Below are 57671 nucleotides of genomic sequence, written 5' to 3'. Positions count from 1 at the left end.
TATATAGAAGTAACCTACATTAATGGGAATTCAGGTTGTACACCTAAAACAAACCCTGTAGAAGAATCTGCACTTTCAGAAACTACAGCTTGTGGTGCAGATAAGTTTATAGTAATAGTTCCATCTGAGCTATTTACTTGAGTGTCTTTACTAGTATATGTTTGAGATCCACCTCCTAAAGGTATACCTAAGAAACCAACACTCCAGCTAGTTGTTTCTTTGAAAATAGTTTCAATAGATTCATAGCTACTAGAGTGTATAACCATTTTGATATCTGGGAAGTTAGAAAAAGCAACAGCATTGATGAAAGAAAATTCTTTTGCTAAATCAGCACTTTCTGTTGTTCCAAATTTAAATCCAGATACATCTTTATCACCATTTTTCATTGCTTGTTTAATAGGATCAGCATATAACCAACCTTGTCGGCTAGAGATATCATAATCCATTGGTCCAAATTGAGCAAGAGTTACTCCAGAGAAACTCATTTCGATATCAATTTGACTTGCTTCAGCAGCGATTGTATTTTTGAAGTAGCTAGCGTGACCACTTCCTGAGATAGAGAAGAAGTCTAATACTGGGATTGTAACACCAGCACCACCATTAACGCTTATAGTAACATCACTTCCGTTAAAATTACTTACAGACATTTTTAAAGTAATTGGGTTTGCTGTTGGGTGTTGTAAGCTATTAGTTAATTTAGCAACAGATGATGAAGCAGCAAAAGGGTAATTAGGTAAATACATTGAAGAACCTGCTGAAGAATTGTATACTTCAACCGCACCATTACTAGCTGTTGGATTGTTAATAGCATTTCTAAGATCTCTAAGGATACTGTTGTTTAAAGTTACATCATTTTCTAAATTAATAGCACTTCCTAATGCATTTAAATAGCTAGCAAGTACAGGTAAAATAGGAGCACCAGCTGGAGGAGTTTTGTCTAATTCTTCATTAAGATCTCTAGCATTTTGAATTTGTTGTAAAGTCAAGTTTGGCTTTGAAGACCAATCTTTTTGTATAGTACCTAAAATGTCATTAATAGGAGTGTTTCCTGATGGTAAAGTACCAAAAGCAGCTCTCCAAGCTCGTAATAAAGCTCCTTGTTGCTCTTGAGCATTTTGGTGAGCTTTAGTTAAAATAGCTTGGTCAGCAGTAGATAAACTATATGCAATGTTTGTTATAGTTTCTAGGAAAATGTTTGTAAATACACCTTCTAATGTAACAGGACCATCAGAGCTTTCTCTTTTTATACTAGATTTAATCCAGTCGTATGAAGCTGAATTAAATTTTAAGTTACTTGAGTTTTCCCAGTAGAAAGGAAAGTTACCTTTCGAACCAACATGAAAAGCTTCTAAATTTACACCATAAGTTGCGCTAAGTAATTGGTTGGCTTGTTTTTTTAATTCGTTAATGATTTCAGTTGTTTCATTAACAGGTACAGTTAGTACATTCATAATCTGATTAGTTAAAAATCCTACTCATATGGCTTTTCGGGGGACGCCTCGTTTTTTTAAGTAGTATCTGTCTCTACTTTCGAAAACTAATTTTATAGCGCTATTTTCGTCTTCTGATATAAAGTTACTTTTTATACAAAGAAGGATTTTTAAATAATGTTGTGAACTCTTTTTTTTATGTTGTGAATGTGTTTTAATATGTTGTTAAATAGGTTTTTAAGTGTATGGTTTTAAATTTTTTATTATGAAATATAACATCTTGAATTGTTTTATTTAACTGTAAATTAACTTCAAAGAATAAGTAGTTTTTTATTTATTTTGTTATTTAAATGCCCTCACATTTTTTTTAAGTGAGGGCGAATAATTTGATTTTAACAAAAATTATTTTTGACTATCTACTTTGAAAGAATATCCATCTTCGGCATTACCATTTAAGGATACATTAACTTCACTAACTCCCTCTAAGTCTAATTCAAAAAAGTGATCAGTATTTAAAACTGCTGAATTGATTAATTGACTTTCTTCTATTTCTGATGCAATTCCCCAGTATAGTTTTGGTTTTAGTACAAAAGTTGCTTTTTGATCATATCCTACAATATTTTTTGTAAGCATTAGTTTATTGTCTTTATATAAAGAAGCACTGATTCCACCTGATATATTGACATTATTATTTACTTCAATAGACTTTGTATCAGAAGCATTTCCATTAGCTTCTAAAACAATTCCTGTATCATTTTTGTTAACTGTATAACGTTTTCCAATGTCGGATGATAATATTTGAGTTTTATTTATTCCGTCTTTCCAAGTAGCTCCTACTTCTGTTATAATAGGAAAAACAAAACTACTAGAAGAACCTCTTCCTATATCAGGAATTGTTCGCCAAGCAACGCCTTCTTTTAAAACATCAAAAGTTGGAACTTCGTTTTTAGTGAAAACAAAGACTGTTGGTAAATCATTATTCATTGATTTATTGGTGTAGTTAATTTTAATATTTGTAGCCATAATTTTTTATTTTAGTTATTGATTAGTATAGATTATTATTTTTGACTGTCTACTTTGAATGTGAAACCATCTTCAGCATTACCATTAAGGGAAACGTTTACTTCGGTAACTCCCTCTAAGTCTAATTCAAAAAAGTGATCAGTATTTAAAACAGCAGAATTAATTAATTGACTTTCTTCTATTTCAGAAGCAATTCCCCAGTATAGTTTTGGTTTTAATACAAAAGTTGCTTTTTGCCCATACCCAACAATTTTCTTTGTAAGCATAAGTTTATTGTCTTTATACAAAGAAGCACTAATGCCATCTTCTACATTGATGTTGTTGTTTACGTCAATAGATTTTGTGTCAGAAGCATTTCCGTTAGCTTCTAAAACAATTCCTGTATCATTTTCATTTACAGTATAACGTTTACCAATATCAGAAGGTAATATTTGGGTTTTATTCATTCCATCTTTCCAAGTAGCACCTACTTCAGTTTCTATAGGGAAAATAAAACTACTAGAAGATCCTCTTCCTATATCAGGAATTGTACGCCAAGCAACACCTTCTTTTAAAACATCAAAAGTTGGGGTCTCATTTTTGGTGAATATAAAAACTGTAGGAAGATCTTTATTCATTGATTTGTTAGTGTAATTAATTTTAATTTCAGTAGCCATAATTATATATTTTAGGTTATTAATTAATTTAGATTATTATTTTTGACTATCTACTTTGAATGTGTAACCATCTTCAGCATTACCATTAAGAGAAACATTTACTTCAGTAACCCCTTCTAAGTCTAATTCAAAGAAATGATCAGTATTTAAAACTGCAGAATTAATTAATTGACTTTCTTCTATTTCAGAAGCAATTCCCCAGTAAAGCTTTGGCTTTAACACAAAAGTTGCTTTTTGTCCATATCCTACAATATGTTTAGTAAGCATTAATTTGTTGTCTTTATATAAAGAAGCACTAACTCCTCCTACTATATTTGCGTCGTTATTTACATCAATTGATTTTGTATCAGAAGCATTACCGTTAGCAGCAAGTACAATTCCTGTGTCATTTTTACTAACAGTGTACCTTTTTCCGATATCAGAAGATAAAATTTGTGTTTTGTTCATTCCATCTTTCCAAGTAGCACCTACTTCAGTCTCAATTGGGAAAATAAAGCTACTAGATGAGCCTCTTCCTATGTCTGGAATAGTCCTCCAAGCTACTCCTTCTTTTAAAACATCAAAAGTTGGAGTTTCATTTTTAGTAAATACAAAAACCGTAGGAAGGTCTTTATTCATTGATTTATTGGTATAGTTAATTTTAATGTTAGTTGCCATTTTAATTTTTTTAGATTATTAATATTTTATTGAGTGAATGTTTGGGTTGCAGTGGTTAAACCTTTCAAGAAAGTTCTACCTGTAGTAAACTCAGCAAGAGCATTTGTAATATCTTCTGTTGAAAATAGGCTTTCCGAAATTGGATACTTTTTTATAGAAGATACTTTTACCTCATCAACCTCAACTTCTGTAGTAACTGATAACGTGGCGGGTTTACAATCACTTTTTGAAATGGTTATTGAAGCTCCTTTTGAATCGATATTTTCCGCATTTGATTTACAGCTTGGAGGTGTATAAACTGCGCTTATAATTGTTTCTGATGGAAATTCTTTTTTTATCTGTTCAATTAATTGTTTAATTTGTGTTTTAGCCTCCGTATTAATTTTCCCTCCTAGGTTATTATCTAGTTGATTTTGAAAATCAATATTGTTAGTAATTTTTTGGGTTGAAGTTAATTCTATCTTAGAATAAGCTTTAGAAATATTATTTTCACTAGCAGCTTCTTCTAATTGATTAATTTCATTTTCTAATGTTTCCAATGAGGTGGAAGCACTCTTAGTACTTTTTGATTGGTCTGTTGCATTTGAAGCTTTTTTAGTTTCATTATCAGCCATTTTTAAATGTTTTTTATTAATAATATTATTTTTAGATTTCAAATAACCTCCATTTATGGTTATTTTCTGAGCAAACTTCTTAGAAGAAAAAGAAGTTGGGTTCGAAGGAGTTCCATGGATTACTACATTTCCATTTTTTAAATACCGATAGTACCAGTTACCGTTTGAAGGTAAAATGCGATTGATATTTGAAATCCCAGATATTTCATATTCGAAACCGTTCATCTTTAGGGAGTTGTTAATTTCCGTTTTCTAACTGAAAGTAATAACCACTTTTAGGATTACCGTTTAAAGAAACTATAACATTACTGAGACCTGTAAGATCAAGTTCAAAAAACTTACTACTATTAATCACAGCAGATTGTAAACCATTACCCTCTGTTACTTCAGAAGCTAACCCAAAGTAAATTGTTCTAGATGGTTTAAAGATTGCTATTTGATTATATCCTACTTGTTTTTTCTGTAACAAAGTGTTTCCATTATTACAAAACTGAGCAGTAATACCATTAGTAGTTTCTATGTTATTTTCAATCTCTATGGTTTTAGCATCAGAAGCGTCTCCATTGAGTTTTAAAATAATTCCAGTTGTATCTTTTACGATTTGATATTTACAACCTGTTTGTGCGGCTACCAGCGCTGTACTATTTGTATCATTTTCCCATGATGCTTGTACAGCATATTCGTTACTATAATAAAATGTTGAACGAGATCCTCTACCAATGTTTTTAATTACCTTCCAGGCAATTCCTTCTTCTATATAATTAAAATTAGGGGTTGCATTTTGAGCAAAAACAAACACTTTAGGTAAATCTTTGTTAGCTGATTTATTAATGTAACATATCTTGGTTTTTGGATTTGAATTCTTCATCATTCTTGGTGATCTATTTGAAATTTATAACCAATTTCAGCATTACCATTCAAAGAAACCGTAGCCGAACTTACATTTGTTAAATCTTGTTCGAAAAAGATGTTACTGTCTAAGACTGCAGATGAAATAGATTGAGATACATTGATTTCAGAAGCAATGCCCCAATAAATTTTAGGAGCTAGTTGAAAGGTTGCTTTTTGCTCATAGGCTACAATATTTTTTTTTACAATAATATTGTTTCCTTTTAGCAACTCAGCACTTATACCTTTTTTTACCTGAATGTTATTCATTAGTTCAATATCTTTTGAACTAGTTGCGTTACCATCCTGTCTAAGTACAATACCTGTAGCATTTTGTTCTACAGAATACCTTTTACCTACTTGGCAAAGTAATTCATTAGTTTCATTTGCTCCACCTTCCCAAGTAGCTCTAATACTTGTTTGGTATGGATATGTAAAAGTAGATTTAGATCCTTTACCTATGTTTTTTATAACTTTCCATGCGACACCATTACGAAGAGCATCGAAGGAAGGAAGTACATTTTGAGTGAAAACAAAAATACTAGGCATATCTTCATTCATAGAATTATTTACGTACGTTATTTTTACATTACCAGTATTCATAAGAACCTCCTTTCTGTTTTTTTATAATTTTTGTGTTTCATTTGGTTAATTTTTAATTTGTTATTGATTATTTGCCTTAGGTTTAATAATACAATCCTTGTCAATAAATCTGTATTGTATATTATTTTATGAGATAAATATCTCAGGTACACTGTTGAAGCTGACTGTATCGTATCCATAGCAAAATAAAATTGATAACATTTTAAGATACAGGAACATGCATATTAAACTCTCTGTGTTCTGTTTTAAATTGAAGATTAATAGCATAAACACGAGGAGATTTTCTTTTTCTTGGTAGAACTTTATTTTTATTAGGATGCTTTTTAGCCCACCATCGAGTTAAATTATTTATCTCTTTTTTATTAAGAATATAAATATTTGGTAGTCCATAATCCCATCTAGTATCTACAACTTCAGAAAATATAATATCAATATCTTCTCCATTCTCTAATTTGATATTTGTACATTCTTTTCTTTTTTTATGATATTGATCCTCTGCTGCTAATATGGCATTTCTTACATCTTTTAGTGTTATTTCTAACATAATGTTTTTAACGTCTAAATGTTGCTGTATGCCCATTAAGAGCTATACAAGTTCGTCCTACCATGCCAGTTCCATCATCTAAACCAACTAAGTAATCCGAGTTGAGATGTATTAAATTGGCAGGATCTAAATTTGTTACATGAAGATCTCTAACATTTATGTTAGCATCGTTACTTTGTCCTGTTGCTAGAGGAGCTGTTCCAGCTTCGTTTTTAATTAAAATATCCATTGTTATTGTTATATTAGATTAAACATCCTTGGACTTTCCAAGAATTGCAACCAAATTCCAAATTCAAAAAACACAACGATAAAGTATCTTTCATTGGATGGTTTTTACCATATTGATATATTATATATCAGTAACTTATGTTTGGTTCTCTTCTTTTGAAATTCATTTTGTCATATTCTAATCTGCAGCTTTAGTTTATGATGTTAAAAATTCTATTTGTACAATTATTGAATTCTTATACTCCAAATGTACCAGTGTTTTTTAGGTTATTTTTGTACTTGAAAAGCAATAGTTTAACAATTTGAAGCATTGATATTTTAAAGTCGTTTTAAAATTTTTTAATAGCTATAATTTCTCCATTAGTTTTGTGGTAAATCATATATAAATTATTTATGCAGCCATCAGATTTATTAAAAATAGAAGTGTTTGATGTTATCTGTGGTAAATTCGGTTGAGGTATTTTTAAAAAATTAAATTTTAAAATAGTTAGTCCTAATAACTCATCTTTATAGACTAATGTTGAGATGATATTTTCTTTTTTGGTTTGATTTTTTGTTGATTTAAACATGCTATTTTTTGTTTTATATTATTATTGAATAGCTGAAACTAGATTTTTGATATTAGAACTATTTGTATTTAAAAAACAATTATTAGACAATTTGTTTTATTTCAAAAAAGAAGAATGGAAATGAAGGCTTAATTTGTGTATATGAAAAAATTACCAAAAAATGATTCATTAAAAAAGGCTGTCTTTAGACAGCCTTCTCTTGAATTAAGAAAGAACCTATTTAGGCAGATAAAATGTTTATGGAACAAGTACTTGTTTAGAAGGTTGGATTACAGTTTGAACTCCTTTGGCAAACGACCAATTTTGCTGAGCATCATAATTAATAGCCCAAGTCATAATTCCTCCATATTGGGGACTTTGTAAAATAATCCCTCCATCGGTGATGTCTTCAACTATTTTATTAGGGTTAGATAAACCATTACCAGCTTCACTATTAGCTGGTTCGCCAATTACTATTTTCGTAGCGCTAGGAATCAATTTAGTTAAAGGTTCGAAACTGGCACTTATAAAGCCTGTATCAGTATCTTGTAATCCTTGAAATACGGCACCTAAACCTTGATTATATTCTTGTATTAATAATGCATCAAATTTTACAGCATCTATAAAATCTTTAGTAAAAATGTTAGGAGGTGCCAATGCAGCATCTCCTGATGCTGTACTAGCTATTTGTGGAGCAGCTGTAATAAATAATTGGTTATTTTTATTTCTTATAGCATTTATATAGGAATTTAAATATGATGAGGATATGTGAGGAGGAACACTTTCAATATCAAGATCAATACCATCAAACCCATATTCTTCACAAAAAGTAACTGTTTTATTAGCAGCATCTTCAGGACTAGCACTGGGATTAAAAGTGTTGTTTTGACCACCAAAAGAAATTAAAGCTAGTCCATTGTTTTGATGAATGGATTCAATTTGTTTTTGTAAATTGGATTTAGTAATACTAGAAGGTAGGGAAACATTATTATTTGAGTTGATATACCCAAATGCATAAACAAATACACTATACTGTTGTTTAATAGCGTCAGATATCATTGTGTTAGTAACGTTTGGAGGAATTGTTGATCCATATGCAGTTACATAACCAATTAAGGCTCTTTCTGGCCATTGCTTCTTTGTTTTCATAAAATTAAGTTTTTTAGAAGGTTAATTTATTTTATCACAGCTTGTTTAGTTGAAAACAAAGCGTGATACTCGAAAATAGGACGAAGTATTTTATTTCTTTTGTATAAATTCTGCAATTATTTAACATTGCTATTAGTTTCTATTTCTTTTAATGACTCTAAACATTTGAAAAATGGATATATATTTCGGTACTCTCCAGGTGAACAACCAAATACAGGTTTAAAATATCGAGAAAGGTGAGCAGCATCATAAAAACCAGTTAAATAGGAAACTTCGGTAACTGATATGTTTTTTGTATTTAGAAGTTCTGAAGCATATTGTAGACGTAAATCTCTAATTAGTTTTAAAGTTGTAAATCCAAATGTTTTTTTTACTTTTCTATTGAGGTTTGAAGAAGACATGTAAAGTTGTTTGGATAAGTTTTCAATAGAAAAAGATTCATTATCAAGATTATCAATGACTATGCAAAATAAATTTTTTAACCAACTATTTTTATTTTTAATTAAAACTAATTGATTAAAATATCTTTCAGTAAAGGGAATGTTCCATTGAGAGAGATTGGAATCTAATTTTTTACAATTTTTACGATATGTTGATGGGGAACAACCATATTCTTGTTTGAATTTTCTACTAAATGTACTTAGCCCGTTAAAACCACATTGAAATGCAATTTCTTCTATTTGATATGAGCTTAAATTTAAAAGTTGTTTGGCAAGTTCCATTTTATGTTTTAAGATTAACCTAGCTGGTGAGTAGCCTGTTTGTTTTAATACTTTTCTGTTGAGTTGAGATTTACTTATTTGTAATAATTCAGCTAATTGAGGAACTCCAAATGAAGCCTCTGTTTTTTTTCCTGAATAATTGCGTCAATTTTTTTGACAAAATTTATATCAGTAATAATGATGTTTTTTTTGATCATGATTTTTTTAAATAATTGATTTATAGTTTTTATGTATTAGGGTTGATAGAAGTTACTATAAGCAGCAACCTCAAGTAAAAGTTTATTCAAGTCTTTACTTTTAAGCCAAGAGTATGGAATAAGAGGTATGTCTTTATTGTTAACTTTTAGTGATTTAAAAGAGTTGTTCTACTTATTTTTATAAAAGAGTAAACAGGAGGATAAAAGAAGAACTAAACTGTAATGTAGCTCTTGATTTAAGTTAGATTCAGGTTTAACCTGAATAATTTTGAAATTATATTGGTAGAATATAAAGTTGTAATAGAGAGTTTTTGATAATGAAGAGGAGAGTACTTTATTGACATTTGTTAAAATTGGTTTCTATATAGAGAGTTTTACTATTTTATATTTATCATCGAAAACTGTCTTATAGACTGATTAGTTTTGATAAAACTACTTTTAAAGCGAAACAGAAATAAAGTGAATGTTGTGAATAGATTTTTTTATGTTGTAAATGGAGAAAAGATTGGAATAAGAAATTTTTTGATTGAAAAAGAAAGCTCTAAATTTTAAATTCAGAGCTCTCTTTAGTAAATATTGTTGCTATACAAAAAGATTTAGTTTATTGTTTTATATACTGATGTTTACTTTAGAGTCTTGCAGTGTCTTTGACATTGCTAATCCCCATTCTCCATTTATATCACTATCTACTTTCCATCCCATTACACCTCCAAATTCTATTTTATTGTCGATGGCTTTGCTTAATATAATTTCAAGTTTTTCAGTAGGAATATATCCAGTATTGTTTACATCGTTTGGAGTAATTGGTTTACCCAAAATTAATTTATGAGCTGGTATTTCCTGATTGGTAATACTTAATATAGAAGTTGGATTTTGTATGGAGCTATACTGAATTTCAAACAAAGAAGCATAATTTTCATAAGATTGATATTCCCAATTACCTTGATTATAATATTGAATATTATAATAATCAATTATCCCATTAGTTTTTCTTTCTATTTCACTATAGCCTCCATTAAACATAAAGTATGGCGCTTGTGGTGCATGGGAAATTTGTAATGGATAGTTCTTTTCCATGCTAGTTTTGTTTACCGCTATTGTTACATCAACTAACCATTGAATAGTTTGAGAATCCATTAAAATATTTTCTATGTCTAAATCGATTCCATCAAATTGATGTTGGATAGCAAAATTTGCAAGGTTTGAACCATATGTTTTTGGATTAAAATTAAGAGGATTCAAATATTCGCCTCCAGCAGAAAGAATACATTTTTTATCTTCACTTTTTAAAAAACTAATAATTTCAGGAGAGTTTACAACAGCTTCTGCTGCTCCAATTACTCCTTTTTTAGGATCTTGCCAGAATGAAAATAATATATCTGTGTACCCTTTATATTTACTTTTTACATCGGCAAGTGTAATCCAATTGCTAAAATAGCCAACTACTTTTTTTTTCATAATGTTTTATGTTTAGATGTATTGTATTTATTAAATAATAGTTTTACGAGTTCTGAAGTGGTTATATGGGTCTTTAGACTCATTTTCTTTTATTTCTATTAAGCGTTTGTAACTTTTATCAAAGTATGTTTTGGTAGGGATTGAACTATCTTTAAAACTAATAAAAGCTCCAGAGGTATTAGGAATATCAAAATCTCTACTTGCTTCAATCCAATCTAAAGCACGATTTGTTCTGTCATATACAAAGTTGTCTTGAAACTCCTCTTTTTCTTCAATCTGTGTATTCCACCAACATTGGTATTGTATGGTATATAGCTTGTCTTTGTATGGGAACGCGCTATTTGTTTCTTCACCTTTTTGTGTATAGAAATCTCCCACTATAGCTCCCAAAGTAACATAGTTAAATAATCCTAAAGCTCTATTGCCATCTAATATTAAACTTGATGTTAAACTTCTTAAAAGTTGTTGATATCCGTTTTTATTATTGTAGTCCAATCCATTTTTATCAACTAAACGAGAAGTGATTTTATGTGGAGCAGGTAAATCTTCATCAGGTTGTAAAGGAGTTCCCTGAAGTAAGTTTAGTTTGCTTAAAATTTTAGAATGAGATTCTCTGTCCCAATTACTCATCAAATTTTTACCATAATTATTTTTATGATGAAAATCTGCACCTGTAGCTGGCTCAATAGTAAATTCATAGTTTGCCAGAGCTCCTGTGAAATTATCATTTATAGCATCCGTTAAACTAGCTTCATCTCCTTCCCAATACCCATAAAACACACAATTATGCGCTATAGTTTCAGTGTCAATAGGTGTATTGTTATCCCATGATCTTCCGTTTATTTTTAAATTAGTACCAGTTAGTCTTGGAGTATTTTCTGAAGTAATTAATTCTTCCCATTTTTTCAATACTTGAATGGTAGGAACATTTTCTTCTATTAAATCAGGATTTTGATCTGAATAAGGATTCCATTCAATTTCAAAACGATGTAAAATTTTTGGTAATGGAAATGTTTGAATGCGTAATTCAGTAACAATACCATAACTCATACCACCACCTCCTCTAAGTGCCCAAAGTAAGTCAGGTATAGAACCTGTTTCTGGATTTGCATTTAGGTTTATTAATTTACCATTTCCAAGTAGGATAGTAGCACCAACTAAATGTTCGCAACACATTCCCATTTTTCGGGTCCATGGTCCCCAACCACCTCCCATGGTAAATCCTGCAATTCCTACAGTTGCGCAAGTTCCATGAGGTATCATAACATTATTATCGGCCAATATTGAAGTAAGTGACTCAAATCTAATTCCAGGGCCTATTTTAGCTATTTTAGTATCTGGATCTATAGATACACGATTCATTTTTGAAACATCAATTAATACAACGTTGGTTCCGTTGCATTCCCCCTCATGATCGTGTCCACCAGCTCTAACTTTTATAGGAAGTTTGTTTTTGATAGCTGTGTTGTATGTAGCTTCAACATCAGAAGCTGTTTCGCAATAAACTATAACAAATGGGTTGAATTGTAAACGTCTATTAAAAATTTGACTTTTTAAATTATGTTCATACACATTTTCTAAATCTCCCCAATTGGTAGAAATAGTTACATTTGAAGGAATAATTTTATTTAGTTCTTTTAAAAAAGAATCGATTTGTTCTTTTAACTGTATTGTAATTGTTGGTTGCATCATGATAGTTTATTGATTAATTTCTTCTAAAATCATAGGAAGTAATTCTTCCAGATTTGCTCCACTTTTTTTAATATCAACTTTATTGATACTCATTTCATTTGGATTTAAAATTGATTTGAAAAGAAAAGGAGCTGTTGATATTCCAATTCCTACGGCAAGTATTCCACCTCCTAATAAAGGAAGATTTATACCTTTCATTTCTTTTCCTCCTAGCCACCAATTATTTTGTAAACCGATATTTGACCCTTGTCCAATGACTACATTTGATATTTGGTATTTTTTACCATCAATACTAAATCTTAAATTACCTTTTATAGCAAAGTTTAATTCACTTGGTTTTTTATCAGTAGTAAATGAAGCAATGGTACTACCTTTTCCTATATTATTATTGAACCATTTTGCAGGTGCTTCGCTTTTATGTCTTCCAGCTTTTACAGTAATTATACCTTTTCCATTTTTTATTGATGAAGTCACTTCTTTATATGGTTGTCCAATAGTAACAATAGCGTTGGAAGTATTGAATTCGAAGGTTTCAAATTTAGAATCTGGGATGGTTAAGATGAATTCATTGTCGTGACTTCCAGAAAGTTGACTTACACATTTTATTTTAAAAGAGTTGCTGCCTGATGGATCTAGGTAAAACTGATCTTCTAATTTGGTATTTTCATTTATAATTTCACCTCCTTTGTTATCACTTTTAGCTTCTATGCTTTTTGAGCAAAGGTGCCAGTTGTTAGTAGAAGAGTAATGCCCTTGACCAAGACATACTTCAAATTCATCTTGATTAATATATAAGGTACCTTCTACAGCAAAATTTAATTTAGAAGGAGAATTACTTCCTCTAGCAGTATGAATCATATGCTGCGTGTTTTCTTCTACAAAATCTTTATAAAATTTAGCTGGCTTTTCATCACCATGTCTATCAGCCTTAACTGTAATTGTAAGTGTGTTATTATTGGTTTTAACGGAAATATCTCCCCAGTTTTTTTCATCACCTATAGAATGCTTTTTAGCTTTGAAGTCGAGTTTAGTTAATGCTATATCTGCGTTATAAACAAATTTAAAATCGTTAGTACTTTTTCCCATGATTAGTTATTTTTAGTTATATTTATTTGTAGTCTTAGTCATGAAGTTACTTTTTAAATAGGCTGTATTTTACAGATATGTTGTGAGTACATTTTTTTATGTAGTGACACAAAAAAAATGACGTATAAAAATTATACGTCATTTAAGTTTAGTTAGTTAGGTTTATGTGTTAATGCTTATTTTAAGATGGCAAATGATTTGATGGTTTCTTTGTACTTATCGCTAAAGTAAACTACATGTTTACCTTTTAATAACAGAGAGTTTTCTTTAAATCTTATTTGATCAATTGCATTGATATTGACAATGTATTTTCTATGAACTTGTTTAAATAAAGAATTGTTTAAGTAATCATTCATTTTTCCTAATGAAATTTGAATAATAAATTTTTCATGTTCCGTAATGATGTTACAATATCTATTATCAACCTCAATATAAATGATGTTAGAAAGCATTACTTTTTTTAAGGAATCTCTTTTCTTTATAAATAAATAATCATCACTAATTACTGTATTTTGATTAGTACTTGCGAAAATATTTGTTTGGTCATAAAACTTTTCAATAGCCATTTCGATAGCATATAAAATTTCTAGTTCATTAAATGGTTTTAATAAAAAACGAAAAGGCTTGGTTAATTTTGCTCTTTCAAATATATGTCGGTCTTTAGATCCTGTTAAGAAAATAAATGGTTTTAATGATTTAGGAACGGTAGAAATGGTTTCAGCAAAAGTAATTCCTTCCGGATTTGTTCCTAAAAAGACATCGATAATTACGAGGTCTACAGTAAGTTCATAAAAAAGGGTTAAAGCTTCTTGGTAACTATGTCCAATACCAACTACATTATATCCATTTTTTTCTAAAATAGCTTTAAGCTCCATTGCTATAATGCTATTATCTTCAACAATAAGTATGTTTATATTATCCATGTTTAGTTCGATTTTTGAAAGCTAATAATCATTTTTGTACCCATATCTTTAATACTTTCAATTTTAAATTGTGCGTTATTTTTTTTGATTAATGTTTTACAGAGGTGAATCCCTAGTCCAGTACCGATTTCCTCTTGATTTCTTTTTTTGTTAAGCAATGTTGTATCTTTTAGAAGATTCTTAACAGTTTCTTCATTCATTCCAATTCCAGTATCTTCTATAACCAGTGATTCTAAATTATTTTTAATAGAGAAGTTATAAATAATTATTGTGTCGTTATCATTAGAAAACTTAATAGCGTTGTCTAATAAATTTCTAATAATTATTTTAAGGGAATCTATATCTGCATAAATAAAGGTAGCAGGGGTTACTTTATTTATGAAAGTTATATTTTTAGTATCAAATAAAGGTTGATAATTAAAAGAAACTTGTTGCATTATAGAAAATAAATCAACAGATTCTATATTGAAATAGATTTGTTTTGTTTGCATTGTCGACCAGTTTAACAAGTTTTCTAATAAATTATAAGAGCTATTAGCAATAGCTGCATTTTTATTTACAATACTTCCTAGTGTATCATAATTGCGATTTTTAATTTCTGTTAAGAGATGAGAATTACTCTTTTTTAATAGATTAACTGATGATCTTAAATCGTGACTAACAATAGAAAAAAGTTTGTCTTTAGTTTTATTTAATTGATTGAGCTCATCTTTTTGAGTGGTGATTATTCTATTAGCTTTGCTTTTTTGTGAATACAAGAAAAATCCACTTGTGAGTAATAGAATAAGTAAAAAAGAAGAGAAGATAAAACCATTTCGTTGTGATACTTTTAATTTATTTTCAGCCTCTAATAAATTTATTTGTTTTTGTTTTTGAGCTACAGCGAGTTTCTTTTCTACTTGAGCTACAGCCCAGATTCTGTTTTGGTTATTAATGGAATCTTTCCATTTTTCAAACTCTTTTCTATAAACAAGGGCTTTAGCTAAATTTTTTCTGTTTTCTTCAACTACAGCCATATTTAAAGCGGCTTTTCTTTTTATTTTAAAATTTGATGTTTTTTTTGAAAGTTCATATGCTTTTGTAAAATAAGGAATAGCTTCATTGTCTTTATATTGTTCATAATAAATATTAGCAATATCCATATAGGAACCAATTAAAAGTATCGTGTCTTTCTTTTTTTCTTGTAGAGAAGTACTGTTTAATAAATATTTTTCAGCTTCTTTAAATTTAGACAAATGAAAATAGCAAAGCCCTATGTTGTGTAGTATAGCGCTTTGCTGAGGTTTGTATTTAATATTGAAATAATTTTTCTCTAAATCGAGAAAAATTTTTAGAGCTTTCTTGTATTTATTTTGCAGCAAATATATTTGACCAATATCACCTTTGGTATAGGAATAAAAAGGAAAAGCATTAGATATTAATTGGTATTCTTTTAAAGATTGATCTAAAACATTTTTCTTTTTGAAACTACGAGCTCTTAAGAAATGTATATAATTTAATAATTTCTTATCCTTTGTGTCTTTTAATAAAACATAGGAATGAATTAAAGTTGAATCCCATTCCTTTTGTTTGAAAAAAGCATGTATTCTTTTTACATCTTCTTTTTGTTGATGTTTTTCAATAATCTTTTCAAACTCAACAGATAATTCGTCTTTCTGCTGAGAAAAAAGATGTACAGTAAATAATAGTACTAGTATAGTTCTTAAAATATGCATTTGTTACGGGGGGTAAAAATTATATAAAAAAAACAGGCTCTATTTAGAGCTTTGATACTAGTGGCTAACCCGGTGTTGTATCTTGCACAGTGGTTTCAGTTCCTCTGGAGGTTGTTGGATCAATGTTCCAAACAAATGTTTGTATTACTTTAATATCATTTAAGGTCAAACCTTCAGGAAATGTTACTACTTCGTTAGTAGTAAATTCAATCGTATAAGCTTGATATTCATTAGTAGTTTTCTGTTTGTTTATGTCTAACATATCTTCTACAGTAGAATGAATAAAAAATTGTAGCATATAGTTACCAAAATTATTTACAGAAAATAGCTGAGAAATTTTTATAGCTGAAGCTGATAATGGAGTAGAAGAATTTACAAAAATAAGAGCTTTTACATTTATAGAACCATCGTGATTTTTAGTTGAGTCTACAAGTGAAGGTAAAGGCTGCTCAGATTTGTTTTCAAAATAAATATTTCCAGATGTTTTAATTGTTACTTCTGATGAAATTACTTTCCCAGGAGGAAAGACGATTGAGGGTGTGGTAATACTAGTCATAGTTTTCGGAGGATTAATTAAATATAAACTAAGTTTATTGTAAATATATGAAAAACATAATCTAGAAACTAGGAAAATAAATGATTAAAATGAAAAAATAATCTGATTTTCAGTTTGGTAAAGATGCTAAAGAAATAGGCTATAAACCCTGAGTTTGTTAATGTTTTTATAAAAAAAATAAATTATTTTTGGTTTTTTATATAAAAAAAGCAATATTTGTAACTAGTTATTAATCAATAAATAAACGCCTATAGCTAAATAATTACTTTTTATAAACATACCCCTTAACCAAAGAAACTCTGTGAAAGACTTCTTTAAAAAAAAAGTAATTATGATGCATAAAAACGATGTAAGTGATAGTGTATTAGTTAAAAACTACATTAACGGAAAAGAGTTAGCAATAGAATTATTGATTAAACGTCACCAACAACGCTTGTATAGCTTTATCTATAGCAAAATACAAGATAGAGATACTACAGAAGATATTTTTCAAGATACTTTTATAAAAGTAATAAGAACACTAAAAAGAGGAAGCTATAACGAAGAAGGGAAGTTTTTACCTTGGGTTATGAGAATAGCTCATAATTTAATTATAGATTACTTTAGAAAGAGTAATAGGATGCCAACATTTAATAATACGGATGATTTTGATATTTTTTCAGTATTAAGTGATGGAGCGTTAAATGCAGAAAATCAGATAATTAAAGAGCAAATTCTATCTGATGTTAAAGATTTAGTTGAGGAGTTACCTGAAGAACAAAAAGAAGTTTTAAAAATGCGTATTTATAATGATATGAGCTTTAATGAAATATCAGAAAATACAGGTGTTAGCATTAACACAGCTTTAGGTAGAATGAGATATGCATTAATTAACTTAAGGAAGATTGTAGAGAAAAATAAAATTATTTTGGTGAATTAAACAATAAAAGTAAAAAAGCATCGTTAAATAATTGAAAATAAATAAATAAGGGAGTTTTTATGATGCAACTTTACTCTGAAAGATCTTCGGATTTTAAAATGAAACCTAAACAAGAAACAATTCAATTTTTGATTAATTTTTCTAAATCGTTAAAAGTAGTTAAAACCAAATCAAACTATCTCATTGAATTGAATTTGAATTAAGAGTGGAAAAAGCTTCAACGAAAGTTGGGGCTTTTTTTATGTTCTATTTTTTATAATATTCATCAAGAACAGTTTTTCTACCTATTGTTTTTGTAATAATATCATTTTCTAAATCCCATCCACGAGCAGGAGAGTACTCTCTACCATACCAAATTATTTGTAAATGTAAATCGTTCCAGTGCTCTCTAGGAAATAATCGTTTGGCATCTTTTTCTGTTTGAGCTACACTTTTTCCGTTAGATAGATTCCAGCGATACATTAATCTGTGTATATGAGTATCAACAGGAAAAGCAGGTACACCAAAAGCTTGACTCATTACAACACTAGCTGTTTTATGACCAACTGCTGGTAGTTCTTCTAAATACTCAAAGCTTTCTGGTACTTCACCATTGTGTTTTTCAATCAATATTTTTGATAAACCATGTATGCCTTTAGATTTCATTGGAGATAAGCCGCAAGGTCTGATAATTTCTTTAATTTCTTCAACAGACATTTTTACCATATCATAAGGATTATCTGCCTTAGCAAAAAGTAAAGGGGTAATTTGATTTACTCTAACATCAGTACATTGAGCAGATAATAAAACTGCTACAAGTAAGGTGTAAGGGTCTTTATGATCTAAAGGAACAGGAATTTCAGGATATAGCTCTTTTAATGTATTAATAACAAATTGTACTTTGTCTGCTTTGGTCATTTTCAATATCTTTATATTCGCAAAAATACAAATTATGACTACATTAAAAATAGGAGATAAAGCACCAAATTTCGAATCAGTTGATGAAAAAGGAAATGTTGTTAAACTTTCTGACTATAAAGGGAAAAAATTAGTATTATTTTTCTACCCAAAAGCAAGTACTCCAGGGTGTACAGCTGAGGCATGTGATTTGAGAGATAATTATCAAACTTTTTTATCTAAAGGTTATGAAATCTTAGGAGCTAGTGCCGATTCGGCAAAACGTCAACAAAATTGGATAAATAAACATGAGCTACCATTTCCTTTATTAGCAGATGAAAGTAAAGAAGTAATCAATGCTTTTGGAGTTTGGGGGCCAAAGAAGTTTATGGGACGTGAATATGATGGAATTCACCGTACAACATTTATAATTGACGAAAATGGAGTAATTGAAGATGTTATTTTAAAAGTAAAAACAAAAGAGCACGCTAATCAAATTTTAGGATAAATAAAAAACCGAGTACAATACTCGGTTTTTTTATTATTTACTATTCTCAAACAACTCTTTCTGAAGTTGTTTACTTGTTTTCGAACTTCCATCGTGACTCCATCCTGGAGGCATAAAAACATATTTTAATCGAGTACCTAATGGTAAGTGTTTTTTACGACTAAAGAAATCTTTAAAAATTTCTTTCCATTCATGAAAAATAATGTTAACAGGCCCTTTGTCTTCTAAAGGTTTAGTCAATCCAAATTTAAGTTTTTCGTAATCTTCTTCATCTTCTTCTGCTTGAAATGTACCAAAAATTCTATCCCAAATAATTAATGCCATTCCCATGTTTTTATCTAAATATTTGGTGTTTGAAGCATGGTGAACTCTGTGATGAGATGGTGTTACAAAAATGTATTCCCATATATTTAAAAAGAAACCAAGAACACCTTTACGTTTGTTTCTTTTAATGAAATTTGTATGGCATAAGGTTCCATAATTTTGGTTCATTGCATAAGCAAACATAATATGCAGTGGAGCTATTCCAACAAGAATTAAAGGAATTAAAAACATAAACCTATAAAAAGGTTGGAATACAGGGGAACGGAATCCAGTTGAAATATTATAGTATTCAGAATTATGATGCGTAACATGAACTGCCCAGAAAAAACGCGAATGGTGGTCTACATAATGGTGAATATAATATAGGAAGTCTTGTCCTATAAAAGCTATTAACCAATATAAAACACCTGTACTTTCCCAGTTAATTAATCTATAGCTGTAAAAAAAGTTCATCACTATAAATGAAACTCCATACATAAGACCATCTAAAAAAACATTGGTTATGGCAAAGTAGACATTTGTTGAAACATCTTTGAACTCATAATTTTTAGCTTTTCTTTTATAGCTAAAATACATTTCAATAAAAATGGCTAATGCACAAATAGGTACGAACCATTTGTATGCATTTTGATGAGTAAAAATATCCATTAATTAAATTTTGTGTAAAGTTAAAAACATTATTTTAATCGTTGTTCAATCCAATTCTTAAAACTGTAAAAGTTTTGAGGAGCTACACCATGACCTACAGGATATTCTGAATAATCACTTTTTAAATTGTAATTTTCTAATAAAGTAGGTGCTTTTCTTGCCCAATCAACTGGTAAAACCTGATCTACAGTACCATGAGAAATATAATAATCAGTTGTTATTTCAGTATTAACTTCAGCTGGTAACAAATCTTCATTAATATATCCACTTAAAGCTACTACGTGTTGTACCATGTTTGGATTATTAAGACTTAAAGCATAGCTTAATATTGCTCCTTGACTAAACCCTAAAAGAAACGTCTTATTTGGGTTTGTATTGTATTTCTCTTTAATTTCATTAATGAAAGAAGCAATTTTAGTCATTGATTCTCTTGCTTGGTCTAGATCAGAAAACTTTTCATTATTAGCATCGAAGTTAATAGCATACCAAGCATATCCATCATATCCCATGCTATATGGAGCTTGGGCACTTACAATTAATAATTCATCAGGTAATTCTTCAGAAAATGAAAATAAATCTCTTTCGTTACTACCATATCCATGTAATAAAATTAATAGTGGGGGATTGGTAGAAGCCTTTTTAGGCTCTCGTATAATATAGTGTAAACTCATGTAATAAATTCCTTAAAGCAGTTTTGATAAAAGAAGTTAATTTTCCAACTTAATATACCAATAACTGATTATTGTATTGTTTTTGCCTAGAATTGCTGTTGTGTTTTTTGAATTAAGCGTTTAGAATAAGCTGTCCTTTATTATATATACCATAAACACTACCTCTTAATTCTTTATCTAAAAAGATGCTATTCTTAGAAGTAGAAATAATATGGTCTTTAGAAAAAATAAAATTTCCATCAGGATTAAATATAGACAGACAAGCTTTTTGGTTTTCTTCTATAGAGTTCTGTTCAATACCAAAACGATTTTTAGGATTATGAGATAAACATTTTACAATCGTTTCAATATCCAATACAGTGTTTAAAGCACCAAAAGCACTCTCTAAACCAATAGTTCCATCTTTAGCAGTTGAATATTCTACTTTTTTATGTTCTATATCAATAGGATTATGATCAGATGTAATAATATCTATAGTACCGTCTTTTAAGCCTTCTATTAAAGCTTCTGTATCAATTGATGTTCTTAAAGGCGGATTAACCTTTTTGTTTCCATCAAATCCATGTAACTCATCATCTGTTAAAACCAAATTATGAATGGCAACACTACATGTAACATCTAATCCTTTCTTCTTTGCTTCTCTAATTAGTTCTACAGATTTTTTGGTAGAAATAGTTGGGATATGTAATTTTCCTCCTGTGTATTCTAATAAGAATAAGTCTCGAGAAATTTGAATTTCTTCTGCTAAGGCTGGAATTCCTTTTAAACCAAGTAAAGTGCTGTTTTTTCCTTCGTTAGCAACTCCTTCACCTGCAATAGAGTTGTTTTTTGGGAAGCTTAAAGCTAAACCATCAAAATTTTGAGTATATAATAAAGCTATTTTTAATAAATTATCATTAATAGATTTTTTATAATCACCAAAAGCAATTGCACCTGATTGTTTCATATCAAACAACTCGGCCATTTCCATTCCTTTACTTTGTTGTGTTAACGTACCAATAGGAAATAAATTAGTTGCATCTCCATTAGCTTTGTTTATTAAAAATTCTACAGCAGATTTATTATCAATAACAGGATTTGTATTTGGATTTACAGCAACATCAGTAAATCCACTTTTAGAAGCAACATGTAAACCATTTTTTATAGTTTCTCGTTCTTCGTAACCAGGTTCACCAAAAGAAACACTTGTATCAAACCATCCAGTAGAAACATGTAGGTTTTCAAGTGTTACAATCTCACATCCTTCAGGAGCAGAAATAGCATCATCAATTTTGGTAATAATACCGTCGGTAATTAAAATATCTTTAGTTTGTTTGTGGTAAGAGCTGGTGGCATCAATAATTGTTGCCGATTTTAGCAGCGTTGTCATGTTTTAAAAAATTTTAATATCAAAATTTCTAAAAGCAAAGATACGATGGCTAGCGCTAAAAACCACTTCCAAAGCCATTGAATTTTAGTTTCACTATTTATATCCTGTAAAGTGTTTTTTACTGAAGTAGAGATGTCTTTGTTTGTAGTTGATGAAATATCTAAAAATTGTAACGAACTTTCACTTTTAGGATAATTATAAGCTATGTTTTTTATAGGGTTTTCTTGTTGTTTTATCTGATAAAAACCAGCTTTTAAAGGTTGGTCTTTAGTAGTAATTCTAACCTTATTTTGAAAGGTTTGTTGTAAAGGTATAAATGAATTTTCATTATTTGAAATAGTCAAAATTTCATCTTTTCCTAATTGCTTATTAATATCAATCGTATTGTCTTCTCCAATAGTGTAATACAATTCTGATAATTGTAAACTATGTTTTCCTATGTTATAAAATACAGGAACAATTAGTGGAGAATTAGTAAAATTACTATTTTCTTTTTCTAAAGGTGCAGCCACCCAATACAAGTTAGCATTAGATAAATTTACTTGTTTAATAAAGCCATCTCTGTTTTCAAAAGAAACTAAATTACTCTCGTTATTTAATATAGATGTGAATGATTCTTTGACAAAAGGATATTGAAAGTTTTGAACTCTTTTTTCAAAAACATTTTTTAAAAGAGGATGGTTATAGTTAATACTAGTAATTTTTAAACTATCATTTTTCTTAGCAACTATTTTACCTGCATTAACACTAGTAAATAATTCGTTATATGATGAGATAGAAGTATTTTTATTAGGTATTATTATTATATTGCCTCCTTTTTTGGTATAATCTACTAAAGAATTAATAAGAGTTTGAGGAACTCTCTCAAGTTCATTTAAAATAATTAAACTTTGCTTAGGGATTAGATTGTAGTTTATGTTTTTACTACTAAGTACAGTTAAGTTAAATTCGTCTTTAGTATAAATTCTATTTATAAAATCAGAAGACTTTCCTATAGTTAGCACATTAATTTTGGTGCTAGTATCAATTGTGAAGTAAAAGGAATTATCGAAACTGTAAGTGTCACTGAAATTGAGACTTATTTTTCCTAAGAATTCAGGAGATTTAACAATAGAAAAAACAATTTTTTTTATTTGATTTTCTTCAATAGAAAAGGTTTGTTTATTTATTAATTTATTATCGTCAGAAAGAGAGATAGGAATGTTTTTTTGAGCTTTTCCTTGATTACTTACAAGAATATTAAGGTTAAAGTTAGAAGAACCATTGTCGTCTAAAAAAACACTGTCAATAGCTATGTTATTTTTTAATTCAGGAATAAGATTAACTAATGAGATAGGAGTATTTACATCATCAAAATCATTTTTAGTATAGTTTTGAAAATCAGAAATAAAAATGTTTTTTGATAAAGAGTTTTGTGCCTTGTTTTCTGTAGAAACTTTCAATAAAACATCTTTAAGGCTTCTGTTTTTAGAAGTATTAGAAACTTTAAGTAATATTTTTTTTAAATCACTTGTTGTTTTATTTCTGTAAAAATTATCATTTGTCAATAATGAATAGGTAACATTATCTGAAAGATTTTCGATAATTTCTTGAGAAGCAATTTGTAATAAATTCCCTTTTTCTCCCTTAGTATTAGTACTTAAAGAATTATCTAAATAAATAAAAAAGTTTTTCTTTTTATCAATTGTGTGATTGCTAAAATAAGGTTGCGCAAAAGCAAAAATAATAGCGGTTAAAAGTAATAAACGAGTTGTAAGAATTAACCATTTTTTTATTTGCGAACTTTTACGTGTTTGTAAAACTAGTTTTTGTAAAAAAGCAACATTGGTAAACGGAACTTTAACAAAACGTTGTAACTGAAATAAATGAACTAAAACAGGAATTATTAAAAGCCCTAAGAAGTATAGAATTTCAGGATGTTTAAAATGCATAGATATTTTTTTACTAGATGTAAAAATAGCTAAAATGATGATTAAAAAAAGAATGTAGTTAAAAAACTGTTAGAATCTAATTTTGTTATTAAAAAAGTATCAAATTTTACTATTTTTGGGCTATGACTACAAAAGAGAGTGATTGTAAAGTTCCAGAAGAAAATACTTTAAAAAAACATTGGAACACAGCTTATACTAAAAATACTACACAGAAATTAGGTTGGTATGAAGAAAGCTCAAAAGAAACAATAGATTTAATAAAACTATCTAAAGCTCCTAAAAATGCTAAGATTTTAAATGTAGGAGTTGGATCTTCTATGTTAATAGATGAATTGTTAGCTGATGGATATACAAATTTGATAGCAAATGATTTGTCAGAAAAAGCTATTGAAGATGTAAAAAACAGGTTAGGAGATAAATCATCAGAGATAAATTTTATTGTAGATGATTTAATAAAGCCGTCAAAGCTTAATCAACTTTCAGATATTGATATTTGGAATGATAGAGCTGTATTGCACTTCTTTTTGAAAGAAGAAGAAAAAGAATTGTATTTTAAATTATTAAAACAACTTGTAAAGAATAATGGTTTTGTAATCATAGCTGTTTTTGCTCTTGATGGAGCAGAAAAATGTTGTGGGCTTGAGTTACAAAGATATAATGCAGAAATGTTGCAAGAGAGACTTGGAGAAGATTTTGAATTGATTAAAAAGTTCAATTACACTTTTACCAATCCTTATGGAGGAGAACGACCATATATTTATACATTATTCCAAAGAAAAAATAAGTAATGAGTGTAATTCAAATACCTTTCAAAAAAACTGGTTTCTTCTCTAAAACTATGATAGATTATTTAGAAGAGTCAGAGAAAATAAAGCCTTTTTACAATAATTTTTCGAATATCGAAGGTTTAAAAAAACAAATAGAAGCTAAAGGTGTATCTTTTAAACCAGAAAAAAGAACCGTTTTAGTTAATACATTAAAAAAGCAATATAGTAAGCTAAATGCTACAGAGGAAACAATACAAAACATAGATAGTTTACTATTAGAAAATACATATACTATAACTACAGGTCATCAATTAAACCTATTTACTGGTCCTTTATATTTTTTGTATAAAATATTTTCAACAATTAATTTATGTGAAGAATTAAATAGTAAAATTGAAAATCAAAATTTTGTTCCGGTATATTGGATGGCAACAGAAGATCATGATTTTGACGAAATAAACTATTTTAATTTTAAAGGAAAAAAAGTTCAGTGGAATTCAGAACAAACTGGTGGAGTTGGACGCTTTTCTACAGATGGATTACAAGAAGTTTTAGAAGCTTTTTCATTGCATATAGGAAACTCCAAAAATGCACAGTATTTAGTAAAACTATTTGAAGAAGGATACTTAAAACATAACAATTTAGCAGATGCTACTAGGTATATTGCTAATGAGTTATTTGGGACCTATGGATTGGTAATTATTGATGCAGATGATACTGATTTAAAAAGAGAGTTTATTCCTTATGTAACAAGAGAATTAACAGAAGAAATCTCTTATAAAAAAGTAACAGAAACAATAAAAGTTTTAGGAGAAGAATATAAAGTACAAGTTAACCCAAGAGAAATAAATTTATTTTATTTAACTGACGAAATTCGTGAACGTATTATTTTCGAAGAAGGTACATATAAAGTAAACAATACAAATGTTTCTTGGACTAAAGAAGAGATATTAAGTCATCTAGAAAGTAATCCCGAAAGATTTTCTCCAAACGTAATAATGCGACCATTATATCAGGAAGTAATTTTACCAAACTTATGTTACATAGGTGGGGGAGGAGAATTGGCGTATTGGTTACAGTTGAAAAGTTATTTTGAAGCTGTAGAAGTTCCATTTCCTGTTTTATTGTTGAGAAATTCAGTACAAGTTTTATCGGAAAAACAAGAAAGAAAATTAGAGAAGTTAACAATATCTAAAGAAGAATTATTCAGTAAGCAAAATACATTACTAAAGAATAAAGTTTTAAATTCATCAGAAGTAAAAGTTGATTTTACAAATCAGAAAAGCTTTTTACAACAGCAATTCAATGAATTAAGAGAAGTAGCTCAAAAAACTGATGTTTCTTTTATAGGAGCTGTAAATGCCCAAGAGAAAAAACAATTAAAAGGATTAGAAAACCTTGAGAAAAGGTGGTTAAGAGCGGAGAAAAGAAAACAAAAAGAATTAGTAGATAGAATTACATTGCTTCAAAATGAAATTTTACCAAATCAAAGTTTAGAAGAACGTCAACGTAATTTCTCAGAATATTATCTAGAATACGGAGTAAGCTTTTTAGATAAGTTAAAAAATAGTTTAAATCCTTTAGATTTAGAGTTTACGATAATTACACTTTAATGGAGAAAAAAGCATTACATAAAAATAATATCCATAACAAAGGATACGATTTTAAAGTACTTCAAGAAAAGTATCCTAAAATAAAAGAGTTTGTAATAGAGAAGTACGGTAAAGAAACTATCGATTTCTCAAATCCAAAAGCAGTAAAAGAATTTAATAAAGCTTTATTATCGGTTTATTACAATATTAATACATGGGAGTTTTCAGACGATAATTTATGCCCGCCAATTCCAGGAAGAGTTGATTATATTCATTATTTAGCAGATTTAATAGGGAAAGAAAAAGAGGTAACTGTATTAGATATTGGTACAGGAGCAACTTGTATATATCCGTTATTAGGAAGTGCAGTTTATAATTGGAGTTTTGTAGCATCTGATATTGATTTAGACTCGTTAGATTCTGCTCAAGATATTATAGATGATAATAATTTAGATGCTAAAATAAAATTAAGACAACAATTTAAAGAAGAGCATGTTTTAAAAGGAATTCTTGAAAAGGAAGATTCTTTTACAGTAACTATGTGCAATCCTCCTTTTTATAAATCGGCAGAAGAGGCTAGAGGAGCTAATAGGAGAAAATCGAGAAACTTAGGAAATAATGCTGTTCGTAATTTTTCAGGAAATAGTAACGAACTTTGGTATATAGGAGGTGAAAAAGCTTTTTTGCATACATATTTATATGAGAGTTCACAATATCCAACAGTTAGTAAGTGGTTTACAAGCTTAGTTTCTAAAAAAGAAAATGTAGAAAGTTTACAGAAGTCAGGTAAAAAACTAGGAGTAAAAGAGTTTAAAGTAATTCCAATGACACAAGGAAATAAAGTAACTAGAATTGTTTGTTGGAGATTTTAAATTAAAAATATAAAAAGTAAAAACTCACAATTAATATTGTGAGTTTTTTTATTCGTTTATTTTTTTAGAATTGTAGTTATATCAGTTTCTCCATTATCATATTTAACTTTCAAAAGATAAACTCCAGCTTCAGCTTTAAAATATAGATTCTTAATATATTTTTTGTTAGGAATTTCACCAGTTTTAATTACTTGTCCTACAGTGTTAATTATTTTAAAAGAACCTTTAGAGTTTTTATTATTGATAAAAGTGAAGTTTCCGCGACTAGGATTAGGATAAACAATATGTTGATTGAGCATATTTTTTTCTGTTTCTTGTTTAACAGTTCTACTAGCATAACCATTTACATAAAACGTTTTACTAGTTCCGCTATAAGGACTTATTTTTCCAGTCCAACCATTTTTCCATTTACCTATGTGTACAATTCTGTAATAACCACTTTCTACTTCTGAGGTGATTTTAAAATGTATAGTGATTTTTGAATTTGCTACACCGTCTCTTTTCCAAATCATAAGAGTGTTGGTATCTCTATCTTGAAATTTAGTAACCCAAGAATTTCCAACTTTTTTCTGAACAGTAAAATAAGTACTATTTGTTTTAGTATCATGATTAGGATGAGCGCCCCAAAAAGTAACTTTAGCAGTATTACCGGTATTATATGAGCTATTTGTATCAGAATACACACTACCAAAGCTTTTAAATAAGGGTTTATCATCAAAAAGAATATGTACTGTTTTATCAAGTCCAATATATGTTTTTTGAGGAGGGGTTGGTGCTAGAGTAGGCCAAGGGTTTGAGTTAGGAGAAACTAATAAAGTAGCTAACCTTTCAAATTCTTGTCGATAAGCAGCTAGAGTCCATGGACCAAATTGTGTACTGGCTCCTTCGTATTGTTGAGAGGCATATTCTTCTCTAGTAGTTACATAACCACAGTAAGCATCAGAATAACCAGCTAAAACACTATACTGTATTCCAGTAGCACTATTCTCTGCAACAGTAGCTTTTACACGCCTTCCAGCCATAATAGTAAATTCAGCAGGAGCAGCAAAAATTCCAAATTGACCTATTTTTAAAATACTAGTAGGGAGTATCTTAGGAGTTCTTGGATTATTACTATTTCGCCCTACAAAAAATAAAGGGTCAATAGGTTTTTCCATATGACATTGATCAACAGCAGGACCTGAATTAGGATTGGACCTTGTTTCACCTTCTCGTCCAATACCACTTCTACCATCTTCTGCACCAGCTCTAAAAGAAATACCAAGAGCAGCTTTACAAGTATGGCGTATAACACCATCGGTAAATTTTGAAGCGACTTCGATATTAGAAAAATCACTATATCTCGATACGGCTTTTACTGAGCCGATAAGTTGTTCATTAGCATTATTATATAATTCTAATGCTTTTTGATATTGTCTATCTCCAATAATTTCAGAACTTTCTACTTCATTGCTGCCAGGTCCAGTAGCATCTGTATATAAATCATTAGGAGCTGGTTGATTTAAGTTAGGAGACATATCTCCAGGATTTGTATTTGGAAAAGCAGCAACAAAAGTAAAATTACCATTTCCGTATGAAGACTGTTTCATACGTTCAAACTTTAATGAAGCATAACCTTTACTGTCACCACTAGCATATTTATAGTTCTTAGATAAACTTGTTGGATGAACTCCAAACCAAGAAATCATTCCAACCTCAGTATCACCTTGCACAAATTTTAAAATGGTCATTTGATCATCAATATTCATATATTCATTAGCATCACTATTTAAATTGTAAGCTACTAAAGATCTATTAATGCTGGCATTTGTTAAACTTCCCGAATTGTAATAAATTCTACCAGGGGCTAAGTTGTCGTGAGCTTGTTTGATAGCATTAAAAATTCCATCAACTAAAATATTGAAGTTTTTTTTATAAAAACCACCAGTAGAGGTATTGTAAAGTTCATAATGGGAATATCCACCAGGTGAAACGTGGGTGTGGGTAGCACTAATGACGAGGTTAGTATCTGTATAAGTACTACCATAATAATTTTTAAGTTTTTCTAGAACAGCTAAATTAACTGATTGAAACATGGCGCCTTTGTCTATACAAACAAATACAGCAGGTGAGCCATTGGGTTCTTTAACAATGTAAGCTCTAGCATATTGTCTGTCTTTAATACCGCTGTTTTTAAAGAAAGGGTTTCCATAACCAAAAAAGGCGCTTTCAGCAATTTCTCCAGTAATGTCTGAAATACCTACACCAATGTCGTAGTTATTGTTTTGAGATTGTATTAATTGTATCGTAAGTAAAGAAAGTACAATTAAAAGGGGGGCTTTAATTTTACACATAAATTAGTTTGATTAAGTTAATTACTTACTAATCTATGTTTTAAATGCTTTTATTTTAATTTTTTATTATAAATTTTATCTATATATGAATAAATTAACTAAATGGGTTGTTTTTAAATAAAAAAAAACTCGTAACTAATATATAGCTACGAGTTTTAATTAAATATGTGAGTTTATTACATTTTAGCTAAAAACTCTTTGTTCATTTTAACGTAATCTGCATTACCAGCTTTTTCAGCTCCAGCTAATGAAGCTTTAGCAGCAGCAATAGCTCCTTTTTTATCTCCAGCTTTAGCTAAGATTAATGATTGCTGACGTAAATACCAAAAACGTGGACGGTCTTTAGTCATATCAACAGCTTTGTTGATCCATTCTTTAGCTTTTTGGATGTCTTTACCTTCATCTAGATAATATTTAGCAGAAGAAAAATAATCACCAGCAGAAGGTCCGCTCATTATTTTTGCAATACTAGCTTCAACACCTTTATCAGTAGGTGTGTTAAACTTTACTCCAACATAAGCATTTTCCCATAACATACCTAAAACAGCAGAACTGTTTTTGATATCATCAATAGTCAAAGTAAAAGTCTCAATTTTCATAGGCATTTTTTCAACTTTGGCAGTTGTAGATAATGCTACTTTACTGTCGTCCCACTTTCTTGGAGTCCCCCAGTTGTTCGCATCAGAATAAAAAATAACTTCCCATGAATCTTTATTCGGTTTTGTGTACAAGGCATAGGTACCTTTCTTTAATTCTTTTCCATCAATTGTAACATCGTCGCTAAATGTAACTTTAGTGTTTTGATTAGCTCCGGTTCTCCATACTTTTCCATAAGGCACTAAATCTCCAAAAATAGTTCTACCTCTCATTCCTGGTCTAGAGTATTCTACTGTAACGTCAGTTAAACCTACTTGTTGCTCTAATTTAGAAGCAGGACTTGGTGCTGGAGTTTTTACTTGTGCATTAACATTTGCTGATATAGCAACAACAAATAAGCTTAAAAGTAATTTTTTCATGATGATTAATTTGTTTATAGTTTGTTCTGATAAAATTACGAGGAATTATACGGATTAATGTTAACGAAAACTTAAAATAAATATTAACTATTTAATTGATATTTGCCACTATGAAAAAATACATTTCTGAATTAATAGGAACTTTTGCATTAATTTTTTGTGGTACAGGGGCTATGACAATTAATGAAATAACTGGAGGGGTAGATTTAACTCATATAGGAGTGGCTATTACCTGGGGATTAATAGTAATGGCAATGATATATTCTTTTGGAGAAATTTCGGGAGCACACTTTAACCCAGCAGTTACCATTGCTTTTGCTTATGCCAAAAAGTTTTCATGGAAAGAGGTTCCAAAATATATAATAGCTCAATTATTAGGTGCACTATTAGCAAGCAGTGTACTGTGGATTTTATTTCCTGAAAGTGAATTTTACGGAGCTACGATACCTAGTATTGAACCTTGGCGAGCTTTTATATTAGAATTATTACTGACTTTCTTTTTAATGGTTACAATTATTAATGTTTCAACAGGGAGTAAAGAAGTTGGGGTAATGGCTGGTATTGCTATCGGAGGAGTCGTTTTGTTAGAAGCAATGTTTGCTGGACCAATGACAAAAGCTTCGATGAATCCAGTACGTTCAATAGCGCCGGCATTAGTGTCAGGACACTTAGAACATTTATGGTTGTATTTATTAGCTCCAATTTTAGGAGCATTATTAGCGGTAGTTTCGTGTAAATTGGTAAAAGATGACAATTGTTGCGATGAAGGATGTTAGTGTTTTAGGATGTGGTTGGTTAGGACTTCCATTAGCAGAATATTTATTGAAGAAAGGGTATAATGTCAAAGGGTCTACTACTTCAAAAAATAAATTAAGTATTTTTAAGGAAAAAGGAATTGCTCCTTTTTTAATAGATGTTGATGCAAACTTCAATAAAGAAATACAATCGTTTTTAAGTTCAGATATATTAATTGTAGCAATTACATCTAAGAGTATTGTAAGCTACGAAAACTTAATAAATGAAATAGAGAAATCAACAGTCCAAAAAGTAATTTTTATAAGTTCTACTTCAGTTTACCCTAGTTTAAACAAAGTAATAACTGAGGAAGAAACATTGATATCTTCACCTTTAGCAGAAATAGAAAATCTTTTTAAAGGAAATAAAAACTTTAAAACAACTATAATTCGTTTTGCAGGATTGTTAGGTAAGGGGAGGAATCCAGGGAATTGGTTTGAAAATAGAAAAATACCACATCCAAAAGGTTTTGTAAATATGATACATCAGGATGATTGTATTCAAATTATTTATCAAATAATTAAACAAAACGTATGGGGAGAAGTATTTAACGCTTGTTCAAATCACCACCCAACAAGAGAGCAGTTTTATACTAATGCAAAGGTTAAAATGAAAAAAGAACCACCAGTTTTTGATGATTCTTTAGATTTGAAGTATAAAATAATTAGTTCAGATAAATTACAGAAACAATTGAATTATACTTTTATTTATGATGATTTATTAGTTATTTAAGAATATCTTTTTCTTCTTAAGTAATTAAAACCAAAACCAAACAAGGCAAGTAAAATTAAAGGAACACCAATATTTATAAATTGCCAAAAACGTTTTTCAGTATAAGCTTTTTGTTTGTTTAGAAGGTTTATCTTAACTGTTTTATTACGTAGTTGAATTAAACCAGAATCGTCTAATAAATAATCAATAGCATTCATTAAGAAATCTTTGTTACCAAATATTTCTCCAGTCCATTTGTCTAAAGATAAATCATGAGGTTTTCCTTTTAAAATTTGATTTTTTCCAACATCACCATCGGCAATAACAATCATTTTATTAGAGCTACTTTCAGGTTTGAAAAGTGGAGTGTTAAATGGTTTGATTCTACTTTTATAAGCAGATTTAAAATCACCTTCTAATAAAACAGATAATAACTGTGGGCCATTTGAGTAATCTTTTTGTTGAGGTTCTTTAGAAATACTTTGCAGTTCAACAATTTTAGGAGTTCCTATTTTTTTAGTTAAAACAGAAGTAACTAATAAAGGTGTTTTTTTAATATTTCCTTTCAATGTATCTATCTGCGTTGTAAAACGAAAACGAACTAGTGATACGTTTTTAGTAATAGGATGGTTTGGATTTCCATTCACTAAAGGATGGTAAAACCAATTTAAATGTTGAAACTGTGCTTGGTTTCCTAAATTTCCTGTAGCTAAAGGAATCTTAGCAGAATATAAATCTTGAATAAGTTTATTATTTACACGTACTTGATAACTAAAAAGTAAATCGGTTAAATTTAAATCGCGAGGAAAAGCTAACATTCTTCCTTCATTATATAAGCTATCCGTATCTGAATAATTATTATCAATCATCCAAAGAGTTTTACCTCCATTTGTAATAAACTGATCAACTGTAAATTTCTCTTTTTCGGTAAATCTTTTAGTAGGTTTAGCAATAATGGCTAAATCATACTTAGTTAAATCATTTAATGTTTTTTGGGGACTGTTTTCAACACTGTCTAAAGTAAATTTAGCTAAGCGATATTTTTTTCCTACTTCACTTAATAAACTATAAACATATATATCGTCTAATTCACCATTACCCGATAAAACCGCAATTTTTTTTCTTTTGGTTTTGGTTATGTTATGAATTGCATTAGCAAAAGAGTATTCAAGTTTTTCAATTGCGTTTTGTAATTGATCTTCTTGAGTTTTAGCAATAGAATTAGGTAAAAGAGAAACAAGCTCTGTTTTTTTACCGTAATTAATTTCAGCCCAAGGAAAAATAATGGCTTCAGATAATTTTCCATCTTCCTCCACAGTTAATTGACTAGGAAGCATTCCTTTTTTTATAAGGCGTTCACGAATATTATCAGGATTAACAAAACGAAACCTAACATTTGAGTTTTCAGCTTTTAGTTCTTCTAAAAACTGACGAGTTTCTATTTGTAAGCGTTTGAACTCAGCTGGAAAATCACCTTCCAAGTATACATTAATTAAAATGTTCTTGTCTATTTTATTCAGTAATTTAGTACTAACGTTAGAAATTGTGTAACGTTTGTCTTGAGTTAAGTCAAAACGTTTAAATACAAAATTAGAAAGATAATTGACTAATAAGATTCCTACGAAAGCATAAGCTATATGTTGTATTTTCTTATTCATTTTTTAATTGTTGTTTAGTAATGAATAAAAAGAAAAAAGTAACGCTAATAAAGTAAACTACATCTCTAGTGTCAATAACACCTCGACTAATACTTTTAAAGTGTTCATTAATTCCAAACTGTTGAAATAAGTATCCCGAATTTCCTAGTGAGTTACCAATTGTATCAAAACCATAGAATAAAATAAAAGTGATAAAAACACTAATAATAAAAGCTACAATTTGATTTTTAGATAGAGTAGAGGTAAATAAACCAATACTAGTGTATATGGCAGCTAAAAAAAACAGACCAAAATAAGAACCAGCAATACTTCCTAAATCTAAATTTCCAATTGGGTTACCTAATGCATATACAGTATATACGTAAGTTAATGTAGGAATTAAAGCGATAAAAACTAAAAGAAGTGAAGCAGTAAACTTACCTAAAATGATTTGCCAATCGGTTAATGGTTTAGTTTTTAAAATTTCAATAGTTCCACTGTTAAATTCATCGGCAAAACTTCTCATGGTAATCGCTGGTATTAAAAACAAGAATAGCCAAGGAGCTAAATAAAAAAAGCTACTTAAATCTGCAAAACCAGCATTTAGAATATTAAAATTGTCTTTAAACACCCATAAGTATAATCCGTTTATTAGTAAAAAAACACCAATAACTAAATAAGCTATGGGGGATGAAAAAAATGAGTTAAATTCTTTTTTTAAAATAGGAAACATATAATTGTTAACGTAAATTATTAATTATTTTCAATTCGAAAAATACGATTATTTTCAAAACCCTTATCTCTTCTTTTAGGTTGATAAATAAAATTATTTTTATTCAATAACGCGATAGAGCTTTCATTATTTTTATGAGTAAAGGCTTCTATAGCTTTTAAGTTAAGTTTAGAAAAACCAAAATGAATAACTTTTTGTAATGATTCACTCATAAAACCTTTTTTATGAAAATCAGGATGTAATTCATAACCTATTTCAGCAGTAAGTTTATCTTCAGAAAAATTCCATAAGCAAATAGTTCCAATGAGTTGTTGATCTTTTTTAATAGCCCAATAAAAGTATTCGTTATTTAAAACACCTTTAGTTATTTTTTCAATAAAAGGAACTAGTTCATTAACCTCTTTAGGAAGTTCTCTTTTTATAAATTCATTAGTTTTAGGATGAGTTCTTAATTTAAAAAGAGCGTCAATATCAGTTTTTTCTAACTGAGTTAACTCTAAACGTTGAGTTGTTAAAAAAGAGAAAGAAATATTGTTCATTGGAATTATTGTAAACTAACCATTTTATCTACACTCCAAGCTAAAGGTTTATCATTAAATAAAACTTTAGTTTGAGCCCAAACACCTTTGAATAATTCAGAGTTTCTATAATTTTCTAAATCTTGTTCAGTATCCCAATAACTGTAAGTAAAAAAGATATTCGGATTCGTTTTATCTCTATATAATTCTAATAAGTTACAACCAGGAGATTTTCTAATAAATTCTTTTTTTGAGTCAAAGTTTTTTAAAAACTCTTCAATTTTCTCAGGTTGAAAACTCATTTTTACAATTCGAACAAACATATAATTAATTTATAGTGGTAAAATCTGGTGAAATAATAGTTTCAAACTCAATAGAAATACTGTCTCTATAACCTAAACCTAGTAAGGTAGAAGCACCTCCTACAGTATCTAAATTACTACGGTAAATGGCAATTTCTAAAAAACCAGCAGAATTAAAAATAGCTAATTTTTCTCCATCGTATTGTCTTTTTTCAACAGGAATAGAATAATCTACAATTTCATTATAACGATTGTAAATTTTATCAAAACTATAGCGTCTGGCAGTTATAGTAAAATTACGTCCTTTACCAATAGAGTTAAAAAGTTTCTTACTAATATTTGTAATTACATTTCCGTAGTTATCAATATAAATAACACCACCTATAATATGGTCTTGCTTTTGATTTATCTTAGGCTGAATTTCAGTAATGTTCTTATAAGATTCAATTTCTTTACCAATAACATTTAAACTACCGCCACGGCCAATATGAGAAGCAACCTGAACAAATACATCTAATACAGGAAAACTACTTTCAATATGATTATGAATATTAATTTCAACAATCTTTGAAGGCTTTATTTCGGAAGCAATCATAGATATAATTCCGTTATCAGGACAAATAAAATAATGATTGTCTAATTCTAAAGCTATATGTTTATTATCTACACTCAATTCAGAATCAACTCCAACAATATGTATTGTTTTATCAGGAAAGCTTTTATAGGTGTTTTTTAAAATATAAGCAGTCTCGGTAATATTAAAAGGAGTAATGTGATGCGTAATGTCAACAATGTTCGCATCAGGTAATTCAGAGTAAATAGCACCTTTAACAGCCCCTACAAAGTGGTCTTTTATTCCAAAATCGGTAGTTAAAGTAATGAGAGGCATTTAATTAGTTGCTTGTTAATTAATATGTTGAAAAAATCTGTTGAATTTACAGCAAAACTACGTAATTCGATAAAAATAATCATTATTTTTAGAGTGAATAATATTAAAAACATATATCATTTGAACGAACGAATTATTGAATTAACCGAAATTAATCCAAAAGATTTTTTTGGAGCTCAAAACAGTACAATAACTCAGTTAAAAACATACTTTCCAAAAGTAAAAATTGTTGCAAGAGGAAATACATTAAAAATTTATGGGGAAGCAGAGCTTTTAGACGAATTTGAAAAACGTTTAGGAATGCTCATAAAATACTTCAATAGATATAACAAGTTAGATGAAAATAGTATAGAACGTATTTTAACATCTACAGGAAAGGAAGAGGAAATTCGTAAATCGAATAAGGTTGAAGGAGTCTTAGTGCATGGAGTTAGCGGTAAATTAATAAAAGCACAAACAACGAACCAACGTAAAATGGTTGAGCTAATGCTTAAAAACGATATGCTTTTTGCAGTAGGTCCAGCAGGAACTGGAAAAACATATACAGCAGTAGCATTAGCAGTAAAGGCACTTAAAGAAAAAGAAGTGCGTAGAATTATACTAACGAGGCCAGCAGTAGAGTCAGGGGAAAACTTAGGTTTTTTACCAGGAGATTTAAAAGAAAAATTAGACCCATATATGCAACCTTTATATGATGCATTAAGAGATATGATTCCGCATGAAAAGTTAGAATCATATTTAGAAAAGGGAATTATACAAATAGCACCATTAGCATTTATGCGTGGAAGAACATTAGATAATGCATTTGTAATTTTAGATGAGGCACAAAATACAACGCATAACCAAATGAAAATGTTTTTAACACGTATGGGAATGCATGCAAAGTTTATTATTACAGGTGATCCTGGTCAAATAGATTTACCAAGAAAACAAGTCTCAGGTTTAAAAGAAGCATTGTTAGCTTTAAAAGGTATAGATGGGATTGGACAAATATACTTAGATGATAAAGATGTAGTAAGACACCGCTTAATTAAGAAAATTGTAAAAGCATATAAAAGTATTGAAACAGAGTAATCTTTAGTTGTAATTTATAACTTTTAAACTTTGAGTTTTGAAATGTAAAAACTTACTTTTGCAATCAACAACACAACAAAAAAAGAATGAATACAATTAACGAAACTAACTTCAAGTTTCCACAACAGAAGTCTGTTTATAAAGGAAAGGTAAGAGAAGTATACAATGTAAACGATGAATTATTGGTAATGATTGCATCAGATAGATTGTCAGCTTTTGATGTAATTTTGCCTCGTCAAATCCCTTTTAAAGGACAGATTTTAAACCAGATTGCAACCAAAATGATGAATGATACAGCCGATATTGTTCCGAATTGGTTAGTGGCAAATCCAGATGAAAATGTTGCAGTAGGACATTTATGTGAACCATTTAAAGTAGAAATGGTTATTAGAGGTTACTTGTCAGGACATGCCGCTCGTGAATATAATGCAGGAAAAAGGATTCTTTGTGGAGTTGAAATGCCTGAAGGATTAAAAGAGAACGATAAATTTCCTACACCTATTATTACTCCATCTACAAAAGCAGATAACGGAGAGCATGACGAGGATATTTCAAGAGAGGAAATTTTAGCAAAAGGAATAGTTTCAGAAGAAGATTATTTAGTTTTAGAAGATTACACAAGAAAATTATTTCAAAGAGGAACTGAAATAGCAGCTTCAAGAGACTTAATTTTAGTAGATACTAAATATGAATTCGGTAAGACAAGAGATGGAAAAATAGTTTTGATAGATGAAATACATACTCCAGATTCATCACGTTACTTTTATAAGGAAGGATATAAAGAACGTCAAGAGAAAGGAGAAAAGCAAAAACAATTATCAAAAGAGTTTGTACGTCAATGGTTAATCGAAAATGGGTTTCAAGGAAAAGAAGGACAACAAATTCCTGAAATGTCAGATGATAAAATTAATGAGATATCTAATAGATATATCGAATTATACGAACAAATTACAGGAGAAACTTTTGTTAAGGCAAATACAGAAAATGTATTAGCACGTATTGAAAAAAATGTTGTCAGTTTTTTAAATGGACAATAAAAAAATAAGCATACGACCAGTTTTAAATTTGACATCAAAAATTCCAATTGAAGATTTTCAAAACAGAATTGTACGACCAATTTTAAAACTACAACATGATCTTATTTTACAGTTTTTTATTTTTTATTGTAATAAACAAAAAGTTAGGATATCATATTTAGAGAAAGAAAGTTTTCAAAATCTAGTTGATACAATAATTAAAAAAAATATAAATTTTAAAAATCAGTTATTAGGTTCAATTATAGGTCAATTCACCATAAAAGAATTTGAATTCTATAAAGACAATGATGCTGAAATAAATAAAAGAATTTTAACGATGATTGGTCAAAGAATTTCAGATAGCCAATTAGAAATTAAAAATTTTAAAACAAACAACAATGATAATAGAACCAAGAACTAGAGGGTTTATTTGTTTAACATCTCACCCAGTTGGATGTGAACAAAATGTAAAAGACCAAATAGCATATGTGCAGTCAAAAGGAAAAATAGAAGGAGCAAAAAAAGTTTTAGTCATAGGAGCTTCAACTGGATTTGGATTAGCTTCAAGAATTACAAGTGCATTTGGTTCAGATGCCGCAACAATAGGAGTGTTTTTTGACAAGCCAGCAAGTGAAGGAAGACCAGCATCACCAGGTTTTTACAATACAGCAGCTTTTGAAAAAGAAGCGCATGCAGCAGGATTATATGCAAAAAGTATAAATGCCGATGCATTTTCAAATGATGTAAAAAAGCAAGTAGTAGATTTAATCAAAGAAGATTTAGGTCAAGTAGATTTAGTAATCTATAGTTTAGCATCGCCAGTAAGAACGCATCCAGAAACAGGAAAAAGATATAAGTCTGTTTTAAAACCTATAGGAGAGGTCTTTTCAAATAAAACAGTAGATTTTCATACAGGTAATGTATCAGAAATATCAATAAAACCAGCTGAAGGTGATGATGTTGCTAATACGGTAACTGTAATGGGAGGAGAAGACTGGAAAATGTGGATGGACGCCTTACAAGCAGAAAATTTATTATCAGAAGGAGCAACAACAGTAGCGTATTCATACATTGGGCCAGAAGTAACAAAACCAGTATATAGAAATGGTACAATAGGAGCTGCAAAAGATGATTTAGAAGCTACAGCATTTAAAATTACAGAAGATTTAAAATCTATAGGAGCAAAGGCTTATGTTTCAGTAAATAAAGCATTAGTAACACAAGCAAGTTCAGCAATACCAGTAATTCCATTATACATATCATTATTATTTAAGGTAATGAAAGAAAAAGGAATTCACGAAGGTTGTATAGAGCAAATCCAACGTTTATATAGTGAGAGATTATTTGGAGGAGATTTAGCTTTAGATGAAAAAGGAAGAATTCGTGTTGACGATTGGGAAATGAGAGAGGATGTACAAGCAGAGATTTCTAAATTATGGGAAGAAGCAACTACAGAAAATCTTTCTGAAATAGGAGATTTAGAAGGTTATAGTAATGAATTCTTTAAGTTATTTGGATTTAAAGTAGCAGGAGTAGACTATGATGCTGATGTAAATGAGTTAGTAGAAATTCCAAGTATTCAATAAAAAATAAATTTTAAGAAGAGCCTCATAGAATTTCTATGAGGCTTTTTTTTATTTTTAACTTTTTAAAATAAAACCAATGAAGGCAGTAACTGTAAAAAAAATAAAAGATGAGTTGGCATATAAAACATCAGGCGAATTGATGGAGTTATGTTTACAGTTATCAAAATTTAAAAAAGAAAATAAAGAGTTGCTAACGTACTTGTTATTTGAATCTCATAATGAAGAAGGCTATATAGAGAGTATAAAGGAAGAAATAGACGGATTATTTGAACAAGTAAACACAAAGAGTTACTATTACATACGTAAAAGCGTTCGTAAAATCTTAACAACAACCAAAAAGTTTATTCGATATTCAAAAAAGAAAGAAACAGAAGTAGCTTTACTGTTGCACTTTTGTATAAAGCTAAAAGAGTTTAAACCAAGTATAAAAAGAAGTCCAAGATTACAAGCAACTTACGATAGGCAATTAGAGCTAGCAAAAAAAGCTATAGATAAGTTACACGAAGATTTACAGTATGATTATAATGAAATGATTAGCGAGCTTAATTTGTAGTTGTAAAGCTAGAAGGTAATTCAAACACTTCTAAATTGAAATATTGCACAGAAGCAAGTAAGTGGTCAAAAATATCAGCCATTATATATTCATAATTTTGCCATCTTTTATCTGCACTAAAAGCATAAATTTCAAGAGGTAATCCTTGAGAAGTTGGAGCTAATTGTCTAACCATAATCATCATGTTTTTATTAATAGCAGGATGATTTTCAATATATGTTTCAGCATATTTTCTAAAAACACCAATGTTAGTGAGGTTTCTACCATTTAAAAGAAAGTTCTTATTTATATTCTTTTCTTCATTATAGGTATTAATGTTTTCTTGCTTGTCAGTTAAATAATTTTCAATAAGATGAATAGATTTTAAATTGTTTATCTCGTCATCAGATAAATAATGAATACTATCCATTTTAATATTTAGGGCTCTTTTAATTCTTCTACCTTGAGAATTAACCATACCTCTCCAATTTTTAAAAGAATCGGAAATTAAGGCATAGGTAGGGATAGTAGTAATAGTTTTGTCAAAATTCTGAACTTTAACAGTGGCTAAAGAAATTTCAATAACGTCACCATCGGCACCAAATTTCTCAAAAGTAATCCAGTCACCAATACGAACTATATCATTAACAGAAACTTGAATACTAGCAACAAAACCAAGTATTGTGTCTTTAAAAATTAGAATAATTATAGCGGAAGCAGCACCAAGAGCGGTAAAAAACTTCCAAATAGATTGATCGGTGATAATAGCAAAAGCTAAAATAGTTCCAGCTAGCCAAGCAAAAATCATAAAAACCTGAATATAGCTATCAACAGGCTTGTCTTTAAAACGAGGAAGCTTTTTTAAAAAATCTTTAAGGCTATTCAAAACACTCCTAGCAATACTAAGCGTTAAAAGAATACTAATTATCGAAACTAATTTAGTGGTGAAATTCCTTAAATATTCAAAATCAAAAAAGATAATAGGAATTAACTCAAAAAAAATAAGCACAGGAATAAGATGTGCAACATTAGTAGGAACTTTATTGGTAATTAAAATATCATCAAAACTTGTTTTAGACGATTTCGCAATCCTAATAGAGATATTTCTAAGTACTTTTCTAGCAATAATATCTATAAGATAAGTAAGAATAAGAGATATGATTACAAGAAAAAACAGATTTAAATAAATAGAAATGTTTTTAGAAAAACCAAAATCTATTAGGTAATCGTAAAAAAAGTGTCTATCAAATTCCATAAGAGTAAAATATCTTACAAAACTATTAATAAAAGGCGTATGAATTGGTTATGAGACAGTTTAATTTAAAAATAATTGAGCTTAAAGTTTTCTTAAAAAGAAGTTAAGAAAAATTAGAAGTTTTATATTTTTTGTAACTTACACAAAACGTAACAAAACTATCCAAAATGCCAACATATACAATTAATATTAATGGTAGCTCAAAAACCGTTAATGTAGATGCCGATACACCATTACTTTGGGTTTTAAGAGATGAGTTAAACATGCTAGGAACCAAATTTGGTTGCGGAATAGCACAATGTGGAGCTTGTACAATACATGTAGATGGAACAGCAATGAGAAGTTGTCAACTTCAGGTATCAATGTTAGATAAAGAAGAAATTACAACAATTGAAGGGCTTTCAGAAAAAGGAGATCATCCTTTGCAAGAAGCATGGAAAGAAGTAGATGTACCTCAGTGTGGTTATTGTCAAGCAGGACAAATAATGACAGCAGCTTCGTTTTTGAAAGATAATCCTAAACCTTCAAATGAAGAGATTAGAGAAGCAATGCATGGAAACTTGTGTAGATGTGCCTCGTATAATAGAATAGAAAAAGCAGTAGCTATAGCAGCTAAAAAAATGTCTTAAAAATTTAAATTATGAGCACTCAAGAAAAAAAGTACACATTCAGTAGAAGGAATTTTTTAAGAACTGCTGCATTAGCAGGTGGAGGAGTAATGATAGGTTTCAATATGTTTACAGCATGTAAACCAAATGTGAAACCGTCAATAGATGTAGAGAATTTAAATTTTAACGATTTTAATGCTTTTATAAAAATTTCACAAGAAGGCTATGTAACCATTTATTCGCCCAATCCAGAAATAGGTCAGGGGGTAAAAACATCTATGCCAATGATTATTGCAGAAGAGTTAGATGTAGATTGGGATAAGGTACATGTAGTTCAAGCAAAGTATAATAAAAAAGAATATACAAGACAGGTAGCAGGAGGAAGTCAATCTATAAGACATGGATGGGATGCGTTGAGGCAAACAGGAGCAACAACAAAACAAATGTTGGTAAATGCAGCAGCAGCAAAATGGGGGGTTGAGGCGTCAACTTGTAAAGCATCCAAAGGTGTAATAACAAATGCTAAAGGAGAAACTTTAGGTTATGGCGATGTTGTTAAAGAAGCAGCTCTTCTAGAAGTACCAGAAAAAGTAACATTAAAAAAATCTTCAGAATACACCATAATAGGAACAAATGCTGTTAATGTAGATTTAGAGAAAATAGTAACAGGAAAACCGTTGTTCGGGTTAGATTATAAGGCTGAAGGAATGTTGTATGCGTCAGTTTTAAGACCACCAGCATTTGGACAAACACTGGAAGCTTTTGATGATTCAGATGCGAAGAAAGTAAATGGCGTTTCAGAAATAATAAAATTTGGAGATAAAATTGCAGTTCTAGGTTCAAGTACTTGGGCTGCTATGAAAGGAAAAAAAGCTTTAAAAGCAACCTGGAAAGAAGGCTCAAAACTAGAAAGTACATCAGATCATAATAAAATATTGAATGAAATATTAGACGCAAAAGATTTAGATGTAAGAAGAGAAGATGGAAATGTAAAACAAGCATTTAAGGAAGCAGATAAAATAATTGAAAAAACATATCATTCACCTTTTTTACCGCATAACTGTTTAGAACCAATGAATTTTTATGCAAATGTAACTTCAGAAAAAATACATTTGGTTGGACCTATACAAACACCACAGTGGACAGCAGGAAGAATAGCAAAACTCTTAAATAGAAAAGAAGAAGAAATAGAGCTAGAAATGACTAGAATGGGAGGTGGATTTGGACGTCGTCTGTATGGTGACTTTGCTTTAGAAGCAGCAGAAATATCAGATAAATCGAAAAAACCAGTAAAAGTAGTTTTTTCAAGAGAAGATGATATGACAGATGGAATTTACAGACCAGCTATAAAATATAGAATAGCAGCTTCGATTAAAGATGGAAAAATAACAGGATACCATTTAAAAGAAGCAGCAATAAATGGAAATATGTATGGCTTAATACCACATTTTTTTCCTGCAGGATGTATTCCAAATTATAAAGTGTCAACCAAAAATTATAAAAGTAATATTACAACAGGAGCTTGGAGAGCACCTTATACAAACTTTTTAGCTTTTGCAGAACAAAGTTTCTTTGATGAATTAGCATTGGAGTTAAATAAAGATGCAGTACAATTAAGGTTAGAATTACTGGAGAATGTAAAAGGTACAAAAGACGAGAAAATCGAGTATTCAGGAGAGCGAATGCAAAATACTATAAAACTAGCAGCAGAAAAAGGAAATTGGGGAAATCCAAGAGAAGGAGTTTACCAAGGGTTTGCAGCATATTATAGTCATAATACACATGTAGCGGAATTAGCAGAGGTAGAACTAAAAAATGGGTCACCAATAGTTACCAAAGTAATAGCAGCAGTAGATTGCGGAATTGTAATCAATCCAACAGGAGCTATAAATCAAATACAAGGAGGAGTTCTAGATGGTCTAGGACATGCAATGTATGGAGATTTAACATTCGATAATGGAAAACCATCAAACAAAAATTTTGATACCTATCGATTAATACGAATGAATGAAACACCAGAGGTAGAAGTACATTTTGTAGAAAATGAATTGTCGCCAACAGGTTTAGGAGAACCAGGACTTCCGCCAGCAGGAGGAGCAGTTGCAAATGCGGTATACAAAGCTATAGGAAAGAGAATGTATAGCCAGCCATTTGAAAAAGAATTAGCAGTTAAAATAGAAAGCTAAAAAATAAAAATATAAAAGAAATAAAAAGATGTCGTACAGGCATCTTTTTTTTATGAGCAAAATGAACATAAAGTCAATTTGAAAGTCTGTTAAAAAAGAACTATTTTCGCAGTCTATAAAAAATCAAAAGTAATAATGGTAAAAGATTTATTTGAAAGAATAAAAGACGATAAAGGACCTTTAGGAAAATGGGCAGATAAAGCAGAAGGATATTATGTGTTTCCTAAATTAGAAGGACCAATATCAAATAGAATGTCTTTCAATGGAAAAAAAGTAGTTACTTGGAGTATTAATGATTATTTAGGTTTAGCAAATCATCCAGAAGTATTAAAAGTAGACGGAGAGTCAGCTGCAACTGATGGAATGGCATATCCAATGGGAGCTAGAATGATGTCTGGACATACAAAGTATCACGAGCAATTAGAGCAAGAGTGCGCAGAGTTTGTAGGAAAAGAAGCATCGTATTTAGTGAATTTTGGATACCAAGGAATGGTTTCAGCAATAGATGCTTTAGTTGGAAAAGATGATATTATCGTATATGACATGGATACACATGCATGTATAATAGATGGAGTTAGATTACATGCAGGAAAAAGATTTGTATATCGTCATAATGACATTGAGAGCTGTGAGAAAAACTTAAAAAGAGCTACAAAAATGGCAGAAAAAACAGGAGGAGGAATCTTGTTAGTTTCTGAAGGAGTTTTTGGTATGCGAGGAGAACAAGGAAGATTAGCAGAAATAGTAGCACTAAAAGAAAAATATAATTTTAGGTTATTAGTAGATGATGCACATGGATTCGGAACCTTAGGAGAAGGAGGAAGAGGAACAGGGTTTGAACAAGGAGTTCAAGACGGAATAGATGTATATTTTGCAACATTTGCAAAGTCTATGGCTGGTATAGGAGCATTTTTTGCTGGAGATAAAGATGTAGTACAATACTTGCAATATAATATGAGATCACAAATGTTTGCTAAATCTTTACCAATGCCAATGGTAAAAGGAGCGTTAAAGCGTTTGGATATGATCCGTACTATGCCAGAGTTAAAAGAAAATCTGTGGAAAATCACTAATGCGTTACAGTCAGGTTTAAGAAATGCAGGTTTCGATTTAGGAACAACACAAACATGTATAACACCAGTGTATTTGAAAGGAGAAATCCCAGAGGCAATGGCAATGGTGCAAGATTTGCGTGAAAACCATGGAGTGTTTTGTTCAATAGTAGTGTATCCGGTAATACCAAGAGGGTTAATAATATTAAGATTAATTCCAACGGCTAGACACACACAAGAAGATGTAGATGAAACAATCGAAGCATTTTCAGCAATAAGAGAGAAGTTAGAAAACGGAACTTATAAAAGAATAGCAGAAGCTATTATGGCAGAATAGTCGAAAAAAAATAAAAAAGAAAAACTCATGAAACATTTCATGAGTTTTTTTGTTTTAAAAGAAACTAATTAAATTTGATTTCCTTATTTAATGTGTAAAAAAATAATGAAAAAGCTCATATATATATGTATAATATTACTTGCCGGAGTTATGAAAGGGCAAATAAAAGATACATTGCCAAATTTTAATGATGAATATTTTTTAATAAAGGATGGAGATAGTTTAATGATTACTTTAAACGAAGTTTCCGTTCTGCCAAAGCATAAATTTAAAAAACAGTCAGATGTTCATTATTATTATTGGTTCAGAAGAAAAGTTTTTAAAGCATATCCATATGCAGTATTAGCAGCTAAAAGAATAGATAGTGTAAATGCTCGACTTTCAAGAATAAAATCTAAAAGTAAAAAAAGACGATATGTTAAAAGAGTGCAAAAATATTTGGAAGAGGAATTAACCAAACCATTAAAGAAGCTAACAAGAACAGAAGGAAGGTTATTGTTGAAACTAATTCATAGACAATCAGGAAAAACAGCATTTAATAATGTAAAGGAATTAAGAAGTGGATGGAAAGCTTTTTGGTATAATGCAACAGCAAATTTATTTAAACTATCATTGAAGTCGGAATATAAACCAGAAAGTGAAAACGAAGATTATTTAATAGAAGATATAATACAAAGAGCTTTAATAGATGAGAAAATAGAATATCAAAAGCCTAAATTGGAAAAAGATTATAAATCAATTGTAATAAATAGAAAAGGAAAAGTAGATGTAGAAGAGTATATTAAGATGTTTGCAATGATGAAGAAGAAAAAGAAAAAAAAGAAGCCTAAAAAGAGATAAATCAATTCTTGCGACAAAAAACTTTAGGATGTAACTTATTGATAGATAGGTGATGTAATAAATAATTCAAAAAAAGATTAAAAAAGATAGTTGTTATGTTAAAAAAGGGTTCTATATTTGCACCCGCTAACGAAAAAACGACAAGTTATAAAGTTAGTAAAAGTTCATTAAAATAGGCGGTAGAGCAGTGTTAAAAGAGCGTAAAAAATAAGTTAAATTATTCTTGTTTATTACGAAATAAAGATGCTATCTTTGCAGTCCGTTTTAGAGACGATAGTTCATTAAAATTATAGCAAAAACAAATTAAAAAAAAACTTTCAAAAAAGTTTGTCAGTTTTAAAAAGGTTTGTAAATTTGCAACCGCTTAAATAAAGCGACACGATCAAAGAAATTTTGGAATGATTTAGATAAAAAAAATCAACTAGTTCGAGTCTAGTATTTCTACAAGAGAGTTAATTGATATTTTGGTTGAGAAGACTAAATATAGAGGTTAACAAAGTTCATTGAAAATATTGAAATTGACAGCGTAAAACAAAGAGTAGAATAACATGTCTAACTTCGTTAGATAAAATTCTTTTGAAACTTATTCATTCATAATATTAAAGATTATACAATGAAGAGTTTGATCCTGGCTCAGGATGAACGCTAGCGGCAGGCTTAACACATGCAAGTCGAGGGGTAACAGGAAAAAGCTTGCTTTTTTGCTGACGACCGGCGAACGGGTGCGTAACGCGTATAGAATCTGCCTTGTACAGGAGGATAGCCTTTAGAAATGAAGATTAATACTCCATAATATTGGGAAGCGGCATCGCTATCTAATTAAACATTTATGGGTACAAGATGACTATGCGTCCTATTAGCTAGATGGTAAGGTAACGGCTTACCATGGCAACGATAGGTAGGGGGTCTGAGAGGATTATCCCCCACACTGGTACTGAGACACGGACCAGACTCCTACGGGAGGCAGCAGTGAGGAATATTGGTCAATGGAGGCAACTCTGAACCAGCCATGCCGCGTGCAGGAAGACTGCCCTATGGGTTGTAAACTGCTTTTATACAGGAAGAAACAGTCGTACGTGTACGGCCTTGACGGTACTGTAAGAATAAGCACCGGCTAACTCCGTGCCAGCAGCCGCGGTAATACGGAGGGTGCAAGCGTTATCCGGAATCATTGGGTTTAAAGGGTCCGCAGGCGGTCAATTAAGTCAGAGGTGAAATCCCATAGCTTAACTATGGAACTGCCTTTGATACTGGTTGACTTGAGTTATACGGAAGTAGATAGAATAAGTAGTGTAGCGGTGAAATGCATAGATATTACTTAGAATACCGATTGCGAAGGCAGTCTACTACGTATATACTGACGCTCATGGACGAAAGCGTGGGGAGCGAACAGGATTAGATACCCTGGTAGTCCACGCCGTAAACGATGGACACTAGTTGTTGGGGTTTACTTCAGTGACTAAGCGAAAGTGATAAGTGTCCCACCTGGGGAGTACGATCGCAAGATTGAAACTCAAAGGAATTGACGGGGGCCCGCACAAGCGGTGGAGCATGTGGTTTAATTCGATGATACGCGAGGAACCTTACCAGGGCTTAAATGTAGAGTGACAGGTCTAGAGATAGATTTTTCTTCGGACACTTTACAAGGTGCTGCATGGTTGTCGTCAGCTCGTGCCGTGAGGTGTCAGGTTAAGTCCTATAACGAGCGCAACCCCTATCGTTAGTTGCTAACAGGTCAAGCTGAGGACTCTAGCGAGACTGCCGGTGCAAACCGCGAGGAAGGTGGGGATGACGTCAAATCATCACGGCCCTTACGTCCTGGGCTACACACGTGCTACAATGGTATGGACAATGAGCAGCCACTATGCGAATAGGAGCGAATCTATAAACCATATCACAGTTCGGATCGGAGTCTGCAACTCGACTCCGTGAAGCTGGAATCGCTAGTAATCGGATATCAGCCATGATCCGGTGAATACGTTCCCGGGCCTTGTACACACCGCCCGTCAAGCCATGGAAGCTGGGGGTGCCTGAAGTTCGTTACCGAGAGGAGCGGCCTAGGGTAAAACTGGTAACTAGGGCTAAGTCGTAACAAGGTAGCCGTACCGGAAGGTGCGGCTGGAACACCTCCTTTCTAGAGAAAGATGGTGAGTTACAAATGAATTATTTTACTCTTTGCTGTTAATTTTAAAATATTAGACTAAGATCTTATAGTCTCGTAGCTCAGCTGGTTAGAGCGCTACACTGATAATGTAGAGGTCGGCAGTTCGAGTCTGCCCGAGACTACAATAAGACCCTTAGTGAAGGAAATTTTAGAAGTTGAGAAGTATGGGTTGTTACAACTAATAACTCACGACTAAGAACTCATGCCTAAAAGACTATGGGGGATTAGCTCAGCTGGCTAGAGCGCTTGCCTTGCACGCAAGAGGTCACCGGTTCGACTCCGGTATTCTCCACAATCAGGTTTTTATAATCTGAAAACGTTCATTGACATATTGGTAGAATGATATCGTAAAGAATCAAGATAGAGAAGTTAAATTTAAATATTTAACAAGAATATTTTTTATAAAAACAAATTATAAAGAGCTCGTTCTAGAAGTAATTCTAGAGCAAAAAGTACAATAAGCTAAATAAGGGCGTATGGCGGATGCCTAGGCTTTCAGAGGCGATGAAGGACGCGATAAGCTGCGATAAGCTACGGGGAGAAGCACATATTTTATGATCCGTAGATTTCCGAATGGGGCAACCCAGCATGTTGAAGACATGTTACCCGTAAGGGGGCAAACCTGGTGAACTGAAACATCTAAGTAACCAGAGGAAGAGAAAACAATAGTGATTCCGTTAGTAGTGGCGAGCGAACGCGGATTAGCCCAAACCAATGCTGTTACGGCAGTATTGGGGTTGTAGGGCTGCGACATTAGAATCTAAGTGAACTAGAATCGTTTGGAAAGACGAACCAAAGAGAGTGATAGTCTCGTATAGGTAAGCGAAGAGGATATAGCAGTACCCTGAGTAGTGCGGGACACGTGTAATCCTGTATGAATCCACCGGGACCATCCGGTAAGGCTAAATACTCCTGAAAGACCGATAGTGAACTAGTACCGTGAGGGAAAGGTGAAAAGAACCCTAAGTAAGGGAGTGAAAGAGAACCTGAAACCGTACGCCTACAAGCGGTCGGAGCACATTTACTGTGTGACGGCGTGCCTTTTGCATAATGAGCCTACGAGTTACTGTTGCTAGCAAGGTTAAGGATTTAAGGTCCGGAGCCGAAGCGAAAGCGAGTCTGAATAGGGCGAGATTAGTTAGTAGTAGTAGACGCGAAACCGAGTGATCTACCCATGGGCAGGTTGAAGCTGTGGTAACACACAGTGGAGGACCGAACCAGTTGACGTTGAAAAGTCTTTGGATGACCTGTGGGTAGGGGTGAAAGGCCAATCAAACTCGGAAATAGCTCGTACTCCCCGAAATGCATTTAGGTGCAGCGTTGAGTAAAAGTTTTATAGAGGTAGAGCTACTGATTGGATGCGGGGGCTTCACCGCCTACCAATTCCTGACAAACTCCGAATGCTATAAAATGTTTCTCAGCAGTGAGGGCATGGGTGCTAAGGTCCATGTCCGAGAGGGAAAGAACCCAGACCATCAGCTAAGGTCCCCAAATATATGTTAAGTTGAACTAACGAGGTGAAACTGCTTAGACAGCTAGGATGTTGGCTTGGAAGCAGCCATTCATTTAAAGAGTGCGTAACAGCTCACTAGTCGAGCGGTTTTGCATGGATAATAATCGGGCATAAACATATTACCGAAGCTATGGATTTATATTTATATATAAGTGGTAGGGGAGCATTCTATTTGCGCCGAAGGTGTACTGTGAGGTATGCTGGAGCGGATAGAAAAGAAAATGTAGGCATAAGTAACGATAAAGGGGGCGAGAAACCCCCTCACCGAAAGACTAAGGTTTCCTCAGCGATGCTAATCAGCTGAGGGTTAGTCGGGACCTAAGGCGAATCCGAAGGGAGTAGTCGATGGACAACAGGTTAATATTCCTGTACTTCTTATAATTGCGATGGGGTGACGGAGTGATGAAAGCACCGCGAACTGACGGAATAGTTCGTTGAAACATTTAGGTATTAGAGCTGTAGGCAAATCCGCAGCTTTAGCTGAAGTGTGATAGTACAACAAGTCTTCGGATGCGTTGATAGTGTGCCTAAGGGCTTCCAAGAAAAACCTCTAAGCTTCAGATTATAAGAACCCGTACCGTAAACCGACACAGGTAGTTGGGATGAGAATTCTAAGGTGCTCGAGAGATTCATGGCTAAGGAACTAGGCAAAATCGACCCGTAACTTCGGGAGAAGGGTCGCCCCACTCTGTGGGGCCGCAGTGAAAAGGTCCAGGCGACTGTTTATCAAAAACACAGGGCTTTGCTAAATTGAAAGATGATGTATAAGGCCTGACACCTGCCCGGTGCTGGAAGGTTAAGTGGAGGGTTTAGCTTCGGCGAAGATCTGAAATGAAGCCCCAGTAAACGGCGGCCGTAACTATAACGGTCCTAAGGTAGCGAAATTCCTTGTCGGGTAAGTTCCGACCTGCACGAATGGTGCAACGATCTGGACACTGTCTCAGCCATGAGCTCGGTGAAATTGTAGTATCGGTGAAGATGCCGATTACCCGCAGCGGGACGAAAAGACCCCGTGAACCTTTACTATAGCTTCGTATTGACTTTGGATAAGTAATGTGTAGGATAGGTGGGAGACATTGAAGCGGCGTCGCTAGGCGTTGTGGAGTCGTCCTTGAAATACCACCCTTTGCTTATCTAGAGCCTAACTCAGCAATGAGAACAGTGCGTGGTGGGTAGTTTGACTGGGGTGGTCGCCTCCAAAAGAGTAACGGAGGCTTCTAAAGGTTCCCTCAGCACGTTTGGTAACCGTGCGTAGAGTGCAATGGCATAAGGGAGCTTGACTGAGAGACATACAGGTCGATCAGGTACGAAAGTAGAGCATAGTGATCCGGTGGTTCCGCATGGAAGGGCCATCGCTCAAAGGATAAAAGGTACTCCGGGGATAACAGGCTGATCTCCCCCAAGAGCTCACATCGACGGGGGGGTTTGGCACCTCGATGTCGGCTCGTCACATCCTGGGGCTGGAGAAGGTCCCAAGGGTTGGGCTGTTCGCCCATTAAAGTGGCACGCGAGCTGGGTTCAGAACGTCGTGAGACAGTTCGGTCTCTATCTGCTGTGGGCGTTAGAAATTTGAGTGGATCTGACTTTAGTACGAGAGGACCGAGTTGGACGAACCTCTGGTGTATCTGTTGTTCCGCCAGGAGCACTGCAGAGTAGCTACGTTCGGAAGGGATAAGCGCTGAAAGCATATAAGCGCGAAACCCACCACAAGATGAGATTTCTTTAAAGGGTCGTTGGAGATTACAACGTTGATAGGCTACAGGTGTAAAGGCAGTAATGTCATAGCCGAGTAGTACTAATAACCCATAGGCTTATGTATATCGTCTTCCCTCTACGGAGGGAAGCGCAACTCTTTGATAATTTATGATATGATTTTACTAATATGTTAACTTTTACAGTTGAAATACACTGAAACGATTTAAGGTGATTATTGCAATGGGGCTCACCTCTTACCATTCCGAACAGAGAAGTTAAGCCCATTAGCGCCGATGGTACTGCCGATGGTGGGAGAGTAGGTCGTTGCCTTTCTTTTTAACCTCAATCTTATACTATAAGATTGAGGTTTTTTTTTGCTCTAAATCTAAATAACGATATAATTGATAAGAGTATTAGATTATTTCCTATGGTATAAAAGATAATGATGCTAATGATGTAAGAGAGTTTATGATAATATTATAGCCTTTGTTATAGAATAAATAGAATACGGATTATAAAGTGTCTCTAATTGGCGTTTAAGGAAGTCTTTTCTTAATGATGAATAATTAGTTTACTTATCATATTTTTTTGCTTAGGTAAAATTATCGTAGAATAATAAAATAAGAGCATGTAGTACTTTCTATTTTACAATAGGAAAGAGCTTCGGTTAGCGGTATATGAGTAGTTATTTATGGAGGGTAAACATTATAAATCATACAGGAATTAGTTAAACCAACCCTTGCGATAAAAAACTTTCAGATGTAACTTATTGATAGATAGGTGATGTAAAAAATAATTCAAAAAAAGATTAAAAAGGATAGTTGTTATGTTAAAAAAGGGTTCTATATTTGCACCCGCTAACGGAAAAACGATAGTTTGAAAGATAGCAAAAGTTCATTAAAATAGGCGGTAGAGAGTTGTTAAAAGAGAGTAAAAAATAAGTTAAATTATTCTTGTTTATTACAAAATAAAGATGCTATCTTTGCAGTCCGTTTTAGAGGCGACAGTTCATTAAAATTTTAGCAAAAACAAATTAAAAAAAAACTTTCAAAAAAGTTTGTCAGTTTTAAAAAGGTTTGTAAATTTGCAACCGCTTAAATAAAGCGACACGATCAAAGAAATTTTGGAATGATTTAGATAAAAAAAATCAACTAGTTCGAGTCTAGTATTTCTACAAGAGAGTTAATTGATATTTTGGTTGAGAAGACTAAATATAGAGGTTAACAAAGTTCATTGAAAATATTGAAATTGACAGCGTAAAACAAAGAGTAGAATAACATGTCTAACTTCGTTAGATAAAATTCTTTTGAAACTTATTCATTCATAATATTAAAGATTATACAATGAAGAGTTTGATCCTGGCTCAGGATGAACGCTAGCGGCAGGCTTAACACATGCAAGTCGAGGGGTAACAGGAAAAAGCTTGCTTTTTTGCTGACGACCGGCGAACGGGTGCGTAACGCGTATAGAATCTGCCTTGTACAGGAGGATAGCCTTTAGAAATGAAGATTAATACTCCATAATATTGGGAAGCGGCATCGCTATCTAATTAAACATTTATGGGTACAAGATGACTATGCGTCCTATTAGCTAGATGGTAAGGTAACGGCTTACCATGGCAACGATAGGTAGGGGGTCTGAGAGGATTATCCCCCACACTGGTACTGAGACACGGACCAGACTCCTACGGGAGGCAGCAGTGAGGAATATTGGTCAATGGAGGCAACTCTGAACCAGCCATGCCGCGTGCAGGAAGACTGCCCTATGGGTTGTAAACTGCTTTTATACAGGAAGAAACAGTCGTACGTGTACGGCCTTGACGGTACTGTAAGAATAAGCACCGGCTAACTCCGTGCCAGCAGCCGCGGTAATACGGAGGGTGCAAGCGTTATCCGGAATCATTGGGTTTAAAGGGTCCGCAGGCGGTCAATTAAGTCAGAGGTGAAATCCCATAGCTTAACTATGGAACTGCCTTTGATACTGGTTGACTTGAGTTATACGGAAGTAGATAGAATAAGTAGTGTAGCGGTGAAATGCATAGATATTACTTAGAATACCGATTGCGAAGGCAGTCTACTACGTATATACTGACGCTCATGGACGAAAGCGTGGGGAGCGAACAGGATTAGATACCCTGGTAGTCCACGCCGTAAACGATGGACACTAGTTGTTGGGGTTTACTTCAGTGACTAAGCGAAAGTGATAAGTGTCCCACCTGGGGAGTACGATCGCAAGATTGAAACTCAAAGGAATTGACGGGGGCCCGCACAAGCGGTGGAGCATGTGGTTTAATTCGATGATACGCGAGGAACCTTACCAGGGCTTAAATGTAGAGTGACAGGTCTAGAGATAGATTTTTCTTCGGACACTTTACAAGGTGCTGCATGGTTGTCGTCAGCTCGTGCCGTGAGGTGTCAGGTTAAGTCCTATAACGAGCGCAACCCCTATCGTTAGTTGCTAACAGGTCAAGCTGAGGACTCTAGCGAGACTGCCGGTGCAAACCGCGAGGAAGGTGGGGATGACGTCAAATCATCACGGCCCTTACGTCCTGGGCTACACACGTGCTACAATGGTATGGACAATGAGCAGCCACTATGCGAATAGGAGCGAATCTATAAACCATATCACAGTTCGGATCGGAGTCTGCAACTCGACTCCGTGAAGCTGGAATCGCTAGTAATCGGATATCAGCCATGATCCGGTGAATACGTTCCCGGGCCTTGTACACACCGCCCGTCAAGCCATGGAAGCTGGGGGTGCCTGAAGTTCGTTACCGAGAGGAGCGGCCTAGGGTAAAACTGGTAACTAGGGCTAAGTCGTAACAAGGTAGCCGTACCGGAAGGTGCGGCTGGAACACCTCCTTTCTAGAGAAAGATGGTGAGTTACAAATGAATTATTTTACTCTTTGCTGTTAATTTTAAAATATTAGACTAAGATCTTATAGTCTCGTAGCTCAGCTGGTTAGAGCGCTACACTGATAATGTAGAGGTCGGCAGTTCGAGTCTGCCCGAGACTACAATAAGACCCTTAGTGAAGGAAATTTTAGAAGTTGAGAAGTATGGGTTGTTACAACTAATAACTCACGACTAAGAACTCATGCCTAAAAGACTATGGGGGATTAGCTCAGCTGGCTAGAGCGCTTGCCTTGCACGCAAGAGGTCACCGGTTCGACTCCGGTATTCTCCACAATCAGGTTTTTATAATCTGAAAACGTTCATTGACATATTGGTAGAATGATATCGTAAAGAATCAAGATAGAGAAGTTAAATTTAAATATTTAACAAGAATATTTTTTATAAAAACAAATTATAAAGAGCTCGTTCTAGAAGTAATTCTAGAGCAAAAAGTACAATAAGCTAAATAAGGGCGTATGGCGGATGCCTAGGCTTTCAGAGGCGATGAAGGACGCGATAAGCTGCGATAAGCTACGGGGAGAAGCACATATTTTATGATCCGTAGATTTCCGAATGGGGCAACCCAGCATGTTGAAGACATGTTACCCGTAAGGGGGCAAACCTGGTGAACTGAAACATCTAAGTAACCAGAGGAAGAGAAAACAATAGTGATTCCGTTAGTAGTGGCGAGCGAACGCGGATTAGCCCAAACCAATGCTGTTACGGCAGTATTGGGGTTGTAGGGCTGCGACATTAGAATCTAAGTGAACTAGAATCGTTTGGAAAGACGAACCAAAGAGAGTGATAGTCTCGTATAGGTAAGCGAAGAGGATATAGCAGTACCCTGAGTAGTGCGGGACACGTGTAATCCTGTATGAATCCACCGGGACCATCCGGTAAGGCTAAATACTCCTGAAAGACCGATAGTGAACTAGTACCGTGAGGGAAAGGTGAAAAGAACCCTAAGTAAGGGAGTGAAAGAGAACCTGAAACCGTACGCCTACAAGCGGTCGGAGCACATTTACTGTGTGACGGCGTGCCTTTTGCATAATGAGCCTACGAGTTACTGTTGCTAGCAAGGTTAAGGATTTAAGGTCCGGAGCCGAAGCGAAAGCGAGTCTGAATAGGGCGAGATTAGTTAGTAGTAGTAGACGCGAAACCGAGTGATCTACCCATGGGCAGGTTGAAGCTGTGGTAACACACAGTGGAGGACCGAACCAGTTGACGTTGAAAAGTCTTTGGATGACCTGTGGGTAGGGGTGAAAGGCCAATCAAACTCGGAAATAGCTCGTACTCCCCGAAATGCATTTAGGTGCAGCGTTGAGTAAAAGTTTTATAGAGGTAGAGCTACTGATTGGATGCGGGGGCTTCACCGCCTACCAATTCCTGACAAACTCCGAATGCTATAAAATGTTTCTCAGCAGTGAGGGCATGGGTGCTAAGGTCCATGTCCGAGAGGGAAAGAACCCAGACCATCAGCTAAGGTCCCCAAATATATGTTAAGTTGAACTAACGAGGTGAAACTGCTTAGACAGCTAGGATGTTGGCTTGGAAGCAGCCATTCATTTAAAGAGTGCGTAACAGCTCACTAGTCGAGCGGTTTTGCATGGATAATAATCGGGCATAAACATATTACCGAAGCTATGGATTTATATTTATATATAAGTGGTAGGGGAGCATTCTATTTGCGCCGAAGGTGTACTGTGAGGTATGCTGGAGCGGATAGAAAAGAAAATGTAGGCATAAGTAACGATAAAGGGGGCGAGAAACCCCCTCACCGAAAGACTAAGGTTTCCTCAGCGATGCTAATCAGCTGAGGGTTAGTCGGGACCTAAGGCGAATCCGAAGGGAGTAGTCGATGGACAACAGGTTAATATTCCTGTACTTCTTATAATTGCGATGGGGTGACGGAGTGATGAAAGCACCGCGAACTGACGGAATAGTTCGTTGAAACATTTAGGTATTAGAGCTGTAGGCAAATCCGCAGCTTTAGCTGAAGTGTGATAGTACAACAAGTCTTCGGATGCGTTGATAGTGTGCCTAAGGGCTTCCAAGAAAAACCTCTAAGCTTCAGATTATAAGAACCCGTACCGTAAACCGACACAGGTAGTTGGGATGAGAATTCTAAGGTGCTCGAGAGATTCATGGCTAAGGAACTAGGCAAAATCGACCCGTAACTTCGGGAGAAGGGTCGCCCCACTCTGTGGGGCCGCAGTGAAAAGGTCCAGGCGACTGTTTATCAAAAACACAGGGCTTTGCTAAATTGAAAGATGATGTATAAGGCCTGACACCTGCCCGGTGCTGGAAGGTTAAGTGGAGGGTTTAGCTTCGGCGAAGATCTGAAATGAAGCCCCAGTAAACGGCGGCCGTAACTATAACGGTCCTAAGGTAGCGAAATTCCTTGTCGGGTAAGTTCCGACCTGCACGAATGGTGCAACGATCTGGACACTGTCTCAGCCATGAGCTCGGTGAAATTGTAGTATCGGTGAAGATGCCGATTACCCGCAGCGGGACGAAAAGACCCCGTGAACCTTTACTATAGCTTCGTATTGACTTTGGATAAGTAATGTGTAGGATAGGTGGGAGACATTGAAGCGGCGTCGCTAGGCGTTGTGGAGTCGTCCTTGAAATACCACCCTTTGCTTATCTAGAGCCTAACTCAGCAATGAGAACAGTGCGTGGTGGGTAGTTTGACTGGGGTGGTCGCCTCCAAAAGAGTAACGGAGGCTTCTAAAGGTTCCCTCAGCACGTTTGGTAACCGTGCGTAGAGTGCAATGGCATAAGGGAGCTTGACTGAGAGACATACAGGTCGATCAGGT

46 protein-coding genes, 4 tRNA genes, 5 rRNA genes and 1 pseudogene are annotated in these 57671 nt (G+C 32.4%); 25 read left to right on the top strand and 31 right to left on the bottom strand.

Going from position 1 to position 57671, the window contains the following annotated elements; genetic code table 11:
* Positions 1 to 14 precede the first annotated feature (14 nt).
* The 18 genes and pseudogenes from ACOQN8_RS00445 to ACOQN8_RS00360 all read right to left on the bottom strand — a co-directional run bounded on the left by ACOQN8_RS00445 (position 15) and on the right by ACOQN8_RS00360 (position 16689).
* Entirely contained in the window at positions 15 to 1451 is a 1437-nt protein-coding gene (locus tag ACOQN8_RS00445) for a lamin tail domain-containing protein (protein WP_420551201.1), read from the bottom strand.
* Between the two features lie 381 nt (positions 1452 to 1832).
* Entirely contained in the window at positions 1833 to 2453 is a 621-nt protein-coding gene (locus ACOQN8_RS00440; protein WP_420551200.1) for a hypothetical protein, read from the bottom strand.
* A gap of 35 nt (positions 2454 to 2488) precedes the next feature.
* Complete coding sequence (locus tag ACOQN8_RS00435) at positions 2489 to 3109, bottom strand: hypothetical protein (RefSeq protein ID WP_420551199.1); 621 nt, start codon at positions 3107 to 3109, stop codon at positions 2489 to 2491.
* A gap of 36 nt (positions 3110 to 3145) precedes the next feature.
* Positions 3146 to 3766 carry a hypothetical protein gene (locus tag ACOQN8_RS00430; protein ID WP_420551198.1) on the bottom strand — a complete coding sequence of 207 codons (621 nt, stop codon included), beginning with the start codon at positions 3764 to 3766 and terminating at the stop codon, positions 3146 to 3148.
* A 26-nt stretch (positions 3767 to 3792) separates the two neighbouring features.
* Positions 3793 to 4605, bottom strand: a complete 813-nt coding sequence (locus ACOQN8_RS00425; protein ID WP_420551197.1) for a hypothetical protein — start codon at positions 4603 to 4605, stop codon at positions 3793 to 3795.
* A gap of 13 nt (positions 4606 to 4618) precedes the next feature.
* Positions 4619 to 5251: a hypothetical protein gene (locus ACOQN8_RS00420; protein WP_420551196.1), complete on the bottom strand. Its 633-nt coding sequence runs from the start codon at positions 5249 to 5251 to the stop codon at positions 4619 to 4621.
* Positions 5248 to 5871, bottom strand: coding sequence for a hypothetical protein (locus ACOQN8_RS00415; protein WP_420551195.1), 624 nt, complete (start codon positions 5869 to 5871; stop codon positions 5248 to 5250). The genes ACOQN8_RS00420 and ACOQN8_RS00415 overlap by 4 nt, the downstream gene beginning before the upstream one ends.
* A gap of 202 nt (positions 5872 to 6073) precedes the next feature.
* Positions 6074 to 6415, bottom strand: a complete 342-nt coding sequence (locus ACOQN8_RS00410) for a hypothetical protein (RefSeq protein ID WP_420551194.1) — start codon at positions 6413 to 6415, stop codon at positions 6074 to 6076.
* Between the two features lie 7 nt (positions 6416 to 6422).
* On the bottom strand, positions 6423 to 6644 hold the full coding sequence (locus ACOQN8_RS00405; RefSeq protein ID WP_420551193.1) for a hypothetical protein: 222 nt from the start codon (positions 6642 to 6644) through the stop codon (positions 6423 to 6425).
* Between the two features lie 328 nt (positions 6645 to 6972).
* Positions 6973 to 7212 carry a hypothetical protein gene (locus tag ACOQN8_RS00400; protein WP_420551192.1) on the bottom strand — a complete coding sequence of 80 codons (240 nt, stop codon included), beginning with the start codon at positions 7210 to 7212 and terminating at the stop codon, positions 6973 to 6975.
* Between the two features lie 237 nt (positions 7213 to 7449).
* Entirely contained in the window at positions 7450 to 8340 is an 891-nt protein-coding gene (locus ACOQN8_RS00395; protein ID WP_420551191.1) for a glycosyl hydrolase family 18 protein, read from the bottom strand.
* Between the two features lie 116 nt (positions 8341 to 8456).
* Positions 8457 to 9146 (bottom strand): annotated as a pseudogene (locus ACOQN8_RS00390) (helix-turn-helix domain-containing protein); the annotation flags it as partial.
* 722 nt (positions 9147 to 9868) lie between these two features.
* A complete protein-coding gene (locus ACOQN8_RS00385) occupies positions 9869 to 10717 on the bottom strand; it encodes a glycosyl hydrolase family 18 protein (RefSeq protein WP_420551190.1) in 849 nt (282 codons plus the stop codon).
* 30 nt (positions 10718 to 10747) lie between these two features.
* On the bottom strand, positions 10748 to 12409 hold the full coding sequence (locus tag ACOQN8_RS00380; protein ID WP_420551189.1) for an FAD-binding oxidoreductase: 1662 nt from the start codon (positions 12407 to 12409) through the stop codon (positions 10748 to 10750).
* A gap of 6 nt (positions 12410 to 12415) precedes the next feature.
* On the bottom strand, positions 12416 to 13495 hold the full coding sequence (locus tag ACOQN8_RS00375; RefSeq protein ID WP_272151777.1) for a hypothetical protein: 1080 nt from the start codon (positions 13493 to 13495) through the stop codon (positions 12416 to 12418).
* Positions 13496 to 13671: 176 nt separating this feature from the next.
* Positions 13672 to 14418 (bottom strand): LytR/AlgR family response regulator transcription factor, encoded by a 747-nt coding sequence (locus ACOQN8_RS00370; RefSeq protein ID WP_150899810.1) that lies wholly within the window; start codon positions 14416 to 14418, stop codon positions 13672 to 13674.
* 2 nt (positions 14419 to 14420) lie between these two features.
* Positions 14421 to 16133 carry a tetratricopeptide repeat-containing sensor histidine kinase gene (locus ACOQN8_RS00365; RefSeq protein WP_420551188.1) on the bottom strand — a complete coding sequence of 571 codons (1713 nt, stop codon included), beginning with the start codon at positions 16131 to 16133 and terminating at the stop codon, positions 14421 to 14423.
* 64 nt (positions 16134 to 16197) lie between these two features.
* Positions 16198 to 16689 carry a hypothetical protein gene (locus tag ACOQN8_RS00360; protein WP_420551187.1) on the bottom strand — a complete coding sequence of 164 codons (492 nt, stop codon included), beginning with the start codon at positions 16687 to 16689 and terminating at the stop codon, positions 16198 to 16200.
* A 334-nt stretch (positions 16690 to 17023) separates the two neighbouring features.
* Between ACOQN8_RS00360 and ACOQN8_RS00355 the strand changes: the two genes are divergently transcribed.
* On the top strand, positions 17024 to 17608 hold the full coding sequence (locus ACOQN8_RS00355; RefSeq protein ID WP_420552794.1) for an RNA polymerase sigma factor: 585 nt from the start codon (positions 17024 to 17026) through the stop codon (positions 17606 to 17608).
* A 246-nt stretch (positions 17609 to 17854) separates the two neighbouring features.
* Here ACOQN8_RS00355 and ACOQN8_RS00350 read toward each other — a convergent pair whose 3' ends face one another.
* A complete protein-coding gene (locus ACOQN8_RS00350; RefSeq protein ID WP_272151773.1) occupies positions 17855 to 18505 on the bottom strand; it encodes an endonuclease III domain-containing protein in 651 nt (216 codons plus the stop codon).
* A gap of 34 nt (positions 18506 to 18539) precedes the next feature.
* On the opposite strand from ACOQN8_RS00350, the gene bcp reads away from it, so the two are divergent.
* Positions 18540 to 18992: a thioredoxin-dependent thiol peroxidase gene (gene bcp / locus ACOQN8_RS00345; protein WP_420551186.1), complete on the top strand. Its 453-nt coding sequence runs from the start codon at positions 18540 to 18542 to the stop codon at positions 18990 to 18992.
* 33 nt (positions 18993 to 19025) lie between these two features.
* Here bcp and ACOQN8_RS00340 read toward each other — a convergent pair whose 3' ends face one another.
* From ACOQN8_RS00340 to ACOQN8_RS00325, 4 genes are all read right to left on the bottom strand, one after another.
* On the bottom strand, positions 19026 to 19964 hold the full coding sequence (locus ACOQN8_RS00340) for a sterol desaturase family protein (protein ID WP_235272801.1): 939 nt from the start codon (positions 19962 to 19964) through the stop codon (positions 19026 to 19028).
* Between the two features lie 29 nt (positions 19965 to 19993).
* Positions 19994 to 20635 (bottom strand): alpha/beta hydrolase, encoded by a 642-nt coding sequence (locus ACOQN8_RS00335; protein WP_420551185.1) that lies wholly within the window; start codon positions 20633 to 20635, stop codon positions 19994 to 19996.
* 112 nt (positions 20636 to 20747) lie between these two features.
* A complete protein-coding gene (locus ACOQN8_RS00330; RefSeq protein WP_420551184.1) occupies positions 20748 to 22004 on the bottom strand; it encodes a dihydroorotase in 1257 nt (418 codons plus the stop codon).
* Complete coding sequence (locus tag ACOQN8_RS00325; protein ID WP_420551183.1) at positions 22001 to 23935, bottom strand: BatA domain-containing protein; 1935 nt, start codon at positions 23933 to 23935, stop codon at positions 22001 to 22003. The genes ACOQN8_RS00330 and ACOQN8_RS00325 overlap by 4 nt, the downstream gene beginning before the upstream one ends.
* Before the next feature lie 122 nt (positions 23936 to 24057).
* Here ACOQN8_RS00325 and ACOQN8_RS00320 point away from each other — a divergent pair, with 122 nt between their 5' ends.
* Genes ACOQN8_RS00320 through rlmF form a run of 3 tightly spaced genes read left to right on the top strand, consistent with a single transcriptional unit; the run spans position 24058 to position 27166 of the window.
* Positions 24058 to 24723: a class I SAM-dependent methyltransferase gene (locus ACOQN8_RS00320; protein ID WP_420551182.1), complete on the top strand. Its 666-nt coding sequence runs from the start codon at positions 24058 to 24060 to the stop codon at positions 24721 to 24723.
* Positions 24723 to 26315 (top strand): bacillithiol biosynthesis cysteine-adding enzyme BshC, encoded by a 1593-nt coding sequence (gene bshC / locus ACOQN8_RS00315; RefSeq protein WP_420551181.1) that lies wholly within the window; start codon positions 24723 to 24725, stop codon positions 26313 to 26315. Before ACOQN8_RS00320 ends, bshC begins: the two co-directional genes overlap by 1 nt.
* Complete coding sequence (gene rlmF, locus ACOQN8_RS00310) at positions 26315 to 27166, top strand: 23S rRNA (adenine(1618)-N(6))-methyltransferase RlmF (RefSeq protein ID WP_420551180.1); 852 nt, start codon at positions 26315 to 26317, stop codon at positions 27164 to 27166. Before bshC ends, rlmF begins: the two co-directional genes overlap by 1 nt.
* Before the next feature lie 56 nt (positions 27167 to 27222).
* Here the strand turns inward: rlmF and ACOQN8_RS00305 are convergent, their stop codons facing one another.
* Entirely contained in the window at positions 27223 to 29499 is a 2277-nt protein-coding gene (locus tag ACOQN8_RS00305; RefSeq protein ID WP_420551179.1) for a neutral/alkaline non-lysosomal ceramidase N-terminal domain-containing protein, read from the bottom strand.
* Between the two features lie 176 nt (positions 29500 to 29675).
* Positions 29676 to 30515: a DUF2911 domain-containing protein gene (locus ACOQN8_RS00300; RefSeq protein WP_150899825.1), complete on the bottom strand. Its 840-nt coding sequence runs from the start codon at positions 30513 to 30515 to the stop codon at positions 29676 to 29678.
* Between the two features lie 110 nt (positions 30516 to 30625).
* Between ACOQN8_RS00300 and ACOQN8_RS00295 the strand changes: the two genes are divergently transcribed.
* Complete coding sequence (locus ACOQN8_RS00295; protein WP_420551178.1) at positions 30626 to 31291, top strand: MIP/aquaporin family protein; 666 nt, start codon at positions 30626 to 30628, stop codon at positions 31289 to 31291.
* Complete coding sequence (locus ACOQN8_RS00290) at positions 31263 to 32042, top strand: NAD-dependent epimerase/dehydratase family protein (protein ID WP_420551177.1); 780 nt, start codon at positions 31263 to 31265, stop codon at positions 32040 to 32042. The genes ACOQN8_RS00295 and ACOQN8_RS00290 overlap by 29 nt, the downstream gene beginning before the upstream one ends.
* Here ACOQN8_RS00290 and gldG read toward each other — a convergent pair.
* Genes gldG through ACOQN8_RS00265 form a run of 5 tightly spaced genes read right to left on the bottom strand, consistent with a single transcriptional unit; the run spans position 32039 to position 36100 of the window.
* A complete protein-coding gene (gldG, locus tag ACOQN8_RS00285) occupies positions 32039 to 33679 on the bottom strand; it encodes a gliding motility-associated ABC transporter substrate-binding protein GldG (protein WP_420551176.1) in 1641 nt (546 codons plus the stop codon). The genes ACOQN8_RS00290 and gldG overlap by 4 nt on opposite strands.
* Positions 33672 to 34391: a gliding motility-associated ABC transporter permease subunit GldF gene (gene gldF, locus ACOQN8_RS00280; protein WP_420551175.1), complete on the bottom strand. Its 720-nt coding sequence runs from the start codon at positions 34389 to 34391 to the stop codon at positions 33672 to 33674. Before gldF ends, gldG begins: the two co-directional genes overlap by 8 nt.
* Positions 34392 to 34411: 20 nt before the next feature.
* Entirely contained in the window at positions 34412 to 34930 is a 519-nt protein-coding gene (locus ACOQN8_RS00275) for a GNAT family N-acetyltransferase (RefSeq protein WP_420551174.1), read from the bottom strand.
* 5 nt (positions 34931 to 34935) lie between these two features.
* Positions 34936 to 35232: a putative quinol monooxygenase gene (locus ACOQN8_RS00270; protein WP_420551173.1), complete on the bottom strand. Its 297-nt coding sequence runs from the start codon at positions 35230 to 35232 to the stop codon at positions 34936 to 34938.
* 4 nt (positions 35233 to 35236) lie between these two features.
* Positions 35237 to 36100 (bottom strand): SAM hydrolase/SAM-dependent halogenase family protein, encoded by an 864-nt coding sequence (locus tag ACOQN8_RS00265; RefSeq protein WP_272151757.1) that lies wholly within the window; start codon positions 36098 to 36100, stop codon positions 35237 to 35239.
* A gap of 120 nt (positions 36101 to 36220) precedes the next feature.
* Here ACOQN8_RS00265 and ACOQN8_RS00260 point away from each other — a divergent pair, with 120 nt between their 5' ends.
* From ACOQN8_RS00260 to ACOQN8_RS00240, 5 genes are all read left to right on the top strand, one after another.
* Complete coding sequence (locus ACOQN8_RS00260) at positions 36221 to 37174, top strand: PhoH family protein (RefSeq protein ID WP_150899847.1); 954 nt, start codon at positions 36221 to 36223, stop codon at positions 37172 to 37174.
* Between the two features lie 86 nt (positions 37175 to 37260).
* Positions 37261 to 38211, top strand: a complete 951-nt coding sequence (locus tag ACOQN8_RS00255; RefSeq protein WP_420551172.1) for a phosphoribosylaminoimidazolesuccinocarboxamide synthase — start codon at positions 37261 to 37263, stop codon at positions 38209 to 38211.
* A gap of 28 nt (positions 38212 to 38239) precedes the next feature.
* A complete protein-coding gene (locus ACOQN8_RS00250; protein ID WP_420551171.1) occupies positions 38240 to 38611 on the top strand; it encodes a glyoxalase in 372 nt (123 codons plus the stop codon).
* A complete protein-coding gene (gene fabV, locus ACOQN8_RS00245; RefSeq protein WP_272151754.1) occupies positions 38589 to 39776 on the top strand; it encodes an enoyl-ACP reductase FabV in 1188 nt (395 codons plus the stop codon). The genes ACOQN8_RS00250 and fabV overlap by 23 nt, the downstream gene beginning before the upstream one ends.
* Before the next feature lie 76 nt (positions 39777 to 39852).
* The gene (locus ACOQN8_RS00240) at positions 39853 to 40329 is read left to right on the top strand and encodes a hypothetical protein (protein ID WP_420551170.1); all 477 of its coding nucleotides are present in this window, start codon (positions 39853 to 39855) and stop codon (positions 40327 to 40329) included.
* On the opposite strand, the gene ACOQN8_RS00235 is transcribed toward ACOQN8_RS00240, so the two are convergent.
* Positions 40319 to 41563 carry a mechanosensitive ion channel family protein gene (locus ACOQN8_RS00235; protein ID WP_420551169.1) on the bottom strand — a complete coding sequence of 415 codons (1245 nt, stop codon included), beginning with the start codon at positions 41561 to 41563 and terminating at the stop codon, positions 40319 to 40321. The genes ACOQN8_RS00240 and ACOQN8_RS00235 overlap by 11 nt on opposite strands.
* 167 nt (positions 41564 to 41730) lie before the next feature.
* Between ACOQN8_RS00235 and ACOQN8_RS00230 the strand changes: the two genes are divergently transcribed.
* From ACOQN8_RS00230 to ACOQN8_RS00170, 13 genes are all read left to right on the top strand, one after another.
* Positions 41731 to 42192, top strand: a complete 462-nt coding sequence (locus tag ACOQN8_RS00230; RefSeq protein ID WP_150899838.1) for a (2Fe-2S)-binding protein — start codon at positions 41731 to 41733, stop codon at positions 42190 to 42192.
* An 11-nt stretch (positions 42193 to 42203) separates the two neighbouring features.
* A complete protein-coding gene (locus ACOQN8_RS00225; RefSeq protein WP_420551168.1) occupies positions 42204 to 44357 on the top strand; it encodes a xanthine dehydrogenase family protein molybdopterin-binding subunit in 2154 nt (717 codons plus the stop codon).
* Between the two features lie 135 nt (positions 44358 to 44492).
* A complete protein-coding gene (capB, locus tag ACOQN8_RS00220) occupies positions 44493 to 45746 on the top strand; it encodes a cysteate-C-fatty acyltransferase (RefSeq protein WP_272151745.1) in 1254 nt (417 codons plus the stop codon).
* A 105-nt stretch (positions 45747 to 45851) separates the two neighbouring features.
* On the top strand, positions 45852 to 46586 hold the full coding sequence (locus tag ACOQN8_RS00215) for a DUF4294 domain-containing protein (protein WP_420551167.1): 735 nt from the start codon (positions 45852 to 45854) through the stop codon (positions 46584 to 46586).
* Positions 46587 to 47196: 610 nt separating this feature from the next.
* Positions 47197 to 48720, top strand: a 16S ribosomal RNA gene (locus ACOQN8_RS00210).
* Positions 48721 to 48798: 78 nt separating this feature from the next.
* Positions 48799 to 48872 (top strand) — tRNA-Ile (locus tag ACOQN8_RS00205).
* Between the two features lie 96 nt (positions 48873 to 48968).
* Positions 48969 to 49042 (top strand) — tRNA-Ala (locus ACOQN8_RS00200).
* Between the two features lie 163 nt (positions 49043 to 49205).
* Positions 49206 to 52082: ribosomal RNA gene (locus tag ACOQN8_RS00195) — 23S ribosomal RNA — on the top strand.
* Between the two features lie 100 nt (positions 52083 to 52182).
* A 5S ribosomal RNA gene (rrf, locus tag ACOQN8_RS00190) occupies positions 52183 to 52291 on the top strand.
* Positions 52292 to 53298: 1007 nt separating this feature from the next.
* Positions 53299 to 54822 (top strand): 16S ribosomal RNA (locus tag ACOQN8_RS00185).
* Positions 54823 to 54900: 78 nt separating this feature from the next.
* Positions 54901 to 54974, top strand: a tRNA-Ile gene (locus ACOQN8_RS00180).
* A 96-nt stretch (positions 54975 to 55070) separates the two neighbouring features.
* Positions 55071 to 55144, top strand: a tRNA-Ala gene (locus ACOQN8_RS00175).
* A gap of 164 nt (positions 55145 to 55308) precedes the next feature.
* Positions 55309 to 57671, top strand: a 23S ribosomal RNA gene (locus ACOQN8_RS00170); the annotation flags it as partial.

Source organism: Tenacibaculum aiptasiae, from assembly GCF_965221665.1.
Taxonomy (GTDB): Bacteria; Bacteroidota; Bacteroidia; order Flavobacteriales; family Flavobacteriaceae; genus Polaribacter; species Polaribacter aiptasiae.
This window is presented reverse-complemented; position numbering and strand designations above follow the sequence as displayed.

Coding starts and splice junctions, on each gene's coding strand:
- ACOQN8_RS00445 (WP_420551201.1), bottom strand. CDS start 1,451: ATGAATGTACTAACTGTACCTGTTAATGAAACAACTGAAATCATTAAC.
- ACOQN8_RS00440 (WP_420551200.1), bottom strand. CDS start 2,453: ATGGCTACAAATATTAAAATTAACTACACCAATAAATCAATGAATAAT.
- ACOQN8_RS00435 (WP_420551199.1), bottom strand. CDS start 3,109: ATGGCTACTGAAATTAAAATTAATTACACTAACAAATCAATGAATAAA.
- ACOQN8_RS00430 (WP_420551198.1), bottom strand. CDS start 3,766: ATGGCAACTAACATTAAAATTAACTATACCAATAAATCAATGAATAAA.
- ACOQN8_RS00425 (WP_420551197.1), bottom strand. CDS start 4,605: ATGAACGGTTTCGAATATGAAATATCTGGGATTTCAAATATCAATCGC.
- ACOQN8_RS00420 (WP_420551196.1), bottom strand. CDS start 5,251: ATGATGAAGAATTCAAATCCAAAAACCAAGATATGTTACATTAATAAA.
- ACOQN8_RS00415 (WP_420551195.1), bottom strand. CDS start 5,871: ATGAATACTGGTAATGTAAAAATAACGTACGTAAATAATTCTATGAAT.
- ACOQN8_RS00410 (WP_420551194.1), bottom strand. CDS start 6,415: ATGTTAGAAATAACACTAAAAGATGTAAGAAATGCCATATTAGCAGCA.
- ACOQN8_RS00405 (WP_420551193.1), bottom strand. CDS start 6,644: ATGGATATTTTAATTAAAAACGAAGCTGGAACAGCTCCTCTAGCAACA.
- ACOQN8_RS00400 (WP_420551192.1), bottom strand. CDS start 7,212: ATGTTTAAATCAACAAAAAATCAAACCAAAAAAGAAAATATCATCTCA.
- ACOQN8_RS00395 (WP_420551191.1), bottom strand. CDS start 8,340: ATGAAAACAAAGAAGCAATGGCCAGAAAGAGCCTTAATTGGTTATGTA.
- ACOQN8_RS00385 (WP_420551190.1), bottom strand. CDS start 10,717: ATGAAAAAAAAAGTAGTTGGCTATTTTAGCAATTGGATTACACTTGCC.
- ACOQN8_RS00380 (WP_420551189.1), bottom strand. CDS start 12,409: ATGATGCAACCAACAATTACAATACAGTTAAAAGAACAAATCGATTCT.
- ACOQN8_RS00375 (WP_272151777.1), bottom strand. CDS start 13,495: ATGGGAAAAAGTACTAACGATTTTAAATTTGTTTATAACGCAGATATA.
- ACOQN8_RS00370 (WP_150899810.1), bottom strand. CDS start 14,418: ATGGATAATATAAACATACTTATTGTTGAAGATAATAGCATTATAGCA.
- ACOQN8_RS00365 (WP_420551188.1), bottom strand. CDS start 16,133: ATGCATATTTTAAGAACTATACTAGTACTATTATTTACTGTACATCTT.
- ACOQN8_RS00360 (WP_420551187.1), bottom strand. CDS start 16,689: ATGACTAGTATTACCACACCCTCAATCGTCTTTCCTCCTGGGAAAGTA.
- ACOQN8_RS00355 (WP_420552794.1), top strand. CDS start 17,024: ATGCATAAAAACGATGTAAGTGATAGTGTATTAGTTAAAAACTACATT.
- ACOQN8_RS00350 (WP_272151773.1), bottom strand. CDS start 18,505: ATGACCAAAGCAGACAAAGTACAATTTGTTATTAATACATTAAAAGAG.
- bcp (WP_420551186.1), top strand. CDS start 18,540: ATGACTACATTAAAAATAGGAGATAAAGCACCAAATTTCGAATCAGTT.
- ACOQN8_RS00340 (WP_235272801.1), bottom strand. CDS start 19,964: ATGGATATTTTTACTCATCAAAATGCATACAAATGGTTCGTACCTATT.
- ACOQN8_RS00335 (WP_420551185.1), bottom strand. CDS start 20,635: ATGAGTTTACACTATATTATACGAGAGCCTAAAAAGGCTTCTACCAAT.
- ACOQN8_RS00330 (WP_420551184.1), bottom strand. CDS start 22,004: ATGACAACGCTGCTAAAATCGGCAACAATTATTGATGCCACCAGCTCT.
- ACOQN8_RS00325 (WP_420551183.1), bottom strand. CDS start 23,935: ATGCATTTTAAACATCCTGAAATTCTATACTTCTTAGGGCTTTTAATA.
- ACOQN8_RS00320 (WP_420551182.1), top strand. CDS start 24,058: ATGACTACAAAAGAGAGTGATTGTAAAGTTCCAGAAGAAAATACTTTA.
- bshC (WP_420551181.1), top strand. CDS start 24,723: ATGAGTGTAATTCAAATACCTTTCAAAAAAACTGGTTTCTTCTCTAAA.
- rlmF (WP_420551180.1), top strand. CDS start 26,315: ATGGAGAAAAAAGCATTACATAAAAATAATATCCATAACAAAGGATAC.
- ACOQN8_RS00305 (WP_420551179.1), bottom strand. CDS start 29,499: ATGTGTAAAATTAAAGCCCCCCTTTTAATTGTACTTTCTTTACTTACG.
- ACOQN8_RS00300 (WP_150899825.1), bottom strand. CDS start 30,515: ATGAAAAAATTACTTTTAAGCTTATTTGTTGTTGCTATATCAGCAAAT.
- ACOQN8_RS00295 (WP_420551178.1), top strand. CDS start 30,626: ATGAAAAAATACATTTCTGAATTAATAGGAACTTTTGCATTAATTTTT.
- ACOQN8_RS00290 (WP_420551177.1), top strand. CDS start 31,263: ATGACAATTGTTGCGATGAAGGATGTTAGTGTTTTAGGATGTGGTTGG.
- gldG (WP_420551176.1), bottom strand. CDS start 33,679: ATGAATAAGAAAATACAACATATAGCTTATGCTTTCGTAGGAATCTTA.
- gldF (WP_420551175.1), bottom strand. CDS start 34,391: ATGTTTCCTATTTTAAAAAAAGAATTTAACTCATTTTTTTCATCCCCC.
- ACOQN8_RS00275 (WP_420551174.1), bottom strand. CDS start 34,930: ATGAACAATATTTCTTTCTCTTTTTTAACAACTCAACGTTTAGAGTTA.
- ACOQN8_RS00270 (WP_420551173.1), bottom strand. CDS start 35,232: ATGTTTGTTCGAATTGTAAAAATGAGTTTTCAACCTGAGAAAATTGAA.
- ACOQN8_RS00265 (WP_272151757.1), bottom strand. CDS start 36,100: ATGCCTCTCATTACTTTAACTACCGATTTTGGAATAAAAGACCACTTT.
- ACOQN8_RS00255 (WP_420551172.1), top strand. CDS start 37,261: ATGAATACAATTAACGAAACTAACTTCAAGTTTCCACAACAGAAGTCT.
- fabV (WP_272151754.1), top strand. CDS start 38,589: ATGATAATAGAACCAAGAACTAGAGGGTTTATTTGTTTAACATCTCAC.
- ACOQN8_RS00240 (WP_420551170.1), top strand. CDS start 39,853: ATGAAGGCAGTAACTGTAAAAAAAATAAAAGATGAGTTGGCATATAAA.
- ACOQN8_RS00235 (WP_420551169.1), bottom strand. CDS start 41,563: ATGGAATTTGATAGACACTTTTTTTACGATTACCTAATAGATTTTGGT.
- ACOQN8_RS00230 (WP_150899838.1), top strand. CDS start 41,731: ATGCCAACATATACAATTAATATTAATGGTAGCTCAAAAACCGTTAAT.
- ACOQN8_RS00225 (WP_420551168.1), top strand. CDS start 42,204: ATGAGCACTCAAGAAAAAAAGTACACATTCAGTAGAAGGAATTTTTTA.
- capB (WP_272151745.1), top strand. CDS start 44,493: ATGGTAAAAGATTTATTTGAAAGAATAAAAGACGATAAAGGACCTTTA.
- ACOQN8_RS00215 (WP_420551167.1), top strand. CDS start 45,852: ATGAAAAAGCTCATATATATATGTATAATATTACTTGCCGGAGTTATG.